General features: G+C 32.3%; 45 protein-coding genes, 1 tRNA gene and 1 pseudogene (1 of these 47 running past the window's edge). 29 read left to right on the top strand and 18 right to left on the bottom strand.

The genetic code is table 11. From position 1 onward, the window contains the following. Positions 1–573 precede the first annotated feature (573 nt). From CLV91_RS14150 to CLV91_RS14160, 3 genes and pseudogenes are all read right to left on the bottom strand, one after another. Positions 574–2,037, bottom strand: a complete 1,464-nt coding sequence (locus CLV91_RS14150) for a glutamate synthase subunit beta (RefSeq protein ID WP_121068885.1) — start codon at positions 2,035–2,037, stop codon at positions 574–576. A gap of 2 nt (positions 2,038–2,039) precedes the next feature. Continuing rightward, a pseudogene (gene gltB, locus CLV91_RS14155) lies at positions 2,040–6,541 on the bottom strand (glutamate synthase large subunit). 329 nt (positions 6,542–6,870) lie between these two features. Beyond that, positions 6,871–8,013 (bottom strand): acyl-CoA dehydrogenase family protein, encoded by a 1,143-nt coding sequence (locus tag CLV91_RS14160; protein ID WP_121068886.1) that lies wholly within the window; start codon positions 8,011–8,013, stop codon positions 6,871–6,873. A 275-nt stretch (positions 8,014–8,288) separates the two neighbouring features. Between CLV91_RS14160 and CLV91_RS14165 the strand changes: the two genes are divergently transcribed. The 9 genes from CLV91_RS14165 (at position 8,289) to CLV91_RS14205 (ending at position 20,085) form a co-directional block, all read left to right on the top strand. Then, positions 8,289–9,521, top strand: a complete 1,233-nt coding sequence (locus CLV91_RS14165) for a Glu/Leu/Phe/Val dehydrogenase dimerization domain-containing protein (RefSeq protein WP_121068887.1) — start codon at positions 8,289–8,291, stop codon at positions 9,519–9,521. A gap of 215 nt (positions 9,522–9,736) precedes the next feature. Continuing rightward, positions 9,737–11,131 (top strand): sodium:proton antiporter NhaD, encoded by a 1,395-nt coding sequence (nhaD, locus tag CLV91_RS14170; RefSeq protein ID WP_121068888.1) that lies wholly within the window; start codon positions 9,737–9,739, stop codon positions 11,129–11,131. Between the two features lie 59 nt (positions 11,132–11,190). Next, complete coding sequence (locus tag CLV91_RS14175) at positions 11,191–11,883, top strand: MotA/TolQ/ExbB proton channel family protein (RefSeq protein ID WP_121068889.1); 693 nt, start codon at positions 11,191–11,193, stop codon at positions 11,881–11,883. 11 nt (positions 11,884–11,894) lie between these two features. Further along, positions 11,895–12,281: an ExbD/TolR family protein gene (locus tag CLV91_RS14180; RefSeq protein ID WP_121068890.1), complete on the top strand. Its 387-nt coding sequence runs from the start codon at positions 11,895–11,897 to the stop codon at positions 12,279–12,281. Further along, positions 12,281–13,180 (top strand): energy transducer TonB, encoded by a 900-nt coding sequence (locus tag CLV91_RS14185; protein WP_121068891.1) that lies wholly within the window; start codon positions 12,281–12,283, stop codon positions 13,178–13,180. The genes CLV91_RS14180 and CLV91_RS14185 overlap by 1 nt, the downstream gene beginning before the upstream one ends. Further along, positions 13,177–14,388 (top strand): bifunctional folylpolyglutamate synthase/dihydrofolate synthase, encoded by a 1,212-nt coding sequence (locus CLV91_RS14190; protein WP_121068892.1) that lies wholly within the window; start codon positions 13,177–13,179, stop codon positions 14,386–14,388. The genes CLV91_RS14185 and CLV91_RS14190 overlap by 4 nt, the downstream gene beginning before the upstream one ends. Positions 14,389–14,449: 61 nt before the next feature. Then, positions 14,450–14,524: transfer RNA gene (locus tag CLV91_RS14195), tRNA-Val, on the top strand. A gap of 153 nt (positions 14,525–14,677) precedes the next feature. Beyond that, positions 14,678–18,352: an efflux RND transporter permease subunit gene (locus CLV91_RS14200; RefSeq protein ID WP_121068893.1), complete on the top strand. Its 3,675-nt coding sequence runs from the start codon at positions 14,678–14,680 to the stop codon at positions 18,350–18,352. A gap of 11 nt (positions 18,353–18,363) precedes the next feature. Next, a complete protein-coding gene (locus CLV91_RS14205) occupies positions 18,364–20,085 on the top strand; it encodes an efflux RND transporter periplasmic adaptor subunit (RefSeq protein WP_121068894.1) in 1,722 nt (573 codons plus the stop codon). Between the two features lie 96 nt (positions 20,086–20,181). Here CLV91_RS14205 and CLV91_RS14210 read toward each other — a convergent pair whose 3' ends face one another. Both CLV91_RS14210 and gldJ read right to left on the bottom strand, forming a co-directional pair. Continuing rightward, entirely contained in the window at positions 20,182–21,462 is a 1,281-nt protein-coding gene (locus CLV91_RS14210) for a UDP-N-acetylmuramoyl-tripeptide--D-alanyl-D-alanine ligase (protein WP_121068895.1), read from the bottom strand. A 66-nt stretch (positions 21,463–21,528) separates the two neighbouring features. Beyond that, positions 21,529–23,190, bottom strand: a complete 1,662-nt coding sequence (gene gldJ, locus CLV91_RS14215) for a gliding motility lipoprotein GldJ (RefSeq protein WP_121068896.1) — start codon at positions 23,188–23,190, stop codon at positions 21,529–21,531. Between the two features lie 455 nt (positions 23,191–23,645). On the opposite strand from gldJ, the gene porV reads away from it, so the two are divergent. The 9 genes from porV to CLV91_RS14260 all read left to right on the top strand — a co-directional run bounded on the left by porV (position 23,646) and on the right by CLV91_RS14260 (position 33,257). After that, positions 23,646–24,797 (top strand): type IX secretion system outer membrane channel protein PorV, encoded by a 1,152-nt coding sequence (gene porV / locus CLV91_RS14220; protein ID WP_121068897.1) that lies wholly within the window; start codon positions 23,646–23,648, stop codon positions 24,795–24,797. 134 nt (positions 24,798–24,931) lie between these two features. Beyond that, a complete protein-coding gene (gene cdd, locus CLV91_RS14225) occupies positions 24,932–25,417 on the top strand; it encodes a cytidine deaminase (protein ID WP_121068898.1) in 486 nt (161 codons plus the stop codon). 199 nt (positions 25,418–25,616) lie between these two features. Further along, the gene (gene pdhA, locus CLV91_RS14230; RefSeq protein ID WP_121068899.1) at positions 25,617–26,615 is read left to right on the top strand and encodes a pyruvate dehydrogenase (acetyl-transferring) E1 component subunit alpha; all 999 of its coding nucleotides are present in this window, start codon (positions 25,617–25,619) and stop codon (positions 26,613–26,615) included. A gap of 5 nt (positions 26,616–26,620) precedes the next feature. Continuing rightward, the gene (locus CLV91_RS14235; RefSeq protein ID WP_121068900.1) at positions 26,621–28,228 is read left to right on the top strand and encodes a pyruvate dehydrogenase complex dihydrolipoamide acetyltransferase; all 1,608 of its coding nucleotides are present in this window, start codon (positions 26,621–26,623) and stop codon (positions 28,226–28,228) included. 85 nt (positions 28,229–28,313) lie between these two features. Beyond that, positions 28,314–29,330, top strand: a complete 1,017-nt coding sequence (locus CLV91_RS14240; protein ID WP_121069039.1) for a M28 family metallopeptidase — start codon at positions 28,314–28,316, stop codon at positions 29,328–29,330. 1 nt (position 29,331) lies between these two features. Then, positions 29,332–30,012 (top strand): SDR family NAD(P)-dependent oxidoreductase, encoded by a 681-nt coding sequence (locus CLV91_RS14245; RefSeq protein WP_121068901.1) that lies wholly within the window; start codon positions 29,332–29,334, stop codon positions 30,010–30,012. A gap of 82 nt (positions 30,013–30,094) precedes the next feature. Then, positions 30,095–30,697 (top strand): SprT-like domain-containing protein, encoded by a 603-nt coding sequence (locus CLV91_RS14250; RefSeq protein ID WP_121068902.1) that lies wholly within the window; start codon positions 30,095–30,097, stop codon positions 30,695–30,697. Position 30,698: 1 nt separating this feature from the next. After that, entirely contained in the window at positions 30,699–31,778 is a 1,080-nt protein-coding gene (locus tag CLV91_RS14255; RefSeq protein WP_121068903.1) for a mannose-1-phosphate guanylyltransferase, read from the top strand. A 15-nt stretch (positions 31,779–31,793) separates the two neighbouring features. Further along, positions 31,794–33,257, top strand: a complete 1,464-nt coding sequence (locus CLV91_RS14260) for a DUF389 domain-containing protein (protein WP_245987197.1) — start codon at positions 31,794–31,796, stop codon at positions 33,255–33,257. On the opposite strand, the gene CLV91_RS14265 is transcribed toward CLV91_RS14260, so the two are convergent. Together CLV91_RS14265 and CLV91_RS14270 are read right to left on the bottom strand one after the other, a co-directional pair. Then, on the bottom strand, positions 33,254–34,021 hold the full coding sequence (locus CLV91_RS14265; protein WP_121068905.1) for an ABC transporter ATP-binding protein: 768 nt from the start codon (positions 34,019–34,021) through the stop codon (positions 33,254–33,256). The genes CLV91_RS14260 and CLV91_RS14265 overlap by 4 nt on opposite strands. Further along, positions 34,021–34,758: an MlaE family ABC transporter permease gene (locus tag CLV91_RS14270; protein ID WP_121068906.1), complete on the bottom strand. Its 738-nt coding sequence runs from the start codon at positions 34,756–34,758 to the stop codon at positions 34,021–34,023. The genes CLV91_RS14265 and CLV91_RS14270 overlap by 1 nt, the downstream gene beginning before the upstream one ends. A 113-nt stretch (positions 34,759–34,871) precedes the next feature. Between CLV91_RS14270 and pafA the strand changes: the two genes are divergently transcribed. Both pafA and murI read left to right on the top strand, forming a co-directional pair. Further along, on the top strand, positions 34,872–36,542 hold the full coding sequence (gene pafA / locus CLV91_RS14275; protein WP_121068907.1) for an alkaline phosphatase PafA: 1,671 nt from the start codon (positions 34,872–34,874) through the stop codon (positions 36,540–36,542). Between the two features lie 8 nt (positions 36,543–36,550). Then, positions 36,551–37,339, top strand: coding sequence for a glutamate racemase (gene murI, locus CLV91_RS14280; protein WP_121068908.1), 789 nt, complete (start codon positions 36,551–36,553; stop codon positions 37,337–37,339). On the opposite strand, the gene CLV91_RS14285 is transcribed toward murI, so the two are convergent. Then, positions 37,328–38,203: a dihydrofolate reductase gene (locus CLV91_RS14285; protein ID WP_121068909.1), complete on the bottom strand. Its 876-nt coding sequence runs from the start codon at positions 38,201–38,203 to the stop codon at positions 37,328–37,330. The genes murI and CLV91_RS14285 overlap by 12 nt on opposite strands. A gap of 54 nt (positions 38,204–38,257) precedes the next feature. Here CLV91_RS14285 and CLV91_RS14290 point away from each other — a divergent pair, with 54 nt between their 5' ends. Both CLV91_RS14290 and CLV91_RS14295 read left to right on the top strand, forming a co-directional pair. Continuing rightward, positions 38,258–39,343 carry an aminotransferase class V-fold PLP-dependent enzyme gene (locus CLV91_RS14290; protein ID WP_121068910.1) on the top strand — a complete coding sequence of 362 codons (1,086 nt, stop codon included), beginning with the start codon at positions 38,258–38,260 and terminating at the stop codon, positions 39,341–39,343. A 147-nt stretch (positions 39,344–39,490) separates the two neighbouring features. Beyond that, the gene (locus tag CLV91_RS14295) at positions 39,491–39,787 is read left to right on the top strand and encodes an isoamylase early set domain-containing protein (protein ID WP_121068911.1); all 297 of its coding nucleotides are present in this window, start codon (positions 39,491–39,493) and stop codon (positions 39,785–39,787) included. Positions 39,788–39,854: 67 nt separating this feature from the next. Here CLV91_RS14295 and CLV91_RS14300 read toward each other — a convergent pair whose 3' ends face one another. The 8 genes from CLV91_RS14300 to CLV91_RS14335 all read right to left on the bottom strand — a co-directional run bounded on the left by CLV91_RS14300 (position 39,855) and on the right by CLV91_RS14335 (position 47,272). Continuing rightward, complete coding sequence (locus CLV91_RS14300; protein WP_121068912.1) at positions 39,855–40,136, bottom strand: DUF427 domain-containing protein; 282 nt, start codon at positions 40,134–40,136, stop codon at positions 39,855–39,857. Between the two features lie 5 nt (positions 40,137–40,141). Next, positions 40,142–41,113 (bottom strand): L-histidine N(alpha)-methyltransferase, encoded by a 972-nt coding sequence (egtD, locus tag CLV91_RS14305; RefSeq protein WP_121068913.1) that lies wholly within the window; start codon positions 41,111–41,113, stop codon positions 40,142–40,144. Positions 41,114–41,129: 16 nt separating this feature from the next. Beyond that, entirely contained in the window at positions 41,130–42,290 is a 1,161-nt protein-coding gene (gene egtB, locus CLV91_RS14310; RefSeq protein WP_121068914.1) for an ergothioneine biosynthesis protein EgtB, read from the bottom strand. A gap of 90 nt (positions 42,291–42,380) precedes the next feature. Next, entirely contained in the window at positions 42,381–43,205 is an 825-nt protein-coding gene (locus CLV91_RS14315; protein WP_121068915.1) for a thymidylate synthase, read from the bottom strand. A gap of 115 nt (positions 43,206–43,320) precedes the next feature. Next, the gene (locus tag CLV91_RS14320; protein WP_121068916.1) at positions 43,321–44,772 is read right to left on the bottom strand and encodes a NupC/NupG family nucleoside CNT transporter; all 1,452 of its coding nucleotides are present in this window, start codon (positions 44,770–44,772) and stop codon (positions 43,321–43,323) included. Between the two features lie 17 nt (positions 44,773–44,789). Then, positions 44,790–45,419: a bifunctional nuclease family protein gene (locus CLV91_RS14325; protein ID WP_121068917.1), complete on the bottom strand. Its 630-nt coding sequence runs from the start codon at positions 45,417–45,419 to the stop codon at positions 44,790–44,792. An 86-nt stretch (positions 45,420–45,505) separates the two neighbouring features. After that, positions 45,506–46,474, bottom strand: a complete 969-nt coding sequence (locus tag CLV91_RS14330; protein WP_121068918.1) for an electron transfer flavoprotein subunit alpha/FixB family protein — start codon at positions 46,472–46,474, stop codon at positions 45,506–45,508. A gap of 51 nt (positions 46,475–46,525) precedes the next feature. Beyond that, positions 46,526–47,272, bottom strand: a complete 747-nt coding sequence (locus CLV91_RS14335) for an electron transfer flavoprotein subunit beta/FixA family protein (protein WP_121068919.1) — start codon at positions 47,270–47,272, stop codon at positions 46,526–46,528. Positions 47,273–47,450: 178 nt separating this feature from the next. On the opposite strand from CLV91_RS14335, the gene CLV91_RS14340 reads away from it, so the two are divergent. From CLV91_RS14340 to CLV91_RS14360, 5 genes are all read left to right on the top strand, one after another. Further along, positions 47,451–48,428 carry a pyruvate dehydrogenase complex E1 component subunit beta gene (locus CLV91_RS14340; protein ID WP_121068920.1) on the top strand — a complete coding sequence of 326 codons (978 nt, stop codon included), beginning with the start codon at positions 47,451–47,453 and terminating at the stop codon, positions 48,426–48,428. Positions 48,429–48,543: 115 nt separating this feature from the next. After that, positions 48,544–51,045: a DUF5686 family protein gene (locus CLV91_RS14345; protein ID WP_121068921.1), complete on the top strand. Its 2,502-nt coding sequence runs from the start codon at positions 48,544–48,546 to the stop codon at positions 51,043–51,045. 79 nt (positions 51,046–51,124) lie between these two features. Beyond that, entirely contained in the window at positions 51,125–51,652 is a 528-nt protein-coding gene (locus CLV91_RS14350; RefSeq protein ID WP_121068922.1) for an inorganic diphosphatase, read from the top strand. A 110-nt stretch (positions 51,653–51,762) separates the two neighbouring features. Beyond that, entirely contained in the window at positions 51,763–54,045 is a 2,283-nt protein-coding gene (locus tag CLV91_RS14355) for a sodium-translocating pyrophosphatase (protein WP_121068923.1), read from the top strand. 84 nt (positions 54,046–54,129) lie between these two features. Beyond that, the gene (locus tag CLV91_RS14360; RefSeq protein ID WP_121068924.1) at positions 54,130–55,128 is read left to right on the top strand and encodes an App1 family protein; all 999 of its coding nucleotides are present in this window, start codon (positions 54,130–54,132) and stop codon (positions 55,126–55,128) included. 6 nt (positions 55,129–55,134) lie between these two features. Here the strand turns inward: CLV91_RS14360 and pepE are convergent, their stop codons facing one another. Continuing rightward, a complete protein-coding gene (gene pepE, locus CLV91_RS14365) occupies positions 55,135–55,845 on the bottom strand; it encodes a dipeptidase PepE (RefSeq protein WP_121068925.1) in 711 nt (236 codons plus the stop codon). Further along, positions 55,846–56,460 (bottom strand): deoxynucleoside kinase, encoded by a 615-nt coding sequence (locus tag CLV91_RS14370; protein WP_121068926.1) that lies wholly within the window; start codon positions 56,458–56,460, stop codon positions 55,846–55,848. 174 nt (positions 56,461–56,634) lie between these two features. Here CLV91_RS14370 and CLV91_RS14375 point away from each other — a divergent pair, with 174 nt between their 5' ends. Continuing rightward, complete coding sequence (locus tag CLV91_RS14375; protein ID WP_121068927.1) at positions 56,635–57,513, top strand: GLPGLI family protein; 879 nt, start codon at positions 56,635–56,637, stop codon at positions 57,511–57,513. Between the two features lie 17 nt (positions 57,514–57,530). Beyond that, positions 57,531–57,671, top strand: the 5' end (the start) of a protein-coding gene (locus CLV91_RS14380; protein ID WP_121069040.1) for a carboxypeptidase-like regulatory domain-containing protein. It continues 2,535 nt past the right edge of the window; the window shows 141 of its 2,676 coding nt (coding positions 1–141); it begins with the start codon at positions 57,531–57,533; its stop codon lies off the right edge, out of view.

The raw sequence follows: 57,671 nt of genomic DNA on the forward strand, positions 1-57,671 counted from the left end.
CGCCGATGGTACTGCTACACCAAGTGGGAGAGTAGGAAGCCGCCTTCTTCAAAGTCCGATACATTACGTATCGGACTTTTTTTATGCCCTATTTTAAAAAATAGTACATAGTATACAGTACTAGTTCACTAATCTTGTACTAATTAAATTACCAGTTGCCTTTGTAAATAAATGTATGATAGTGTTTTGTTTATATACAAGAACTATTCCTTCATATTAATCAAGAATCAATCACATATCTATAAGAAAAAATAGAAATATATCTTTTAAAGCTTAGACTAGGTCTTAAAATAATATTTAATATAATTGGCTTGTACTATATATAGTATTTAATATTAGTTTATGAGAGTTGTATCTGAAGAAAATAAGAAGGAAAACCTCTAGGACTAAAAAAAATAACATGTCTATTAAAGTTATATGCTTTAAAAAAAAACTTGAAAAGATGGTTGTTTTTTTAAAGCAAATGAATGTGTTATTTAATAAGTTATTATACTAATAGATAGTACGGAATAATAAAACAAAAAAAAGGGTTGCTTTATACTTAAAGCAACCCTTTTTTATTTTACTTAAGTTTTATATTCCTGGTAAATCTCCAGCCATATTCTTAGATGGTAAATCCGATTTACCCATTAAGTATTTATCTACTTGTCTAGCAGCTTCTCTTCCTTCCGAAATAGCCCATACTATTAAGGATTGTCCTCTACGCATATCTCCAGCAGAAAATATATTAGAAACATTTGTTTGGTATTTGCCATATTTAGCTTTATAATTAGAACGAGCATCTGTTTTTATACCTAACTGTTTTGCTAAGTAATTTTCTGGCCCGGTAAACCCTAAAGCAAGTAGAGCTAAATCACAAGGCCAAGTTTTTTCTGTTCCTTCAATTTCAATTAATTTTGGACGTTGGCCAGGAATCATTTCCCATTCTACATTAACGGTTTTTAAAGCAGTTAATTTTCCTGTTTCATCAGTTACAAATTCTTTCGTATTTATTAACCAGTTACGTTCTACCCCTTCTTTGTGAGAAGAAGATGTTTTTAATTGTAGTGGCCAATAAGGCCATGGTGTAGAAGGTGAACGGTGTCCTGGTGGTTTTGGCATAATTTCAAAATTAATTACCGATTTTGCACCTTGACGATTTGATGTCCCTACACAATCAGAACCAGTATCTCCACCGCCAATTACAATTACATTTTTATCAGTTGCAAGAACTTGATCTTTTACTTCTTTACCAAAAACAACTTTTGTCTGTTGCGTTAAGAAATCCATTGCTTGTACAACACCATCAGCATCAATACCAGGAGTTGGTAAAGAACGCCTTTCTGTAGCTCCGCCAGCTAAAACAATAGCACTAAAAGCTTTTAACTCATCAATAGAAACATTTTTTCCAACATTAGAGTTCACTTTAAAAATAATTCCTTCAGCTTTTAAAATTTCAACTCTACGGTCAATAATACCTTTTTCCATTTTAAAGTTAGGTATTCCATATCGTAATAAACCACCAACTTCATCATCTCTTTCAAAAACAGTTACTAAATGACCTGCTCTATTTAGTTGTTGTGCAGTAGCTAAACCCGCAGGTCCAGAACCTACAATAGCAACAGTTTTTCCGGTTCTCTTTTTAGGAGTTTGTGGTTTTATCCATCCTTCTTTAAAAGCACGTTCAACAATATTTTTTTCTATATTTTCTATTGAAATAGGGTCTTCTATAATTCCCAAAACACATGCTTGTTCACACGGGGCTGGACATAAACGACCGGTAAACTCTGGGAAATTATTTGTAGAATGTAATATCAAGGAAGCTTTTTGCCACTCTCCTTGATGTACCATATGATTAAAATCTGGTATTAAATTTCCTAATGGACATCCACTATGACAAAAAGGTATACCACAATCCATACAGCGTGATCCTTGTTCAGTAATTTCTTTATCACTTAAAGGAACTGTAAATTCTTTATAATCTTTAACACGCTTTTCAACAGCAGTGTATTGTTCGTCTTTTCTTTCGAATTCTTTAAATCCTGTTGTCTTTCCCATAATTACGCTATTGTTAATTCTTCTACCATTGGTTCTTCATTTGCAATACGCTCCAGAGCTACTTTGTATTCTTTAGGCATTACTTTCACAAATTTAGATATACTATTTTCCCAATCAGCTAAAATTTCTTTACCTCTATTACTATTAGTATTGGCAACATGTTTTTGTATTAATCCTTTTAATTCTTTTTCATCTTCTCCTGATATAGGGTCAAAATCTACAGTTTCTTCATTGCAGAGACCGTTAGTAAATTTTCCATTATTGTTTAATACATAGGCATAACCACCGCTCATACCTGCAGCAAAATTACGTCCAGTATCTCCTAAAACAACAATTCTTCCACCAGTCATATATTCACAACAGTGGTCTCCTACTCCTTCTACTACAGCTGTAGCTCCAGAATTACGAACTGCAAAACGTTCACCAGCAATACCATTTATGTATGCTTCTCCTTTTACAGCTCCAAATAAACAAACATTACCAACTATTATATTGTGTTCTGCTATGAAATCTGCTTCAGCTGGTTTTTTAATAATTATTTTACCACCAGAAAGCCCTTTTCCTAAATAATCATTAGTATTGCCTTCAACAGTATATGTAATTCCACTTGCTCCAAAAACACCAAAACTTTGACCAGCAGAGCCTTTAAAATTAAGGTTTAAAGTGTCTTCAGGTAACCCTAGGTGACCATATATTTTAGACACTTCATTAGAAACTATTGCTCCTAAAGAACGATCAGTGTTATGTATAGGGTAATTTAAAGTAGTAATCTCTTTTCTGAAAATTGCTGCATGCGCATCTTTTAGTATTTGAAAATCCATTACATTTTCTAAATTATGGTCTTGCTTTTCGGTATTTTTTAAAGTAGAATTATTATACTCTGCAGGTTGATATAAAATAGCAGATAAATCTAACCCTTTAGCTTTATAATGCTTTATAGCTTTATTGGTGTCTATTTTTTGGGTTTGTCCAATCATTTCATCTACAGTTCTAAATCCTAAGTCTGCCATGATTTCTCTAAGCTCGTTAGCAACATAATAGAAGAAATTAATTACATGTTCTGGAGTACCTTTAAAGTTTTTTCTTAACTCTTTATCTTGGGTAGCAATACCTACAGGGCATGTGTTTAAATGGCATTTACGCATCATAATACAACCAGAGGCAACTAGAGGAGCAGTTGCAAAACCAAATTCTTCAGCTCCTAATAATGCAGCTACAGCTACATCTCTACCAGTTTTTAATTGTCCGTCGCATTCTACAACAATACGAGAACGCAAGTTGTTAAGTACTAAGGTTTGTTGTGCTTCTGCTAAACCAAGCTCCCTGCATGTTTTAAAGAGGTTAATGGAGATGCTCCAGTACCACCGTCATATCCAGAGATTAATACTACATCTGCTTTAGCTTTAGAAACACCAGCGGCAATAGTACCAACACCTACTTCGGATACTAATTTTACATTTATCCTAGCTTCGCGATTTGCATTTTTTAAATCGTAGATTAATTGTGCTAAATCCTCAATAGAATATATATCGTGATGCGGAGGAGGAGATATTAATCCTACAAATGGAGTAGAATTACGTGTTTCTGCAATCCAAGGTAAAACTTTATGCCCTGGTAATTGGCCACCTTCTCCAGGTTTAGCTCCCTGAGCCATTTTTATTTGTATTTCTTTTGCAGAACTTAAGTAGTGAGATGTTACTCCAAAACGTCCTGATGCAACTTGCTTTATTGCAGAGTTTCTATTGTCTCCATTGGCATCTGGTTGAAAACGTCTTCTGTCTTCACCACCTTCACCAGAGTTAGATTTTCCGCCTAAACGGTTCATGGCAATTGCTAAATTCTCATGCGCTTCACGAGAAATAGATCCGTAAGACATTGCTCCAGTTTTAAAGCGTTTTACAATATCTGTCCATGGTTCTACCTCATCAATAGGAATAGGGTCTAAGTTATTAAACTCAAACAATCCACGAATTGTTAAAAGGTTTTTAGATTGCTCATTTATGGCATCTTTATATATGTCGTACGATTTTTGATCATTTAGTCGTACTGCTTGCTGTAATTTTGCAACTGTTGTTGGGTTAAATAAATGGCGTTCTCCATTACGTCTCCATCTATATTCTCCACCAATATTTAATCCAAGGCGCTTATCAATATAAGTATCTGGATAAGCATATTTATATCTTTTTGTAATTTCTTTTTCAATTTCATAAAGCCCTATACCTTCAATTCTAGAAGCTGTATAAGGGAAATATTTATTTACAAAATTTGAATTGAAACCAACTATTTCAAATATTTGGGAACCTCTGTAGGAATGTAAAGTAGAGATTCCAATTTTATTCATCACTTTTAGAATTCCCTTACCAATAGCTTTATTAAAGTTATCTACAGCCTTTTGCTCATCTAACTTAATAAACCCTTCTTTTACTTGCTCTCTAATAATTTCATTAACCATGTATGGGTTAATAGCAGATGCTCCGTAACCAAATAAAGTAGCAAAATGATGTGGTTCTCTTGGTTCTGCAGATTCTATTACAATATCAAAATAAGAACGCTTACGTAAGCGGTTCATTTGGTGATGCACAAAAGAACATGCTAGTAAAGCAGGAATAGGTGCTAACCCTTCTTTTGCTCCTCTGTCTGATAATATAATAATATTAGTACCTTTTTCTAAAGACTTTGTTATTTTAATAATGATATCATCCAGAGCATCCTCTAAACCATTCATTCCTTGGTCTTTAGTATAAAGCATTTCTATAGTATCTGCTTTAAAACCTTCTACATTAATATTTCTAATTTTTTCTAAATCATTATTAGAAATTACAGGGTTTTGTATTCTTAACTTATGGCATTGTTCTGGTGTTATGTCAAAAATATTTTTGTCATGACCTAAAGCTAAACTAATATCTGTAACAACTTCTTCACGAATACCATCTAAAGGTGGATTGGTAACTTGTGCAAACAGTTGTTTAAAGTAGTTTGATATTAATTGTGGATTATCTGATAAAACTGCTAAAGGTGTATCTATTCCCATAGATCCTAGTGCTTCTTTACCTACTTGCGCCATAGGAACAATCACTTCTTGAATATCTTCTATGGTGTAATTGTATAGACGTTGTCTTGTTTTAAGGTCTAATGTTTCAATAGGACAAACTTCGTTTGTATTTGGAACATCTTTTAACTGCATATTGTTCTGTTTTAACCATTTTTTATATGGCCTTTCAGTAACAATTTTATTTTTTATTTCCTCGTCATCAATAATACGTCCATTATTCATGTCTACTAAAAACATTTTTCCAGGCTCTAAACGTCCGTGACTTTCAATGTCTTTAGGGTCTATATTTACAACACCAACTTCAGAAGACATTATAAGTTTTCCGCTTTTTGTAACGGTATACCTAGAAGGTCTTAAACCGTTACGATCTAATAACGCCCCAATATAATCTCCATCTGTAAAAGGAACAGAAGCAGGTCCATCCCAAGGCTCCATGATACAAGAGTTGTATTCATAAAATGCTTTTCTTTCTTCGGACATTGTTGCATGTTTTTCCCATGCTTCAGGAATAGTCATCATCATAACCTCTGGTAATGAACGTCCAGTTAAGGTTAATAATTCTACAGACATATCCATAGATGCCGAATCAGATTTGTTTGGTAAAATTATTGGGAAAAGCTTTTCAAATTGATCTCCAAAAATATCCGATTTCATTATTTCTTCTCGCACACGCATTCTAGATACATTACCCCTTAAGGTATTAATTTCTCCATTTTGACATAAGAATCTAAATGGTTGCGCTAGCTCCCATGTAGGCATTGTGTTGGTAGAAAAACGTTGGTGTACTAAGGCTAATCTTGTAACTAAATCTGGTTGTTGTAAATCTGTATAATATGGACCAATATCTTCAGGCATTATAATGCCCTTATATATTAAGGTAGTGTTAGATAAACTTGCAACATAAAAGTAGTTGCCTTGCGAAGTTTTAGAATTACGAATAGTATGTTCTGTAATTTTACGAGCAGCATATAATTTAGCTTTAAAAATATTCTCTTCTAAATCCCCTTGCCCAATAAATACTTGTTCTATGTTTGGTTCAGACGCTAAGGCTATTTCTCCCAAATTAGAAGAGTCTACAGGAACTGTTCTCCATCCTAGAATAGTTAAGCCCTGGTCTGTAATTTCTTTTTCAAATTCTTTTTTACAAAAATTGTATTGGTTCTTAATTTTTGGTAAAAAAACCATACCTACGGCATATTTGCGTTGCTCAGGAATAGAAAATTCGCATACTCTTTTAAAATAGTCATGTGGAATGTCTATTAGTAAACCAGCACCATCGCCTGTTTTTCCATCAGAACTTACCCCTCCACGGTGCTCTAGTTTTACTAAAATCTCTAAAGCATCATGTATTATTTGGTTATTCTTTTCCCCGTTAAGGTTACAAATAAAACCTGCTCCACAGTTTTCATGTTCAAATTCTGGTAGGTACAACCCTTGTTTTTTCAACTTCATAGATTATGGTATTTCTTCAAAAATATCAATTTATTTGTGTTTTATTCAACGATTAAGAATAAAACACGTAATAAATTCAATGATTAGGATAAAAGTATAAAAATCACCTAATAATGAATTTTTAAAAGGTTAAAATTATCATAATGATAAAAGTAGTGCATTAATGATTGTTTTGAAAGGTTTTTTAGGGGGTAGTTTGTTGCATATCTTGTTTTGTAACAAATAACCCCAAATATATTAATGCAGTAACAAGCTTTGTAGTGAAAACAAAACAACCTTACCCATGAAAAATCAGGGTAAGGTTGTAAGATGTATTAATTAAAATGGAATTAATCTCTTAAAATGCTTCTAGAAATTACTATTTTTTGAATCTCTGAAGTGCCTTCATAGATTTGCGTAATTTTGGCATCTCGCATTAATCTTTCTACATGGTAATCTTTAACAAAACCATTTCCACCGTGTACTTGTACGGCTTCTACGGTTGTGTCCATAGCAACTTGCGATGCGTAAAGTTTTGCCATAGCTCCAGATAAGTCAAAATTATGTCCTTGGTCTTTATCCCATGCTGCTTTATATACAAGGTGTCTTGCAGCTTCTATTTGAGTGTGCATATCTGCCAATTTAAAAGCAATTGCTTGGTGATTAGAAATTTCTGTCCCAAATGCTTTACGTTGTTTAGAATATTTTTTTGCTAATTCATAAGCACCTGCAGCTATACCTAAAGCTTGTGCAGCAATACCTATTCTTCCTCCTGATAATGTTTTCATTGCAAATTTAAAACCAAACCCATCTTCACCTATTCTATTTTCTTTAGGAACCTTTACGTCATTAAATAGTAAGGAGTGGGTATCACTACCTCGAATTCCTAGTTTATTTTCTTTAGGGCCAATCTCAAAACCTTCTGCTCCTTTTTCTACTATTAGCGCATTAATTCCTTTATGTCCTTTTTCTTTATCTGTTTGTGCTATAACAATATATACACTTGCTGTACTACCATTTGTAATCCAGTTTTTAGTGCCGTTTAGTATATAATGGTCTCCTTTATCTATAGCTGTTGTTTTTTGAGAAGTGGCATCACTACCAGCTTCGGGTTCCGATAAACAAAAAGCACCTATAATTTCTCCAGTTGCTAATTTTGTTAGGTATTTTTCTTTTTGTTCTTCTGTTCCATAGGCCTCAATACCATAACAAACTAAAGAGTTGTTTACAGAGACAACAACAGAAGAAGAGGCATCTACCTTAGATAATTCTTCCATAACAATAGTATAAGAAACGGCGTCTAAACCGCTGCCACCATATTTAGGATTTACCATCATTCCTAGAAAACCTAGCTCTCCCATTTTTTTAACTTGTTCTGCAGGAAATTTTTGAGCATCGTCTCGTTCAATTACTCCTGGAAGCAGTTCGTTTTGTGCGAAATCTCTTGCTGCTTGTTGTATTAATTTTTGCTCTTCTGTTAAGGTAAAGTCCATATGTTTGAAATTATGATAAAATGATAAGGCTAATATAAGGTTATAATGCGAATATCGCATTATTCAAAACTTTGTTTTTTGTTAAATTTCACTAAAGTAATCTACTGAAAATGATTTCATTTTTTTATATTTGCATCACTACATTAAATAGAATTGATGTTTAATTATTAGTTATGAGACAGCAGTAACCCCGAAAGGGGAGTTATATTTATTTTTTTCGGAGAGTACATAAAACAAGTATTGCAAACTAATAATATCATAAAAAATCAATTCTTATGAAAGAATTACTATATACATACGAGAATAAACAAGCAGAAATAGTTTTTAATTGGAAAGATTCTGAGACAGAAGCTGAAGGTTGGACTGTAATTAACTCTTTACGTGGTGGTGCCGCTGGAGGTGGTACTAGAATGCGAAAAGGCTTAGATGTTAATGAGGTTTTGTCTTTGGCGAAAACTATGGAGGTGAAATTTACAGTTTCTGGCCCTGCAATAGGTGGTGCTAAATCTGGAATTAATTTTGACCCTAATGACCCAAGAAAAAAAGGTGTTTTAGAGCGTTGGTATAGAGCGGTAGCTCCTTTATTAAAAAGTTATTATGGTACTGGAGGAGATTTAAATGTAGATGAAATACATGAAGTAATTCCAATTACTGAAGATGCAGGGGTTTGGCACCCACAAGAAGGGGTTTTTAATGGGCATTTTAAGCCCACTGAAGCAGATAAAATAAATAGAATTGGCCAACTTAGATTAGGAGTAATAAAAGCTATTGAGAATTCTATATATTCTCCTGAAGTTTCTAAAAAATATACGGTAGCTGATATGATTACTGGGTATGGTGTTGCAGAGGCGGTAAAGCATTATTACAATATTTATGGAGGCAACGTAAAAGGTAAGAAAGCTGTTATACAAGGGTTTGGAAATGTAGGTAGTGCAGCAGCTTATTATTTGGCATTAATGGGAGCTAAAATAGTAGGCATTATAGATCGTGAGGGCGGAGTTATTAAAGAAGAGGGGTTTTCTTTTGAGGAGATTAAGATGCTATTCTTAAATAAAAACGGAAATACTTTAGTGGCTTCAAAGGAAGATTTTATTCCTTTTGAAGAAATTAATGAACGTATTTGGACTTTACCAACAGAGATTTTTGTGCCATGTGCAGCATCTAGATTAATTACTAAAGAGCAAATATCTAAGATGATAGATACTGGTTTAGAAGTAATTTCTTGTGGTGCTAATGTGCCTTTTGCTGATAAAGAAATATTTTTTGGACCAATAATGGAATATACAGATGGAAAAGTGAGTCTTATTCCAGATTTTATTTCTAACTGTGGGATGGCAAGGGTGTTTGCATATTTTATGGAAAAAAGAGTAGGTATAGATGATGCTTTAATTTTTATGGATACTTCTAAAACCATTAAAGAAGCTATTGAAAAGGTTCATGCAAAAAATAGTTCCAAATTAAATATTAGTAATACTGCCTTTGAAATTGCTTTGAAGCAGTTGGTGTAGTTGATAAAAATATTAAAAGAGTATATATATGTTTTTTATATGTGCTCTTTTTTGTTTTTGATAAAATAAATTTATTAAGAGTTACTATTTTCTAGTATAACTTTTGCCGTTAAGAGTACATTTTTGAATATCTTTAGCCAAAATTCTTTTAGACCGAAATAAAGAATTTTTTAAATATTTTTTTTACAACCAATTTTAATTAAAATTTATCTAGAATGGAATCAGCAATTATTCTTGTCTTTGTGTTAGGATATCTAGCAATAACATTAGAACATAATTTAAAAATTGATAAACTAATACCAGCTTTGGTAATGATGGCTATATGTTGGGCATTAATAGCTTTGGGGATTGATGGTTTTGGTACTTGGTTTGATTCTAGTGCACATGCCCTTGTTGATAATTTTGGAGGCATGGAACATGAAAGTAAGCTGCATTTAATGGAGGAGACTTTATTACATCATCTTGGGAAAACATCGGAGATATTAGTTTTCTTACTTGGGGCTATGACTATAGTAGAAATTATAGATTACTTTGATGGTTTTGCTACTATAAAAAGTTTTATAAAAACAAAAAGTAAGAGTAAAATCTTATGGATATTTTGCTTCTTAGCATTTATATTATCTGCTATTATAGATAATTTAACAGCTACTATTGTTTTAATATCTATTTTGCAAAAGATAGTTAAAGAAAGAGATGTAAGAATATGGTACGCAGGTCTAATAATTATTGCTGCTAATGCTGGTGGAGCTTGGTCTCCAATTGGAGATGTAACAACAACTATGTTGTGGATAGGAAATAAAGTATCCACAGGAAAATTAGTAAGCTTTCTTCTTTTGCCTTCTCTTGTGTGTATGTTGGTTCCGGCATTTATTGCTTCTTTTTTACCAGCGTTTAAAGGGGATTTAAATGTTTCTGAAGAAGAAGATAAAGCCCCAGGAAAATTTAGTGCAAGAATGCTATATCTAGGTTTAGGCGCTATTGTTTTTGTTCCGATATTTAAAACTGTAACTCATTTACCTCCATATGTAGGAATGATGCTTTCTTTAGGAGTAGTTGCAACTTTTGCAGAAATTTATAGTAACAGTAAATTTAATATAACCAGTTTAGATGAGACAGATGGAGAACATATGGCAGCTCACCATAGCCCAGTTCATTCTTCTTTATCTAAAATTGAAATGCCAAGTATCCTTTTCTTTTTAGGAATATTAATGGCAGTTGCTGCATTAGAGTCTTTAGGGCAGTTATTTGGTTTTGCTAGCTGGTTACAAGAGTCTACACCAATGTTAGGAACAGAGTTAGCTGGCACACGTGTTTCGGATTTAGTTGTATTACTATTAGGAGTTGGTTCTGCGGTAATAGATAATGTGCCGTTAGTTGCTGCTAGTTTAGGAATGTTCTCAGAAAGCTTAGATAACCAGTTGTGGCACTTTATTGCTTATGCTGCTGGTACTGGTGGTAGTATGTTAATAATAGGGTCTGCGGCAGGTGTTGTAGCAATGGGTATGGAGAAAATAGATTTCTTTTGGTACCTAAAGAAAATTGCTTGGCTAGCATTCGTAGGATTTTTATCTGGTGCAATAGTATTTATTATATTAAGACAATTTGTATAGGTTACATAATTTAATAGATAAATTACCGTTATAAAGGCAACTCCTATAAGAGAAATTATATGTTATTATTTCAAGATTTAGCGCAAGATTCTACCGCTGGAGATGTACTCTCCGAAGAGAAAACATTATCTGTAATAGATTTAATTTTTAATGGTGGTACAGGTAGTGTAATAATTATATCTGTATTGTTTATTATGCTTGCAGTTGCTTTATATATTTATTTTGAAAGATTGTTAGCAGTAAATGCAGCTTCTAAAATAGATAAAAATTTCATGAATCAAATTCGTGACCATGTAACAAATGGTAAGCTAGATGCGGCTAAATTGTTATGCGCACAAACAGATTCTCCGGTTGCAAGATTAACAGAAAAAGGGGTTTCTAGAATTGGAAAACCTTTAGATGATATTAATACAGCTATTGAAAATGCTGGTACCTTAGAAGTATATAAGTTAGAAAAAAATGTAAGTGTTTTAGCTACTGTTGCTGGTGCTGCTCCAATGATTGGTTTCTTAGGAACCGTAATTGGTATGATTTTAGCATTCCATGAAATGGCAAGTAGTGGTGGACAAGCAGAAATGGGTTCTTTAGCATCAGGTATTTATACTGCTATGACAACAACTGTGGCAGGTCTTATAGTTGGTATTATTGCTTATATGGGGTATAACCATTTAGTGAATAGAACAGATAAAGTAGTACATAAGATGGAGGCTAACGCTGTAGAGTTCTTAGATTTATTAAATGAACCTCTATAGAATCTGTAACTATGAAGTTAAAAGGAAGAAATAAAGTAAGTCCAGACTTTAGCATGTCTTCAATGACAGATATAGTATTTCTGTTGTTGATATTTTTTATGCTTACCGCTAATTCCCCTAATGCTTTAGATTTATTATTACCAAAAGCAAAAGGAAAATCTACAAATACACAGAATGTATCTGTTAGTATAGATAAGAATTTACAGTACTATGTTAATAATGAAAGAATTAACGGAGAGTACATTGAAATTGAATTAAAAAAGGCACTAGAAGGACAAGAAAAACCCACTATTATTCTTAGAGCAGAAGAAAGTGTAGCTATTAAAGAGGCAGTAAACGTTATGGATATTGCAAATAGAAATAGTTATAAGGTTATTTTGGCAGTGCGACCAAATTAATGGCATTTTTAGACACTAAACACAAGAAAAATTCTTTTACAATAACCACACTTTTATTAAGTGTGCTATTGCTTGTGCTTTTTTATATAGGTCTTACCTATATGGACCCTCCTGAGGAAAATGGAATTTCTGTAAATTTTGGAACTACAAGTTTTGGTAGTGGAAAAGTGCAACCTAAAGAAAAAATTAGGTCAGAACCTTTAGATACGCCTCCGGAGGAAACTATGCAAGAAGAAGTTGTGGAAGAGCAAATTCAAGAGCAGGTACCTGAGCAGCAAATTGCAGAAGAATCTCCAGCAGAAAAATTAGTAACACAAGAGAGTGAAGAGTCTATAAAAATAAAGCAACAGCAGCAAGCAAAGAAAAAAGCAGATGAGGCAGCAAAAAAAGCTAAAGCAAAAGCAGAAAGAGTTGCTAAAGAAAAACGAGATGCTGAAGAAAAAATAAGAAAAGAAAAAGCAGCAAAGAAAGCAAAGTTAGATGCTATGATGGGTGGCTTAAATAAATCTGATGGTACTGCATCAGGAAGTGAAGGAGATGATACTAAGGCAGGGGATAAAGGGCAGCCAGATGGAGACCCCTATGCAACTAGTTATTATGGTATCCCAGGTTCTGGAACAGGAACTGGTGGGTATGGGTTAAACGGAAGATCTTTAGTTAATAAAGGTAAAGTTGCGCAAGAGTGTAATGAATCTGGTAGAGTAGTTGTAAAAATTATTGTAGATAGAAACGGTAAAGTTATAAGTGCAACACCTGGAGTTAAAGGCACAACAAATAATAGTGATTGCTTACTAGAGCCAGCAAAAAGAACAGCATTTATGCATAAATGGAATTTAGATTCTAATGCGCCAAGTAAACAAGTAGGTTTTGTTGTTGTTAATTTTAAACTAGGGGAGTGACCTATTTAGAAACACTAGATTGGATGTTTGCACAACTTCCAATGTACCAACAAAAAGGTAAATTAGCCTTTAATGGTAAGTTAGATAATATTAAGAGTTTAGCATTCCATTTAAAAAATCCACATAAAAAATTTAAGAGTATACATGTAGCTGGGACTAATGGTAAAGGTTCTAGTAGTCATATGTTAGCATCTGTTTTGCAAGAAGCTGGGTATAAGGTTGGTTTGTATACATCACCACATTTAAAGGATTTTAGAGAGCGTATTCGCATTAATGGAGAGCCAGTATCAGAAACGTATGTTGTAGATTTTGTAGCGGATAACCTATCCTTTTTTGAAGTGAATAAACTTTCATTTTTTGAGATGACAGTAGGTATGGCTTTTGCTTATTTTGCAAAAGAAAAAGTAGATGTAGCTATAGTTGAAGTTGGTTTAGGGGGAAGGTTAGATTCTACAAACATTATTACTCCGGAGGCTTCTTTGATTACAAATATAGGTTTAGATCATACCGATATGTTGGGAGATACTTTGCCTAAAATAGCTTTTGAAAAAGCAGGGATTATAAAAGAGAATATTCCTGTTGTTATTAGTGAGTACCAAGAAGAAACGGCTAATATTTTTAAGGGTATAGCTAAAAAGAATAATGCTGAAATATTTTTTGCATCTACTTTAGATAGTGAAGAATATATTACAGATTTATTAGGGTCGTATCAAGCAAAAAATATAAAAGGGGTAGTAGCTCTTTTAAAGGTTTTAAAGGCTTTTAAAGTCACAGGAGAGAATATTGAAAAAGGTTTAAAAAATGTAGTAGGTAATACAGGTTTATTAGGTAGATGGCAAGTGCTAGGTACTAAACCTTTATTAGTTTGTGATACTGCTCATAACCAAGAAGGATTAAAATTAGTTGTTGATCAGATAAAAAAGCAAGATTACGCAGATTTACATATTGTTTTAGGTTTTGTAAAGGATAAAAGTTTAGAAACAGTATTGCCGTTATTTCCAAAAAGTGCAAAATATTATTTTTGTAAGCCAAATATTTTTAGAGGATTAAATGAAGATGATTTAAAAAGTAAAGCAGAACTTTTTGGTTTAAAAGGGATTGTATATAACTCAGTCTCAGAAGCTTTAAATGCAGCAAAGAAAAATGCAAAAGAATCTGACTTTATTTTTGTCGGAGGGAGCAATTTTGTAGTTGCAGAAATAGTTTAAAATTTTTCTTTTTTTCTTTGGGTAAACCAAAAACTATTATATATTTGCACACCCTTAACAAGGGCTCTTAGCTCAGTTGGTTCAGAGCACCTGCCTTACAAGCAGGGGGTCACTGGTTCGAATCCAGTAGGGCCCACAGTAATTAAAAAGCTTCCAATTTTTTTGGAAGCTTTTTTTGTTTACATTGCTTTTGTTTAAATAGCTTATTATTTACAATCATTTAGGAGTTTAAACGTTATTTATAGCAAGAGTTTGGTTTACAGTTAAAAACTCGGAATAAGTAAAAGGTATGCTAAATAAAAGCATTAAATTTTTAATAGAAAACAAGTTAGTAGCTCTTATACTCTTGTTTTTCTTTTTTGCTTGGGGAATTATACATGCGCCATTTAATTTGGGGTTTGGAATATTTCCCAGTAATCCTGTGTCTGTAGATGCTATTCCTAATATTGGGGAAAATCAACAAATAGTTTATACGGAGTGGGAAGGGAAATCTCCACAAGATATAGAAGATCAAATTACGTATCCTTTAACATCTAGTTTACTTGGGACTCCTGGAGTAAAATCAGTAAGAAGTTCATCCATGTTTGGTTTTTCTAGTATTTATGTCATTTTTAAAGATGATGTAGATTTTTATTGGTCAAGAAGTAGACTTTTAGAAAAATTAAATGCCTTGCCTACTAATCTATTGCCTAATGGAGTGAAGCCAACATTAGGGCCAGATGCAACAGCTCTAGGGCAAATATTTTGGTATACTTTAGAAGGTAGAGATGAAAAAGGAGAAGTTACTGGAGGTTGGGATTTACATGAAATAAGGTCTATTCAAGATTTTTATGTTAAAAATGCTCTTTTGGCTGCAGATGGAGTTTCAGAAGTAGCTTCTATTGGAGGGTTTACACAAGAATACCAAATAGACATTAATCCAGAGTTAATGCGGCAATACAATATTACTATTGCAGATGTTGTAAAAGCAGTAAAAGAAAGTAATAAAGATGTAGGAGCAAAGACCATTGAAATAAATCAGATAGAATATTTTGTTAGAGGTTTGGGGTATATAAAAAATAAAGAAGATATTGAAAATACCCAAGTAACAAGCAAAAATTTCACTCCAATAAAGATTAAAGACATAGCTAAAGTTGCTTTTGGTCCAGCAGAACGTAGAGGAGTTTTAGATAAGGAAGGAGCAGAGGTGGTTGGGGGTGTTGTTGTTGCTCGCTATGGGGAAAATCCAATAAATATTATTAAGGGGGTTAAAGACAAAATTAAAGATATAGTTATAGGTTTACCTACAAAAACATTAAAAGACGGTAGGGTTTCTAAACTTACAATTGTGCCTTTTTATGATAGGACTACTTTAATAAAAGAAAGTATAAATACACTTGGAGACGCGTTAACTTTTGAAATATTAATTACAATATTAGTTGTAATAGTAATGCTCTTTAATCTTAGAGTTTCAATTCTTATTTCTGGATTAATGCCTGTTGCTGTTCTTATGGTGTTTATAGCAATGAAACTGTTTAAAGTTGATGCTAATATAGTAGCTCTTTCTGGTATTGCTATTGCAATTGGTACAATGGTAGATATGGGAATAATATTATCAGAGAATATTATTCGCCATTTAGAAACAAAACAAGAAAATGAAAATGTAGATAAGGTAGTTTATAATGCAACAATAGAAGTTTCAGGAGCAATTATTACCGCAGGTTTAACGACTATTATAAGTTTTATTCCAGTGTTTACTTTAACGGGAGCTGAAGGGAAATTATTTGTGCCATTAGCTTTTACAAAGACGGCTGCGTTAACAGCTTCTATGGTCGTTGCGTTATTTGTAATACCGCCTTTTGCTGCAAAATTATTTCAACCATATAAAGCGGTAAAGAGAAAAATAGCAATAGTAGGTAATATAATGCTTGCAGGATTAGGAATAATTACAATTATTTTTGGTTATTATATTGGAGCCTTGTTATTAGGTTTCGCAATTCTAGGGATAATAAAAAAACTAGATAAAATAACAAAAAATAAATTTAAGAACTATCAATTACTATGGAGTAGTTTTGTTATTTTAATTCTGTTAAGTTATTACTGGAGGCCATTAAGTTATGGTACTACAATAGTAGGTAATCTATTCTTTGTTGTAATAATTTGCCTTCTGGTTTTAGGGGTCTTGCTCATATTTCGAAAATATTACGAGGTTATATTGGTATGGGCACTTGCAAATAAAGTTAAGTTTTTAAGTATCCCTATTGGGTTGTTATTTTTTGGCATATTGATAATGGCAAATACAGGGAAAGAGTTTATGCCATCATTAGATGAAGGGTCTTTTTTGCTTATGCCTACTTCTTTGCCGCATTCGGGAACATCTGAAAATAAAAGAATTTTAACACAGTTGGATATGGCGGTTGCTGCTATTCCAGAGATAGAAACTGTGGTTGGTAAGGCAGGAAGGGTAAGTTCTGCATTAGACCCAGCTCCTTTATCAATGTATGAAAATATTATTTTATACAAACCAGAATTTATTTTAGATAAACAAGGAAGTCCAATTTCTTTTAAAGTTAACGAAGAGAATTTTTTCGAAACTAAAGAAGGGGATTTTGTAAAATCAGGAGAGGGTTATACTATAAAAGATTTAATTATAGATGATGATGGGGAGTTTTATAGAAATTGGCGACCAGAAATAAGAAATAGAGATGATATTTGGGAGGCAATTGTAAATGTAACCAAATTACCAGGAGTAACTACAGCACCTAAATTACAACCTATAGAAACCCGCCTTGTAATGTTGCAAACAGGAATGCGAGCTCCAATGGGTATAAAAGTTAAAGGAAATGATTTAAAATCTATTGAGGCATTAGGAATAACTTTAGAAAAGACACTCAAAACTGTTAAAGGAGTTAAAAAAGAAGCTGTATTTGCAGATAGAATTGTAGGGAAACCGTATTTGTTGGTTGATATAGATAGAGAAAAAATAGCTCGCTACGGTGTTTCTATTTTGGAAGTTCAGGAGCTATTAGAGGTGGCTGTAGGAGGAAAAATTTTAACACATACAGTAGAAGGAAGGGAGCGTTATAGTGTTCGGGTTAGATACCCAAGAGAACTAAGAGCTACTCCTGAGGATATAGAAAAAATTTATTTATCAATAGGAAATGAAAATTCTATTCCCCTTTCAGATGTGGTTACAATACGTTATGAAAAAGGACCACAAATTATAAAAAGTGAGGATGGTTTTTTAGTTGGTTACGTTCTTTTTGATAAAGAAGAAGGTTTTGCAGAGGTTAATGTTATTGAAAATGCTAAAGAAAAAATAGAAAGTAAAATTACAGATGGAGAATTAAAAATAAAAAAAGGACTTAGTTATAGTTTTTCGGGAACATATGAAAATCAATTACATGCAGAGAAGACACTGTCATTTATTGTTCCATTAGTACTTTTGGTTATTTTCTTAATACTATACCTTCAATTTAGATCAGTGTCAATATCTTTAATGGTATTTACTGGTGTTGCTGTTGCATTTGCAGGAGGCTTTATTTTAATATGGTTATACGGACAAAGTTGGTTTATGAATTTTAGCATAGGAGCTATTAATTTAAGAGAGCTTTTTCATATAAAAACAATAAATCTTAGTGTAGCTATTTGGGTTGGTTTTATAGCTTTGTTTGGTATAGCTACAGATGATGGAGTGATTATGGCGACCTATTTAAAACAAACATTTAATAAAAATAACCCGGGAAGTATTACAGAAGTTCGAGATTCTGTCTTAGAGGCAGGAAAAAAAAGAATTAGGCCTTGTTTAATGACAACAGGAACTACTATTTTGGCATTATTGCCTATTTTAACGGCAACTGGAAAAGGAAGTGATATAATGATTCCAATGGCTATTCCTAGTTTTGGAGGTATGTTAGTGGCATTGATTTCATTATTTATTGTGCCAGTTTTGTTTAGTTGGTATAAAGAAAGTAAATTAATATAAAGAGAAGTGTAATGGAAAAAAATATGCTAAAAAAGTATAGTATTTATCTTGTTATTTTAATAACAGGTATGGCTTTAGGTTATATTTTTTCTGATTCAAAGCAAGACAATGCGATTAAAGAAGATATAGTTGTTGCTAATAAAGAAGTTAACTGGTCATGCTCTATGCACCCCCAAATAAATGCTAAAGAAAAGGGGAGTTGCCCTTTATGTGGTATGGATTTAACAATTGCTAGTCAAAAAGATGGTGAATTGGAAGCCCACCAATTTAAAATGACAAAAAATGCTTTAGCATTAGCAAATGTAGAAACTACAATAATAGGTTTGGGGAATTTAAATTCAAATACAATTCTTTTGTCCGGAGAAATTACTACTAATGAAAAAACTAATGCAATCCAAACAACTTTATTTGATGGTAGAATAGAAAAGTTAGTAGTTAATTATGTTGGTCAATATGTTAAAAAAGGTCAGTTGGTCGGCTACATATATTCTCCAGAATTGTATGCAGCTCAAGATAAATTACTAACATCTGTTACATATAAAGACACTCATAAGAAATTATATAATGCCGCAAGAAATACACTGGGTTTGTGGAAAATGACAGATGAACAGATTGATGCTATGATTGCTTCTGGTACTCCTATGATGCGTTTTCCAATTTATGCAGATGTTTCAGGAACTGTCACAGAAATTATTGCAGCAGAAGGAAATTGGTATAAACAAGGAGATTCCCTTTATAAAGTAGCTAATTTATATACAGTTTGGGCTGTTTTTGATGCCTATGAAAATCAACTTCCATTTTTAAAAATTGGGCAAAATATTACTATAACTTCTAATGCTTTCAAGGGTGAAGAATTAAAGTCTAAAATAGCATTTATAGAACCCGTGTTAAATGTAAATAGTAGAACTGTAGCTGTAAGAGTTACATTAAATAATAAAAAACAACATTTTAAACCTGGGATGTTCTTGCAAGGGAAAATCAATATTCCTCAAGATGGCAATAAGATTTTAACAACACCTAAGTCTACTGTTTTGTGGACAGGTAAAAGGTCTATTGTATATGTTAAGCCAAACCCTAAAGAATCTGTTTTTGAAATGAGAGAAGTAATATTAGGGAATGTTTTAGGGGATTCATACATAGTTTTGGATGGATTAATTCCTGGAGATGAGGTAGTGACTAATGGAGCCTTTACTATAGATGCTGCAGCGCAATTGCAAGGTAAAAAATCTATGATGTCTAATTCTTTAAGTCAGAGTAATGTAAGAGGGTTAAATGATGAAAGTGGTAAATTAGTTTTTAATGCTAATTTACAATCAGAGTTGCCTAATGTAATTAGTACTTATATTGAATTGAAAGATTTTCTAGTTGCTACAGACTCTAATAAATCTATGGGAAAAGCAAAAGAATTAATGAGTATTCTTTTAAGGGTAAATGAATCTGTTTTAGACAAAGAAACAAAACAATGTATTGTTGCTGTTAGAACTATATCTGAGAAAATTTCGAAGACTATGGATATTAAGGAGCAGCGAAAGCAATTTAAAGGCCTTTCTAAAAATATGGTTGCTATTGCGGAAAAATTAAGTAAGTTAGATCAACCAATTTATGTGCAATATTGTCCAATGGCGGATAATAATAAAGGTGCTACATGGCTAAGTTTTAGTGATGAGGTTTTTAACCCTTATTATGGAGATAAAATGTTGCATTGCGGTAGCGTTACAAAGACTATTCAGTAATTTTACTTGATAATCGAGATTTAAATACTCCGAGGCTTGCCTCGAAATCAAAATTAGTTTCCTAATAAATGCCTCGTGGGCTTACCCCGAGGTGGCTTACTGTATTAAATCCAATATTCTTTCTAAAGCCATTCCTCTAGATCCCTTTATTAATATAGAGGTGTTTTTTGGAACAGCATTTTCTTCTAAGTATACCTTTAAAGTGTCAAAGGAATTAAAGGTGCTTAGTTTCGTTTTTGTTTTAGAAAAATTCTCACCAATCAGATATACTTTTTTAAAAATTAGTTCTTCAGCTAAATCAGCTATGTTTTGGTGTTCTTTATAAGCAGAGCTACCTAACTCAAACATATCGCCTAAAAACAAAATTTTATTATCTTCCTTAATTTGGTTAAAGTTTTCTAATGCGGCCTTCATACTTGTTGGGTTTGCATTATAGGCATCTAAAATAATTTTGCACCCTTCTTTTTCAATTATTTGCGAGCGGTTATTCTCTGGTACATAGTTTTCTATAGCTTCTTTTATGTTTGGTAAGAGAACAGAAAAATATTTCCCCATAATGATAGCTGCGCAACAATTAGTGAAATTATATTTTCCAATTAGTTGAGAATCTATTCTGGTGTCTTCTACTTGGATAGAAACAAAAGGGTTGGCTTCTAGTAAGTTTAACTTATAATAGTCGCTTAGGGTAGTGCTAAAGCCAAATTTTTGGATATAATTTCCAAGTTTTTCTTTTTGAATAGGGTCATCAGCATTTAAGAAAATTTGTTTTTTATTGGTAGTTAAAAAATCGTACAACTCACTTTTTCCTTCAATAACACCTTCTAAACTTCCAAAACCTTCCAAATGTGCTTTACCAAAATTTGTGATATAACCAAAATCTGGCTCTGCAATAGAACATAAAAATGCAATTTCTTTTTTATGATTAGCACCCATTTCTACAACGGCAATTTCTGTGTCTTCTTTAATAGATAATAAAGTTAAGGGAACTCCAATATGGTTGTTTAAATTTCCTTTAGTTGCAATGGTTTTATATTTTGTAGATAATACAGCATGTATAAGTTCTTTTGTTGTGGTTTTTCCGTTACTACCAGTTATGCTAATGATTTTTGCACTACAATAATTTCTATGATAATTGGCAAGTTGTTGTAGTGTGGTAAGAACGTTATTAACTAAAATAACGTCTTTACTATTGGCATATTCTTTTTCATCTACAATAGCTAAGATTGCTCCTTTGGAAAGTGCTTCTTTTGCGTACGTGTTACCATTAAAGTTGTCACCTTTTAAGGCGAAGAAAATACTGTTTTTACTTATTTTTCTAGTATCTGTACTAACTAATTTAAAATCTAAAAAGTGTTGGTGTAATTCCTGTATTGTCATGATTCGAAGATATAAAAAAAGCCCTTTTTAAAAAGGGCTTTTTAATCTATTTATTTTAGAGAAGTATTATTTTGCTTTCTTACCTCTTATTGTCTTGTTTTTAGTTTTAGATTTAGAACCAACTCTAGACATTGCACATCTAAAACCAATATAATCTGTAGCCATATATTGTGGCATATATCTTCTTTGTGCTGGGTCTAACCAGTATGCTCTATCTCTCCAAGAACCTCCTTTAAAAACTCTTACTTCGTCATTAATTAAAGAAGTTCTGTTGTTAGATTGGTCGTATTGTCTTGTAACTACACCAGCAGAATCTCTTTGTACAGAGTGCTTAGGAGCATCATACATTTTTCTTTGATTTTCATCATCCTCACTAAATCTATCGTAGAATCTAGAAGAACTAGCATCACCATCTCTATAACCTCTATTGTCACTTGAAGAGAAGTTTGTTCTTAAATATGTTTCTTCTTCATCAACAGGAACCATTTTAATTTCTCCTGGTAAATTTAAAGCAACTATTTTTCCGTTTGGTAATGTATCATAAACAATAGAGTCTCTAAGTACATTTACTTTACCATCTTTTCCAATAGCAGTTTTCATGTAAATATTTCCTCTGTAATAGTTAAAGTCACTTACTTCATCATCTACTATAGGTCTGTATACATCAGAAACCCACTCGGCAACATTACCAGCCATATCATATAAGCCTAAATCATTTGGTTTGTACGACATTACTTGTGCTGTAATATCTGCCCCATCATCAGACCATCCTGCAATTCCACCATAGTCACCTTTACCTTGTTTAAAGTTCGCTAACTGATCTCCACGACCAACACGTTGTCCGTTTCTAGTGTAATCTCCATCCCATGGGTATTTTTTTCTACCTCTATAGTTATTATACTCTCTAGTTCCGGATTGTGCCTGCGCAGCATATTCCCATTCTGTTTCAGTAGGTAATCTATATTCTGGCATAATAACACCACTACTTCTGTTTGCAAAAGAGCTGGTGCTATCTTTTTTCATTTTTCCTTGTAGAGAATCTATTTGACCATTATAAACAGATTCAGGTCTATTTAAGTAAGCTTCTGTATTAAAGGTACCTGCATCTTCTCCAGTTAATGCTTTGTATTTAGCATCTTTAGCTAAATACCCTTCTCTCTCTAGCATAACTTCATTAACTCTGTCAGTTCTCCATTCAGCAAATTGAGTAGCTTGTATCCAGTTAACACCAACTACAGGATATTCTGCATATGCTGGATGACGTAGGTAATTATTTGTCATGGTTTCGTTAAAACCTAATCGATTTCTCCAAACTAAAGTATCAGGTAAAGCACCTTTATAAATATTTGCATATTTAGGGTTTTCAGGTGGGTATACGCTTTTTAGGTAATCTAAGTACTCTAAATACATAACATTGGTTACCTCTGTTTCATCCATATAAAAGGATTGTACGTGCTGAGAAGTAGGGGTATTGTTCCAATCGTGCATTACATCATCTTGTACTTTACCTTTAGTAAAGGTTCCTCCTTCAATAAACACAAGACCAGGAGCAGTTTCTTGCTCTTTAAAATCTGAGTTGTATTGGAAACCTCCTTCTTTAGCATTTATTTTCCAGCCAGTAGCTCTCGATACATTCTTTGATGATGAAGATTTTTTACAGCTGGTAACTGAAAAACCTCCCGCTATTACGGCACATGAGAGTACAACTTTAATAAACTGTTTTTTCATAATTAGGACTTGAGTTCAAATTGCTACCACAATTAATGCGGTATTAAATTTGTATTTAGATTAATTTTAGTCTTACTTTCGGCTTATAAAACGACGATTTGTGTATAATATTTTATATAATAAAAATATTTTTTAAATCATGCTTAAGAACTATAAGTCTTAAAAGACGTGGTTTAGAATTTATAACGCCTTAATTTCTTTTCTAGTATTAGAAAGCGTATTCTTTTTCAATAATGTTATTTTAAGGTATATTAACTTGTTTTGGACTGTAAATATAAGAGTGATGTTCTTTTTTTTAGTATTTGAAATATTTTTCCTACAAAATTATTTATTAAAATGTTAAGTAGTTATACAAGATATTTTTAAAATGGTCGTTTACCATTTGTATACATATGTTTTAATGTTATTACTTCATAAGTATTCAATATTATATATAAAATCAACCCCTTTATAAAATGAGAAGATTTTCTTTACTTTTTTTACTAGTTTTTGTGATTAAAATGAATGCACAGGACTCAGATCGTGTTATAACCACAGCAGTCCCTTTTCTAACAATTGCTTCTGATGCAAGAGCAGCAGGTATGGGAGATATGGGTGTGGCTACATCTACAGATGCTTTTTCTCAACAATGGAATCCGGCAAAATTTGCATTTGCGGAACGTAAAATGGGTATAGGCGTAAGTTATACGCCATATCTAGAAAGTATAATTACAGACATAGCATTGTTAAATGCTAGTTATTTTAATAAGCTAAACGAACGTAGTGCTTTTGCAGTTAGTTTACGTTATTTTACGTTAGGAGAAATAGAGTTAAGGCAATTTGCAAACGATCCAGGAACCTTGGCAAAACCTAATGAATTAGCAATAGATGGTTCATATTCTTTAAAGTTAAGTGAGGAATTTTCTATGGCTGTTGGCGGTAGATATATAAGGTCTAATTTAAAATTACCACAAACATCAGGTTCTGAAGATTCACAGGCTGCTAGTTCTTTTGCTGTGGATGTGGCTGGGTATTATCGTTCTAGAGAAATGGCATATAATAGTTTTGATGGTCGTTGGAGAGCAGGATTTAATATTTCTAATCTAGGAGGTAAAATACAATATGATGCTGGAGGACAAGAAAACTTTTTACCAACTAATTTAAAATTTGGAGTTGGTTTTGATTTTATATTAGATCAAGATAATACAATAGGAATAACATCAGAATTTAATAAATTATTAGTGCCAACTCCACAAGATTTTAATAATGATGGGGAGGTTAATGGGGAAGATAATGATGAATACCAAAATATAGGAGCTTTTCAAGGAGTATTTAAATCTTTTGGAGATGCACCAGATGGTTTTGGAGAAGAGTTAAAAGAGTTTACATGGGCTTTAGGAGCAGAGTATGTATACCAGGATTCTTTTATGATAAGAACAGGTTATTTTAATGAGAGTGAAGAAAAGGGGTCTAGAAAGTTTTTTACTTTAGGAGCAGGTTTTAGATTTAATTCTGCTCAGATAGATTTATCTTATTTATTTTCTACATCACAAGTGAGAAACCCTTTAGAGAATACATTGCGTTTTTCTTTAACTTTTAATTTAGGAGAAGAGTTCTATAATGATTAAGACCTCAGTATAATTTATATAAAAAACTACACATTTGTGTGGTTTTTTTTTGCGATAATTTTAAGGCAGCTTGTTAATTAGAAAAAATATAAGTTACCTTGTATTCTAAATTTTAAATAAGTAGCGTTCTTTTTATGATAAAGAAAAAAGTGAGTTTTGATATTTCTGTCTTTTCTTCTATGGATGAGTTGGAAAATAGAGATAAAAAATTAATGAAACGAGCAGTAGAGGCAAGAAAAAATGCTTATTCCCCATACTCTAATTTTACTGTAGGTGCAGCCGTTCTTTTAGAAAACGGTGAAATGGTATTAGGTAATAATCAAGAAAATGCAGCCTATCCATCAGGCTTATGTGCAGAACGTGTAGCCGTTTTTTATGCTGGAGCTAATTATCCAGGAATTAAAATAAAAGCTATTGCAATTACAGCAACATCAATTAATTATAAAGTAGATACACCTGCAGCTCCGTGTGGTAATTGTAGGCAAGCAATTTCTGAATATGAAACAAAACAAGAAAGCCCTATAGAATTGTTTTTGATGGGGGAAACCGGTAAAGTGTTAAAATGCAATGCAATAGCAGATATTTTGCCACTTGCATTTACAAGTAGTTTTTTGTTGTAGGGTATCCTTGTGTAGTGTATTATTTAAGAGGATAAAGCATTTTTTAACAAAAGCTATTTTAAAGGTTAATTTTTACTTGTACGTTTTAGTTTATTTTTTTTTACCGATTAATTAATATGTGTATTTTTGCTCTCTGTAACTGGATAGCCAATTAGTTTATTTGGCCAATTATATAGAATCCTAATTAAAGACCTGATTAATGGAAAAAATTACTAAAGAAACCTACCTAAATTGGTACAAAGACATGCTGTTTTGGAGAAAGTTTGAAGACAAACTAGCAGCAGTATATATACAGCAAAAAGTAAGAGGGTTTCTTCATTTATATAATGGACAAGAAGCAGTTTTAGCCGGAGCTTTACATGCAATGGATTTAACTAAAGATAGAATGATTACTGCATACAGAAATCATGTACAGCCAATAGGAATGGGTGTAGACCCTAAAAGAGTAATGGCAGAGCTTTATGGAAAAGTTACTGGAACATCTAAAGGTATGGGTGGTTCTATGCATATTTTTTCTAAAGAACATAGATTTCATGGAGGACACGGTATTGTAGGTGGTCAAATTCCATTAGGAGCTGGTATGGCTTATGGAGATAAGTACCATGGTAGAGATGCTGTAACCTTATGTTATATGGGAGATGGTGCTGTTAGACAGGGTTCATTACATGAAACATTTAACTTAGCAATGCTATGGCAGTTACCAGTTGTTTTTGTTTGTGAGAATAATGGTTACGCAATGGGAACTTCAGTTGCTAGAACTTCACATACAGAAGAAATTTGGAAATTAGGTTTGGGTTATGAAATGCCTTGTGGACCAGTAGATGGTATGAATCCTGTTACGGTTGCACAAGAAATGAGTAAAGCAATTGAAAGAGCAAGAAGTGGTGGTGGACCAACTTTCTTAGAAATGAAAACATATCGTTATAGAGGACATTCCATGTCTGATGCACAACATTATAGAACAAAAGAAGAGGTAGAGGAGTACAAGAAAATTGATCCTATTACTCAAGTTCTAGACGTTATAAAAGAAAAGAAATACGCTACAGACGAAGAAATTAAGCAAGTGGCAAAAGATGTTAAGGCATTAGTTTCTGAATGTGAGAAATTTGCTGAAGAGTCTGATTATCCTCCAGTAAACCAATTATATGATATGGTTTATGAGCAAGAAGATTTTCCTTTTGTAGAACATAAAAAATAAGTAAAATGGCAATAGTAATTAATATGCCTCGCCTCAGTGATACAATGGAGGAAGGTACAGTGGCCAAATGGCTTAAGAATGTTGGAGATAAAGTAGAAGAAGGCGATATCCTAGCAGAAATAGAAACGGATAAAGCTACAATGGAGTTTGAGTCTTTTAACGAAGGTACATTACTTCATATAGGAATTGCCGAAGGTGATGGTGCTCCAGTAGATACCTTATTAGCTATTATAGGGGAAGAAGGAGAAGATATTTCTGGGTTATTGAACGGTGGAGGAGAAACAGAAGTTGCTGCTAAAACTGTTGAGGAGGAAGTTTCTGTAGAAGAGACACCAGCCGCTACATCTACAGAAATTCCTGAAGGAGTTGTAATCGTAAACATGCCAAGACTTAGCGATACCATGGAAGAAGGTACAGTTGCTTCATGGTTAAAAAATGTTGGAGATAAAGTAGAAGAAGGGGATATCTTAGCAGAGATAGAAACGGATAAAGCTACTATGGAATTTGAGTCTTTTAATGAAGGAACTCTTTTGCATATCGGCGTTGCCGAAGGAGAAGGTGCTCCAGTAGATACTTTACTTGCTATAATTGGCCCAGCAGGGACAAATGTAGATGGTTTATTAAATGGCGCTCCTGTGGCTCCTGCTCCTAAAGCAGAAGCTAAAGAAGAAAAAGCTGTTGCTAATAAAGAAGTTGCTCCAGCAAAAGAAACGCAATCTGTAAATGATGGAGGAAGAGTTTTTGCTTCGCCATTAGCTAAAAAAATAGCAAAGGATAAAGGAATTAACTTAACTGAAGTTAAAGGTTCTGGAGATCAAGGAAGAATAGTTAAAAAAGATGTAGAAGAATTTACTCCTTCTAAATCTACTTCAGTTGCGCCAGCTGCTGCTGTAACCGCAAGTGCTACTCCTATTATTTTACCAGTAGGAGAAGAAAGCTCTGAAGAAGTTAAAAACTCTTCTATGCGTAAAACTATTGCAAAAGTTTTAGTAAATTCTAAAACATCTGCACCGCATTTCTATTTAACAATAGAAGTAGACATGGATAATGCGAAAGCATCTAGAGTACAAATAAATAGTTTACCAGATACAAAAGTTTCTTTTAATGATTTAGTTGTAAAAGCTTGTGCAATGGCATTGCAAAAACATCCACAAGTAAATACTTCATGGAATGGAGATACTACAAGATATAATAAACATATTAGTGTAGGTGTTGCTGTTGCAGTAGATGAAGGTTTAGTTGTTCCAGTTTTAAAGTTTACAGATCAAATGAGTTTATCTCAAATAGGTGCTTCTGTAAAAGAATTGGCAGGTAAAGCAAGAAACAAAAAGTTAACTCCATCAGAAATGGAAGGAAGTACTTTTACGGTTTCTAACTTAGGTATGTTTGGAATTACAGAATTTACATCTATTATAAATCAACCAAATTCAGCAATTTTATCTGTAGGTGCTATTGTGCAAAAGCCAGTAGTTAAAAACGGAGAAATAGTTGTAGGTAATACAATGAAAGTTACTTTGGCTTGTGATCATAGAACCGTAGATGGTGCTGTAGGAGCTCAATTCTTAATGACGTTGAGGTCTTATTTAGAAAATCCAGTAACTATGTTAGCATAAATTCTGCTAGAATAGAAATTAGTATAAAAAAGCATTCAGATTTATCTGAATGCTTTTTTTATCTTTATTATTTAAAATAAAAAGTATGTATAGAATTATTAACGTATTCTTTTTAGTTCTTTTTTTTAGTTGTGGTACTACAAAATTAAAAGAAACGAATTCCTCAACTATTAAAACCAATACGGTTTTAAAAGAAGAAGAAAGTGTAAAAGAGGTAAACGTGTTGCCTATTTCGAATAATATATTTTCTACTTCTGATGATGTTTCAAGAATAATGTCTTTTTTAGCTTCAGATGATTTGCAAGGAAGGGATTCTGGAAGTGAAGGCATAGAAAAAGCAGCTGTTTTTATAGAAAAGGAATTTAAAAAAAATGGACTAACACCTTATTTTTCGACTTATAGAGATACTATTTCTAATTTTAAAAAACCGGCATTTAATGTTGTAGGTTTAATAGAAGGTAATGATCCAGAGTTAAAAAAGGAATTTCTTATAATAGGGGCGCATTATGATCATATTGGGCAATTACCTGGGACTACAGATGTAATTGCGAATGGTGCTAATGATAATGCTTCTGGAACCACAACAGTTATGGAAATTGCTCGTTATTTTGGCAAAACAAAGAAAAATAAACGTAGTATTTTATTTGTTTTATTTACAGCTGAGGAAAAAGGTTTATTAGGTTCCAAGCATTTGGCTAAAAAGCTAAAACAGGAAAACTTTAATTTATATACCATGTTAAATTATGAAATGGTAGGAGTGCCTTTAATAGGAAAAGATTACTTAATGTATGTTACTGGTTACGAATCTTCTAATTTGGCAGATATAGGAAATGCCTATGCAAATGAAAAAATAATAGGTTTTTTACCAAAAGCAAAGGAGTTTGGTTTGTTTAAGAGATCAGATAATTACCCTTTTCATCAAGAATTTAATGTGCCTTCACAAACTTTTTGCACTTTCGATTTTACTAATTTTAATCATTACCATAATGTAGGAGATGAAAATGAGTTAATGGATTTTGAGCATATGGCAAATATCATAAATAAATCTATTCCAATGATTGAGGCTATTGTGAATTCTACTACTAAAGAAATAAAATATTAAAATGGCAAATGTTATAATAACAGGAACTAGTCGTGGTATAGGGTTTGAGCTTGCAAAACTTTTTGCAAATGATGGGCATAATGTTTTAGCATTATCACGAAATAGTAAATCAATTAATGATTTAAACAATAAACAAATAACTGCCATTCCTTTTGATTTAAATAGAAAAGAAGATTATACAGTAGTAAAAGAATTCTTAAGTAAAAATTGGAAGACTGTAGATGTTTTAATTAATAATGCAGGAGCTTTATTAAATAGGCCTTTTTTAGAAATTTCTACAGAGGAATTTATTAATGTATACAAAGTAAATGTTTTTGGTGTTGCAGAAATAACCAAAACAGTACTACCTTTTCTTAAAAAAGAAGGACATGTTTTAACTATAAGTTCTATGGGAGGGGTACAAGGGAGTGTTAAGTTTCCAGGTTTATCTGCTTATAGCTCTAGTAAAGGAGCAGTAATTACATTAACAGAGCTTTGGGCAGAAGAATTTAAAGAAACAGGCCCATCTTTTAATGTTTTAGCATTAGGGGCGGTACAAACAGAAATGCTAGAAGAAGCCTTTCCTGGTTATGAAGCACCAACAACAGCTTTAGAAATGGCAAAATACATAAAAGATTTTTCTTTAAATGGACAAAAATTTTACAATGGTAAAATGCTTCAAGTTTCTAATAGCACGCCATAGGTATATCCTTTTAAGATTACCTTTACTTTAAATTATGCTAATAATTTAATTTTTAATCTTATTATATATTATTTTTGATATAATGGAAAGTACACTCGTAAAATATTTGCCAGAGAGGGCTGTAGCCTTGTGTACGGAACTTATCAAGACTAACGAAGTTCATTTAAAAATAGTTAATGAGCGAGTTACAAGACATGGGGATTATAGAAGATTATCAAGCGGTCAACATCAAATTACCGTAAATGTTAATCTTAATAAATATCGTTTTTTAATTACACTTGTTCATGAAATAGCCCATTTGGTTGCTTTTGAGAAATATGGTAGAGCTATTAAACCGCATGGATTAGAGTGGAAAAAAACCTTTCAATATTTAATGTTACCATTTATTAGGCCTGAAATTTTTCCTTCAGCATTATTGCCATTAATTGCAAAACATTTTAAAAATCCTAAGGCAAGTAGTAGCACAGATGCTAGTTTGTCTATAGCCTTAAAAAGGTACGATACACAACAATCAGAAAATTCCTACGTTTTTGAAATACCTATTGGAAGTATTTTTAGAATTTATAATGGTAAATTATACAAAAAAGGAAATAGGAGAGTTAAAAGAATAGAGTGTATTGAGATTGCTACAGGAAGAATGTTTCTTTTTCAGCCCAATGCAGAAGTAGAATTAATAAAAGATTAAAATGAATAAGAATTATTATGCCGTATTAATGGCAGGAGGAGTTGGATCTCGTTTTTGGCCTATAAGCACATCAGAATATCCAAAACAATTTCATGATATGTTAGGTACTGGAACTACGTTAATTCAAAAAACGTTTCAGAGATTAAATAAATTTGTGCCTACAGAAAATATTCTTATTCTAACGAATGCTAGGTATAATGATTTGGTTTTGGAGCAATTGCCAATGGTTTCTCAAGAGCAAGTGGTTCTGGAGCCTGCTATGCGTAATACTGCACCATGTATTTTATACGCTTCTTTAAAAATTCAGAAAATGAACCCTAATGGTGTAATGATTGTTGCGCCAAGTGATCATTGGATAGAAGATGAAGATGCTTTTGCAAAAGATGTTACGGCGTGTTTTGAAAAATGTGAAAAAGAAGAAGCTCTTTGTACTTTGGGTATTAAACCTAGTTTTCCTAATACTGGATTTGGTTATATAGAGTATAATAAAGAGAGTACTACAGAAATTAAAGAAGTAAATCAATTTAGAGAAAAACCAGATTACGAAACTGCAAAAGATTTCTTAGCACAGGGGAATTTCTTGTGGAATGCAGGTATTTTTATGTGGAGTGTTTCTACTATTGTAAATGCATTTAAGAACTTTCAGCCTAGTCAGTATGCTTTATTTGAAAAAGGTATACCGGTTTATAATACACCTACAGAGCAGGAGTTTATAAATGAAAATTATCCAAAGGCAGAAAATATATCTATAGATTATGCTATTTTAGAACAATCTAAAGCTATTTATGTTTTACCCGCAACTTTTGATTGGAATGATCTAGGTACTTGGGGTTCTTTATATGATAAATTAGATAAAGATTCAGAAAACAACGCAGTTGTAAATAGTAAAGTCATAGTAGAAGATGCACAAGGAAACATGATCCGCTCTCCAAAAGGGAAAATTGTTGTGGTTGACGGTTTAAATGATTATATTATTGTGGATAAAGAAGAAGTTCTTTTAATTTACCCAAAAACTAAAGAGCAAGACATTAAAAAGGTTCTTGGTAAAGTTAAAGATACTTACGGCGAAGAGTATGCTTAATTAAGAGTGGAAAATTTGGATAAAGAGAATTTAGAAAACCCAGTAGAAGAGGTTAGCAGTAAGGAAGTAAAAAAAGACTTTCAAGGGCTTTTAGGTAGTGTAAAACAGTTTTTAAGAGAATTGTTAGATATTCGTCAGAATACAGATTTAGATGCTACCAAAGAAGCTATTATTGCTGATATTCCTTTTAAGGGGCATACTTCTTGGATTCTTATTTGTTCTATTTTTATAGCCTCTATTGGTTTAAATGCAAACTCTACAGCTGTTGTAATTGGAGCCATGTTAATATCTCCGCTTATGGGGCCTATTTTAGGTATAGGTATGTCTTTAGCAATAAACGACATAGATACATTACGAAGGTCTTTAAAGAATTTTACAGTAATGGTTGTTCTTAGTATACTTACAGCCTATTTATTTTTTGTTTTATTTCCTTTAAGAGATGAGTCATCAGAGTTATTAGCACGTACTGCTCCGGATATTAGAGATGTTCTTATCGCTTTTTTTGGTGGTTTGGCATTGGTAATTGCACGTGCTAAAAAAGGTACCATGGCTTCGGTTATTTTTGGTGTTGCTATTGCTACAGCCTTAATGCCCCCATTGTGTACTGTTGGTTTTGGTTTAGCAATAAATAATTACCAATATGCTGCTGGTGCAATGTATTTGTTTTGTATAAACACCATTTTTATTGCTTTGGCAACATTTTTAGTATTAAAATTATTGCGTTTTCCAATGGTACGTTATGTAAATTCTCAAAAGAGAAGGCGTATTGCTAGAATAGCTTCTTTAGTTGCAATTTTAGTAATGATACCTGCAGGTATAACTTTTTGGGATGCATTACAAGAATCACTTTTTAAGAAACAAGCTCAGAATTTTATTTCTGAAAAAGTAGCGCCATACCAATTCTCTGGCTCAGGTAGGTTTATGGAAGATTTTACAGATATTGAGTTTAATGGCGGAAAGGAACCATTTATTGAGTTGGTTTTCATGGGTAATGAAACTATTCCTGATAATGTTATTGCCACTTGGAATAAGCAAAAGAACGAAGCTGAAGGGTTCTCAAGATTAAGAGATGCTGAGTTACAAATTATTCAAGGTTCCCAGAGTGAGCAAGGAAACCAATTGAAGTATGTAGAAGAATTGTATACATCTCAAAAAAATGAACTCTTAGGTAAAGATGAAAAAATTAAGTTATTAGAATCGGAACTAAAAAGACTTAATAAGCTAAATGCTAAGCAAATTCCTTTTCAGGAGATTAGCGCAGAAGCAGAAACTAACTATGATAATTTGGAGTATTTAGCATTTTCAAATGCAATACGAACAGATTTTAAAAAGTTAGATACGGTATCTGTTTTTGAGGCTAAGTGGAAAAGAAATGCTAAAAGAGTTACAATTGTAAAAGAATCAAAAAAACTTCATAATTGGCTTAAAATACGATTAAAAGATAGTACCATTCTTTTAACCGAAATAATTCAAGATTAATTTTTCTCTTCAATATACATTTGCCTTACTTTTTTAAATAAATCAGAAGAATAAACAAAATCTGTTACAGCTTTATTATCAGTTTTAAAGATTTCATGTTTAGTGCCTTCCCATTCTTTAAGGCCATTTTTTAAAAATATTATTTTTTCCCCAATCTGCATAACAGAGTTCATGTCGTGGGTATTAATAACGGTAGTAATGTTATATTCTTCGGTTATTTCTTTAATAAGATTATCTATAATAATAGAAGTTCTAGGGTCTAATCCAGAGTTAGGTTCATCACAGAATAAATATTTAGGATTCATAACTATAGCTCTTGCTATTGCTACTCTCTTTTGCATACCTCCAGATATCTCGGAAGGGTATTTATGATGCGCATCAATAAGATTAACTCTTTTTAAAACAATATCTACACGATCCTGCATTTCAGACTTAGACTGTTTGGTAAACATTTCTAATGGAAACATAACATTACCAGCTACGGTCATAGAATCAAACAATGCGCTACCTTGGAAAACCATTCCCATTTCTTGTCTTAAATTTCGTTTTTCGTCTGGGGTTAAATCTTTATAAATTTTACCATCATAAGAAATAGAACCTTCTTCTGGCATAAAAAGCCCTAATAAACATTTAAGAAAAACAGTTTTCCCAGAACCACTTTGTCCAATAATTAGGTTAGTTTTTCCATTTTCAAACTGTGTTTCTACACCTTTTAAAATATGGGTGCCATCAAAAGATTTGTGAATATTGTTTACGTGTATCATTATCCTAAAAGAAGTTGTGTTAGTATATAGTTGATAATGATAATTACAACACTAGTCCAAACAAAGGATGTAGTACTTGCTTTACCAACTTCTAGAGCGCCGCCTTTCATGTAAAATCCGTGGTAGGATGGTATTGTTGCTAAAACAAAGGCAAATACTATTGTTTTTAAAAAGGAGTAAGTTATATGAAAAGGAATAAAATCTAATTGTACCCCTTCAATAAAATCTGCACTGGTACTGAAACCTCCAAAAACTCCTGCAAACCAACCTCCAAAAATACCCACATACATGGCAATTGCGATTATAAAAGGATATAGCATTAATGCTACAATTTTAGGAAAAACTAAATAATTTAAAGCATTAACACCCATAACCTCCAAAGCATCAATCTGCTCAGTTACTCGCATGGTTCCTATACTAGAGGTTATATAAGACCCTACTTTACCTGCCATAATTATAGAGCAAAAAGTAGGAGCAAATTCTAATATTATAGATTGCCTTGTAGCAAAACCAACTAAATTTTTTGGGATTAATTCACTAGTAATATTTAAAGCTGTTTGTATGGCAACAACACCTCCAATAAAGAAAGATATAAATATTAATATACCAAGAGAGCCATAAATAAGTTCGTCAATCTCTTTGAGAATCAGGGACTTCATTATGCTCCATTTGGTAGGTTTTTTAAAAACCTCCTTAATCATTATTGCATAGCTACCAATTGATGCTAAATAATTCATTTAATAAATATAAATTTCTTTATGTAAAAATAACAATAATGACTGTCATTTAACTTGCATTTAATTTTTTTGAGAAGGATTTTATTTACTTTTACCTATTCAATTTACAACGTATGCATTTTAAAAATATTAGAACATTTATAGTATTGCTTGTTTTTGCAAGTATTTTAACTAATAGTTACGCACAAAAAAAGAGAAACAAAGAAGCAATAAAAAAGGAGATGAGTTCTCCAAAACTAGTAGTTGGTATTGTTGTGGATCAAATGCGTTACGATTACCTAACTCGGTTTTCTAGTAAGTTTAAAGAGGGTGGTTTTAATAGACTACTAAATGATGGGTTTAATTGCAAAAATAATCACTTTAATTATGCGCCAACTTATACTGGTCCGGGCCATGCATCTATATACACAGGTGCAACACCTGCAACACATGGTATAATTGCAAATGATTGGTATGATAAAGAGCTAGGTAGAATGGTGTATTGCGCATCAGATACAACGTATGCTTCTGTGGGGACTGCTTCAGATGCAGAAAGAATGTCTCCGCATAGAATGCGAGTTACTACAATTACTGATCAGTTACGTTTACACACACAAATGAGAGGAAAAACGATAGCCATAGCTCTAAAAGATAGAGGGGCAGTTATGCCAGGAGGGCATACAGCTAATGGGGCATATTGGTTTTATGGAAAAAATGAAGGAAACTGGATTACAAGTTCTTTTTATATGAATTCTTTACCCAAATGGGTAACAAGTTTTAATAGTTCTAGAAAGGTAGATTCATATAAGAAAGAATGGAACACACTAAACAATATAACTACATATATAGAAAGTGGCTTAGATAATACAGCTTACGAAGGTCTTTTTGAAGGAGAGGTTACGCCCACTTTTCCTCATAATATTCCAGCTTTGTGGGATGCTAATAATGGGTATGATATTTTAAAGCATACACCATTTGGTAATAGTTTAACGGCAGATTTTGCCATTGCAGCTTTAGATGGAGAAAATTTAGGAAAAGATGCTATTACCGATTTTTTAGCAATAAGTTTTTCTAGTACAGATTATATAGGACATAAATTTGGTGTAAATTCTAAAGAAATAGAAGATACTTACCTAAGATTAGACCAAGACTTAGCAAGAGTTTTTAATGCATTAGATAAGAAAGTAGGAAAAGGAGAATATACTTTGTTTTTAACTGCAGACCATGCTGCGATACATGTTCCTGGGTATTTAAAAGATAATAAAATACCAGCAGGATATGCAGAATTTAAAAGCCTAAAATCTAAATTAAATGAGTTTTTAAAGTATGCCTATGGAACAACAGATATAGTAAAGAATTTTTCTAATTTTCAACTTTTTTTAGACCATAAGATTATTAAAAATCTAGAATTAGAAGTTAGTGTTGTACAAGAAACAATTGCTAAGGAAATTTTAAAGTATAAGGTTGTAAATAGGGTGTATACGGCAGAACAAATGTGGAGTCAGCAATACACTAGAGGTATACCTTACATATTGCAAAATGGGTACAATCAAAAACGGTCTGGAGATGTATTGTTTGTTTTAGCACCAGGTGTAATAAGTTATGGAAAAACAGGTTCTTCACATGGATCCCCACAAATATATGACACCCATGCGCCATTACTATTTTATGGAAAAGGTATTAAGAAAGGGAATACAGTAATTAGAACTGAAATTCCAGATATAGCACCTACTATTGCTACTTTGTTGGGTATTGCTTTTCCAAACGGAACTACAGGAAAACCAATTGTACCTGTTTTAAATTAGTTGTAATTATGAGTAGAATGCCTATAGGTATATTTGATTCTGGTGTAGGAGGGACTTCTATCTGGAAAGAAATTGAATCTTTACTTCCTAATGAGGACATAATATATTTGGCAGATAGTAAGAACGCTCCCTATGGTAAAAAGTCTAAAGAAGAAATTTTAAAGCTTAGTATAAAAAATACAGAGTATTTATTAGAAAGAGGATGTAAATTAATTGTAGTTGCTTGTAATACTGCTACAACAAATGCCATAGATTATTTAAGGAAAAATTATAAGGTCCCATTTATAGGAATAGAGCCAGCTATAAAACCTGCAGCATTACAATCAGAATCTAAAATAGTTGGTATTTTGGCTACAAAAGGCACATTGTCTAGTAGCTTATTTCATAGTACATCAGAAAACCATGCAAGTGGTATAAAAATTATAGAAAGAGAAGGGGAGGGTTTAGTGCCACTTATTGAAAAAGGAGAATTGCAAAGTGTAGAATTAAAAAAATTACTACATAGATATTTGCAGCCTATGTTAAAAGAAGGTATAGATTATTTAGTTTTAGGGTGCACCCATTACCCTTACTTAATACCTTTAATTAAAGAAATAGTGCCAGAAAAAGTAAAAATAATAGACTCTGGTGAGGCTGTTGCAAAACAGACAAAAGCTATTTTAGAGAAAAATAAAATAGTAAACCCTTCTGTAATAAAAGGAGAGCATACCCTTTATAGTAATGTAGATAGTAATGTTTTAAAGTGTTTGGCCGTAAAAGAAGGTGTTACTACAAAAGTATCTTTTTTAGACTTTTAGATACGTTAAATACGTGAAAGCATATTTGTGTTTTTCATCAATAGGATGGTATTTTTCTTCACTTAGTTTCCAATTATTATTGTCAATTTCAGGAAAAAAAGTATCTGCATCAAAAGAAGCATGTACTCTTGTTAGTTCAATTTTATTAGAAAACTTTTCGGCTTGTTTGTAAATTTCGCCACCTCCAATAATAAAACAATCTTCTTTAGCAACTAATTTCAGAGCATTTTCAATGCTATGTACTACAACGCAACTTGGATGTTCTACAATGTAGTTATGTTCTCTAGTAATAATTATATGCGTTCTATTTGGTAGTGGTTTAGGAAAACTTTCAAAAGTTTTTCTTCCCATAATAATTTTATGTCCAGTGGTTAAAGCTTTAAACCTTTTAAAGTCATCTGGTAAGTGCCATAATAAATCGTTGTCTTTTCCTAGCGCATTATTTTCTGCTGCTGCGGCTATCATTGTTATGTTATACACTACTCTTTTTTTATTAATATTGTTTAAAGGAAATTCTGTTTCAATTTCTTTCTGGATTTCTAAGATTCTTTTTTTCTGTTTAGCCACTAATTTTTCTCTTTGTTCACGTTCCCAATCTTTCCCCATAAATTTTTGAGTAAAAAGAACATTAAAAACATGTATTACAAACAAGAAGCCCCAAAAGGTAATACCCCAAATAAACCAATTGTACTCTACACCGTATTTAAGAATTTTATTAATTAGGATAAGAAACACACTGCCAATTAGAAAAATAACAAAGTGAACGTATAAGCGTTTTTTTTGCTTAATACGAGTTTGTGCATTTTCTAGTAATTCATGTTGCTCTGTATCTAATAGAGATGTTTTTTTATTCTTGGAAAACATAGCAATACTTATCTTTACTTCAAAGATAAAGTAATTACTAAATAAGTTTGCAAGATGAATAAAGTTAGAAGCAATTTTCCGGTATTAAGACAATATATCTATGCTAATACAGCAGCTTTTGGATTGTTTTCTGATGATTTATTAGATTGGAGGCAGGAACATGACCTAGACTTTTTATTGAAAGGAAGTGCAATGCGAACGGAAGGACTTAAAATAATAGAAGAAACTAGAGAGTCTGTAGCATCATTATTTCATTGCAAAAGTGATGATGTGGCTTTAGTTCCTAATTTCTCTTTAGGAATAAATATGGTTTTAAATAGTTTAAAGGAAGGCTCTAAAATAGCTTTATTAGGGAATGATTATCCGTCTGTAAAATGGCCATTTGAAACACGTTCTTTTAAAACTTTTGAAATTCCTATAACAGTACAATTAGAAGAAGATATAGAAAATCTTATAGCAAAAGAAAATATTGATGTTTTAGCTTTAAGTATTGTACAGTGGTTAAATGGTGTTAAGATTGATTTAGATTTTTTAAAAAAACTAAAAAAAGAAAATCCGGAGCTATTAATTATTGCAGATGGAACTCAATTTTGTGGAACTTCAGATTTTAATTTTCAAGAATCAGGAATAGATATTTTAGGAGCAAGTGCTTACAAATGGCTTTTGTCTGGTTATGGGAATGGTTTTTTCCTATTTAATGAGGCTGTAAAAGAGAAGCTTACAATTCCTATAATTGGCTTTTCTTCTGCAGATGCAGATGAAGAAAAAAAAGATAGTATTTCGTTTGTAAAACATTTTGAGCCTGGTCATTTATCCTGTGCTGCTTTTGGAAGCTTAAATTTTTCTATTAAATACCTGAAGAGTATTGGGATAGGTAAAATTGAAAATCAAATTAAAACTTTAGCAGCTAAAGCAACATTAGAATTTTCTAAATTAGGTTTGTTAAATGAGGTAGTTGTTCAAAGAAAAAACCATAGCACTATATTTAACATAAAAGGGGATAGTAAACTATTTAATTACTTAACAGAAAATGATATAATCTGTTCTCAAAGAGGAGATGGAATTAGGTTAAGTTTCCATTTTTATAATACAGAAAAGGATATAGAAGACATCGTAAAGATTATAAAATCAGTTATTTAGTTGTTACAATTACTAAAAAAACATCTTTTTTTTATGATAGTTTCGTAAATAGCATCTGTTTATTATTAAATTGACAATAATTTATTAATCCTTGTTAATGAGAGAGTTATTATATTAGTTTTGCCCTATATTTTAATTTAATATGTTATGGCAGTAGTAAAAAAGTATTTAAAATCTAAACCAGTTTGTAAGGTTACTTTTACAGTACCGGCAACTGAGGCAAAAAAAGTAGAAGTTGTAGGAGATTTCAATAATTGGAAACCTAAAGGAGCAACATTAAAGAAACTTAAGAATGGAACTTTTAAAGGTACTTTTGATTTACCTAAAGAGAATTCTTTTGAATATAAGTATATAATAGATGGTGCTTACGTAAATGAGGCAGAAGCTGATCGTTACCAATGGAACGATTTTGCAGGTTCTGAAAATGCAGTATTAGAACTATAATAGTTTGTAAATAATTATAGCCAGCCTATGGTTGTACATAGGTTGGCTTTTTAGTTTACAGACGTACTTATTCTTTTACTTCTACACCTTTCCAGAAGGCAACTCTGCCTTTAATTGTTCTGGCTAATTCACTTACCTCAGGATAATACCAAGCAGCATCCACATTTTCTTTTCCGCCTACATTTAGCGTGTAATACGAAGCTAGTCCTTTCCAAGGGCAAGTAGTATGTGTGTCGCTTTCTTTAAAATATTTTTTTTTAATACTTTCAGAAGGAAAATAGTGATTGTTTTCAATAACAACTGTATTGTCACTTTCTGCTATAATTGTATTATTCCAAATTGCTTTCATAGGATTTATTTTTTCTTGAAAATATAGTTTTTGTAATAATTCTTTTGGTCGCTAAATTCTGTTTCAATAGTTAAGCCTGCATTTTTTGCTAACATTTGCACAGTATGTTCATCATATTTTTGAGAAATTTCTGTATGTATAGTTTCCCATGCATTAAAATTAATTTTTAACTCTAATTTTTCTATTAAAACTTCTTGGTCAATTGTAGAAACTAAATAGCTTTTTGCGGTTCCAGTTTCTGGATTATAGGTTTCCCAATGTTTAAAAGCTTCTAAATTAAAATTAGCATGTAAAGAAGTATTAATTCTTGTTAAAATATTTTTATTAAAAGCAGCAGTAATACCTGTTTGGTCATTATAAGCATCTAGAATAGTTTGCGGATTTTTCTTTAAATCAAAACCAACAAATAGTAAATCATCAGGGTTCATGTATTGGGTAATGGAACTAAGAAATTCTATTGCATCACTGTGTTCCATGTTTCCTATATTGGAGCCTAAAAAAAGAATAATTTTTCTAGAGTTACTAGGGACTTCAATATTTTTAAGTGCATTAAAATAAGTTCCTTGTCTCTTGTTTACCTTTATTTTAGGAAATTCTTCATTAATAGAGCTACCTAATTGATCTAAAGCATTTTGACTAATATCTATAGGTTGATACACAAAATCTACATTAGAATTAGATAAATGTTCTAGTAGAATTTTTGTTTTTTTTCCATCGCCAGCTCCTAGTTCAATTAAGTTAAAAGATTGACTGTCTCTTTGGAATAAAGAAGAAATCTGTTCTTTGTATTTTGAAAGAATATCATACTCACTATCTGTTAAGTAATATTCTGGCATTGCCATTATTTCTTGGAATAGTTTATCTCCTTTAGTATCGTAAAAATATTTTGAAGATAAATGTTTAGGGTAATCTGTTAGGCCATTATAAATGTCCTCTTCAAAAGTGGTTTTAAAAAGTACGGTGGTTTTTTCTTGCATAATTATTAGGTCGTAATTATTTGGCTAACCTTAACCCGGTATATTGCCATCTTAAATTTGTTTGAAAAAAATTACGGTATGTAGGTCTTGTATGTTGCGTTGGAGTGGCAATAGAACCTCCTCTTAATACTTTTTGGTTCACCATAAATTTCCCATTATATTCCCCTAGAGCACCATCTGCTTTTGCGTATCCAGGATAAGGTAAATAAGCGCTTTCTGTCCATTCCCATCTATCTCCCCAAGAGAATTTATTTTGCGCTATTTCCCATTCAAATTCGGTTGGTAGTCTTAGTTTTTTAAATTGAGCATATGCAAAAGCTTCAAAATATGAAATATGTGTAACTGGAGCATTTAAATCTATTTCTTGTAGTCCATTTAAAGTATAATAATGCCATTTACCATCTATATTATGCCAATATAATGGAGATGTAATGTTATTATTTTTTACCCAATCCCATCCTTCTGCATGCCAATAGTTATGGTTGGTATAGCCACCATTTTCTATAAAAGCAATATATTCTTTATTGGTAACTAGTTTGTTAGCTATTTGGTAAGGCTGTAAGTATATTTTATGTCTACCTAATTCATTATCATAACAAAACTCATCTGTATGGTGACCAATTTCATAAACTCCTTCTTCTATAGTTATCCATTCATGCATGTGGGTTTCTGGGGAATGTTCTTTTATGGTATTGTTATATGCAGGAAGTAGCGGGTTATTTCCTAAGATAAATTTAATATCGGTTATGAGTAATTCTTGATGCTGTTTTTCATGGTGAATACCAATTTCTAACAGATTTTCTAATTCTAGACTGTTATTTTTTGCTATTACTTCTTTTAATGCGTTAGTAACATAATCTCTGTATTCGTATATTTTTTGAACAGATGGTCTAGATAAATTACCTCTATTAGAGCGTATTACTCGTTTGCCAACGGTTTCATAGTAGCTATTAAAAACAAAGGAGAAATCATCACTAAATAAGGTGTAGTTTGTAAGATGTTTTTTTAAAATAAATTCCTCAAAAAACCAAGTAGTATGTCCTAAATGCCATTTGGGAGGAGAAACGTCTTCTATAGGTTGTACAACATAATCTTCTAGCTCCAAGGGGTTACATATATCTTGCGTATGCTGTCTAGTCTGTATAAATTGTAGTAATAAAGATTCTATACGGGTCATTAAAACTATTTTCCTTTAAAGATAAGGATTATGTAAAAGACAAAAATTGCTAAAAATGTTTGGAATAGTTTAAACTATGTTTTTGTTATTTTAAATAGCTACAATACCTTTAATATGGGGGTGAGGGTTATAGTCGGTCAAGGTGAAATCCTCAAAATTAAAATCGAAAATATCTTTAATTTCTGGGTTTAATGTCATTTTTGGTAGGGCTCTTGGCTCTCTACTCAATTGTAATTCTACTTGCTCCATATGGTTGTTATAAATATGGGCATCGCCAAAGGTGTGTATAAACTCCCCGGCTTCGTAACCGCATACTTGAGCCATCATCGTGGTAAACAAGGCATAAGATGCAATATTAAAAGGAACACCAAGAAAAATATCGGCACTACGTTGGTATAATTGGCAAGATAATTTACCATCAGCAACATAAAATTGAAAAAATGCATGACAAGGAGGTAGGGCTGCTTTACCGTTAGCAACATTCTCGGAAAAAGATTTAGAAGTATCTGGTAGTACGCTAGGGTTCCATGCAGAAACTAACATTCTTCTGCTATTAGGGTTGGTCTTTAGAGAATGAATAACTTCTTTAATTTGGTCTATTTCATCGCTATTCCAATTACGCCATTGGTGACCGTAAACAGGACCTAGGTCTCCGTTCTCGTCTGCCCACTCGTTCCAAATACGAACGCCATTTTCTTGTAGGTACTTTATATTAGTATCTCCTTTTAAAAACCAAAGCAACTCATACACGATAGATTTTAAATGCAATTTTTTGGTGGTAACCATAGGGAAACCTTCGCTGAGGTCAAATCGCATTTGATGTCCAAAAACACTAACAGTTCCGGTGCCAGTACGGTCTCCTTTTTGGTTTCCTGTTTCTAAGACGTGTTTTAGTAAATCGTGATATTGTTTCATAAAATGTATTGCTTAATAATGGTAAAAATAGAAAAAGAATTTGGGGCGCAACAAAGAGAAAATTAATAATTATCCATTAATTATTAACTACTAATTTTTAGTTAGTAAAAGGTAGTTATCCAAGAATCATTCCAGCAATAGTAGCAGATAGTAAAGAAGCTAAAGAACCACCTAGAACGGCTTTCATTCCAAATTCTGAAAGCGTTTTTCTTTGTCCAGGAGCAAGAGAGCCAATACCTCCTATTTGTATTCCTATAGATGCGAAATTTGCAAAACCACAAAGCATATAAGTCGCCATTATAATGGATTTATTATAAGTAAAATGGGTGGCATTAGCCATATTTTTAAGTTCTGCTAATTGTATGTAACCAATAAATTCACTTGCAGCTAATTTTATGCCTAATAATTGTCCCATGAGCATTATATCCTCATTAGCAACACCTATTAGCCACATTAAAGGGGCAAAAATGGTTCCTAAAATAGCTTCTAAAGAAAATTTTTCATAGCTAGTATTATTAGCAATCCAACTGTTTAAGTGGGTTATGTCTCCAGTCCATTCTAATATACCATTAATCATGGCAATAAAAGCAACAAAAACTAAAAGCATAGCGCCTACATTAACGGCTAACTTTAAACCTTCGGTTGTTCCGTTTGCAATGGCATCTAATATATTTGCACCTATTTTTTCTGTAGATACAGTTACATTAGTATCTATTTCTTCGGTTTGTGGGTATAAAATTTTTGAAACTACAATAGCACCAGGAGCAGCCATTACAGATGCTGCTAGTAAATGTTTAGCAAATTGTAAACGTAAGGCAGGGTCATCTCCACCTAAAAATCCTATATAAGCAGCTAAAACAGCACCAGCAACAGTTGCCATACCACCAATCATAACTAATAAGATTTCGGATTTTGTCATTTTCTCTAAGTACGCTTTTATAAGCAAAGGGGCTTCCGTTTGACCTAAGAAAATATTACCTGCAACAGAAAGACTTTCTGGGCCAGATATTCCTAAGGTTTTAGATAAAAGTAAGGCAAGTGCTTTTACCACTTTTTGTATAACTCCTAAATAAAATAATAAAGAGGTTAGTGCAGAAAAAAAGATAATTGTAGGGAGTACTTGAAAGGCAAAAATAAAACCAAAGGTGTCCATATCTACTACTAAACCTTCAAATAAAAATTGGCTTCCAGCTCTGGTAAAATCTAATATACTAACAAAAATGTTTCCTAATCCTTCAAATATTTTTTGAATAAAAGGAACTTTTAATACTCCAATAGCAATTAATAATTGTATCCCTAAACCTATACCAACAGTTTTCCAGTTAATTGCTTTTTTATTAGAACTAAATAAAAAAGAGATAGCGATTATAACTAGCATTCCTAAAATGCCTCTCCATAAACTATGTATAGAAAACCCTGCATTAGGAACTATTGTTGGTGTTGTAGCCGCAATATCATTTACAATAGTAGTATTGCTTATTATGGTATCTTGTACTGTGGTGTCTTGAGCATAAGAAGAAATGCCAAGTATAAAAAATATAAAAATTACCCAAGGCAAGTTTTTCATGCAAACTATTTTAATAATTAGTTTCTTTTAGATATTTCGTCTCTTAGCTTAGCGGCTTTTTCGTAATCTTCATTTGCTACAGCTTTATTTAGCTCTTTATGAAGCTCATCTGTGGTAAGTTCTGTATAACCATCTGTTGCACCGGATTCAATTTCTATTGGGTCTCCGCCTTCTTGCAGAATTTCATCCACCATTATACTATCATCATTCTCCTCATCTTTATCTTTAGAAGAGAATTTTAAGAAAATACCGGCCTTATCTAAGATAGTTTTATAAGTAAATATAGGAGCATCAAAACGTAATGCTAATGCAATAGCATCGCTAGTTCTTGCATCAATAATTTCTTCTATACCATCTCTTTCACATATAATGCTAGAATAAAAAACACCGTCTACTAGTTTGTGAATAATTACTTGTTTTACAATAATATCAAACCTGTCGGAGAAATTTTTAAATAAATCGTGTGTTAGTGGTCTTGGGGGTTTAATTTCTTTTTCTAAAGCTATTGCAATAGACTGTGCCTCAAAAGCGCCAATTACAATTGGAAGTTTGCGGTCACCTTCAACTTCATTTAAAATAAGGGCATAAGCTCCATTTTGAGTTTGGCTATAGGAAATCCCTTTTATTTTTAATCTTACTAAGCTCATAAATAGTTGTAAAAAAAAGGTTGTTTAAATAAGTTGGGTATCCATTTATTTAAACAACCCTTTAGAAAGGCACAAATTAACAAAAATTAAGCGTTTTGCGCTTTAAATTCTTTTAATTTTTCGATGAGCTGCGGTACAACCTCAAAGGCATCGCCTACAATACCATAATCTGCTGCTTTAAAAAATGGAGCTTCAGGGTCTGTATTAATAACAACTTTTGTCTTAGAGGCACTTACACCAGCAAGATGTTGTATGGCTCCAGAAATACCAATTGCAATGTATAAATTACTTGCTACAGGCTTTCCTGTTTGTCCTACGTGTTCTCCGTGTGGCCTCCAACCTAAATCGGATACAGGCTTAGAACAAGCTGTTGCAGCGCCAAGAACATCGGCAAGTTTTTCAATCATCCCCCAATTTTCAGGGCCTTTTAACCCTCTTCCACCAGATACAACAATATCTGCATCTGCTATTGTAGCTTTTCCAATAACCTTATCTACTTTTGTAGATTTGGTTGAAAAATCATTATCCTCTAAAGAGGGGTCAAAACTTTCTACAGTTGCTGTGGTAGCATTTTCTATAATTCCAAAAGAATTGTTAGATACTCCAACAACTTTTATTTCTGTATTTATTTGTGTTAGAGCAAATCCTTTATTACTAAAAGCGGTTCTTTTTACGGTAAAAGGACTTGTGCTTTCTGGTGCAGCAACAACATTAGGAGCGTATCCAGCTTTTAATGATGCGCTTACTAAAGGAGCTAAATATTTAGCATCTGTACTAGAACTAGTAATAATAACTTGTGCATTTTCTGCCTTTGCAGCTTGTACAATAGTATTTGCATACCCTTTTGCATTAAATGTAGATAACTTATCATTACTAACATTTAATACTTTGCTAATACCATAAGTTCCTAAAGTTTCATTTTCTGTTGCATTAATAGATATTGAAACGGCATTTGTTCCTAATAGTTTAGCAACTTCTGCAGCGTAAGAGGCAACCTCTAAAGCATTTTTTTTAAATTTTCCGTTTTCGGATTCTGTATATACTAAAACTGACATTTTTTCTTAAATTAAAAATATTCCTATATTAATTGGAATAAAGAATTAAAACTAAATTACTTTTGCTTCATTATGTAATAAACTTATAAGTTCATCAACATTACTAGCGTCTACTAATTTAACAGCACCTTTTGCTGCTGGTTTCTCAAATTTAGTTTCTTGTGTAGCGTTTAGTGCATCTACAGGCTCAACAACAGTTAATTTCTTTTGCCTAGCCATCATGATTCCTCTCATGTTAGGGATTTTTAAATCACTTTCCTGTACTAAGCCTTTTTGACCTCCAATAACAAGAGGTAAAGAAGTAGATAAGGTTTCTTTTCCTCCGTCTATTTCTCTTTGCGCGGTAGCATTTTCACCGTCTATTTCTAAGCTAATACAAGTATTTACAAAATTCATGTCTAATAAAGCAGCAAGAATTCCAGGAACCATACCACCGTTATAATCAATAGATTCTCTACCGGCTATAACTAGGTTATAATCTCCATTTTTAACAACTTCTGCTAGTTGTTGTGCAACAAAAAAACCATCAGTAGGTTCTGCGTTAATACGTATAGCTTCATCTGCTCCAATTGCAAGAGCTTTTCTAATTGTAGGATCTATTGTTGGTCCTCCAACAGACACTACATGTACTGTTGCGCCTTGCTTTTCTTTAAACCACATGGCTCTTGTTAGGCCAAATTCATCATTTGGGTTTATAACAAATTGCACACCGTTGGTGTCAAATTTTGTGTCACCATCTGTAAAATTAATTTTAGAGGTGGTGTCTGGTACGTTACTTATGCAAACTAATATTTTCATCGATTAAATAAGCTTTTAAATATAATAGGGCTAAGATAGTTAATAATTTCTGAATTTACTATGCGTGCATAGTAAATTTATAACTTTTTTTGATTAAAATGGTTATTATTTTGATATATAATTCCCTATTTTTGCTTGCCTTTTGGGTAATTAATTTAGGAATTCAATTGTTATAAACATGAAAACATTACAGTTTAGAGAAGCTATAGCGGAGGCTATGTCTGAAGAAATGAGAAAAGACGAATCTATCTATTTAATGGGAGAGGAAGTTGCGGAATATAATGGTGCTTATAAAGCTTCTAAAGGAATGTTGGATGAATTTGGTCCTAAAAGAGTTATAGATACTCCAATTGCAGAATTAGGTTTTGCAGGAGTAGGAGTAGGTTCTACAATGACAGGAAATAGACCTATTATAGAATTCATGACATTTAATTTTGCTTTAGTTGGTATTGATCAAATTATAAATAATGCTGCTAAAATTAGACAAATGTCTGGAGGGCAGTTTCCATGTCCAATAGTATTTAGAGGGCCAACAGCCTCTGCAGGACAATTAGCTGCAACACACTCCCAAGCTTTTGAAAGCTGGTATGCTAATTGCCCAGGATTAAAAGTAGTAGTACCTTCTAACCCTAAAGACGCTAAAGGTTTGCTAAAAGCAGCAATAAGAGATAATGATCCTGTAATTTTTATGGAATCTGAGCAAATGTATGGTGATAAAGGAGAAGTTCCAGAAGGAGAATTTACAATTCCTTTAGGTGTTGCAGATATTCGTAGATCAGGTTCAGATGTTACTATAGTTTCTTTTGGTAAAATTATTAAAGAGGCAGATAAAGCGGCAGATGAGTTAGAAAAAGAAGGTATTAGCTGTGAGATAATTGATTTAAGAACGGTTAAACCTTTAGATTATAAAGCTGTTGTAGATTCTGTTAAGAAAACAAATCGCTTAGTAATTTTAGAAGAAGCTTGGCCTTTTGGTAATGTAGCTACAGAGATTACATACCATATACAATCTAATGCTTTTGATTATTTAGATGCTCCAATTATAAAAATAAATACAGCAGATACACCAGCACCATATTCTCCAGTTTTATTAGAAGAGTGGTTACCAAATGCTTCAGATGTGGTTACTGCCGTTAAAAAAGTGTTATATAAGTAAATAAACACTTACATATTTGTAAAAGAATAGTAGCTTCGCCAACTTAAAATAGTCGGCGAGGCTTTTTTATTGGTACGTTATTTGTTAGTACCATTAAATAGAACATATAATTACAATGAAAAAAATAATTTTTCTTTTCCTTTTTTTATTTGCACTACTAGTAAATGCGCAAACTAAAGTTTCTGGAATAGTATTAGATGATTTGGGAGAACCTGTTGCATTTGCTAATATACTTTTTAAGAATTCTACTGAAGGAACCATTACAAACGATAATGGAAGGTTTTATTTAGAGTCAGATGCAAGTTATAATACGCTTGTGGTTTCTTTTATAGGCTATGAAACACAAACACTAACTCTTAACTCTAAGGTTAATTATGAAATGGAAATTAAGCTAGCAGAATCTAGCGAACAATTGAATGAAGTAGTTCTTATAGCTGGTAAGCAATCTAAAAAAAATAACCCAGCAGTAGATATACTGCGAAAAATATGGGCTAAAAAAAGAGAAAATGGAGTGCGTAAGTTTAAACAATATGCTTTTGATAAATATGAAAAGGTAGAGTTTGATTTAAATACTATAGATAGTGCTTTAATGCAGCGTAAAATATTTAAAGGTCTAGAATTTGTATTTCAAGATTTGGATACTTCAAAAATTACAGGAAAAACGTACTTGCCAATTTTCTTAAATGAAACTTTTTCTAAGGTATATGGCGATAATATTATAAAAGAAGAAAAAGAAGAAATTTTAGGAAATAAGAATTCTGGTTTTGATAACAACCAAGCAATAATTGCATTTGTAGAAGATTTGTATCAGGATTATGATATTTATGATAATTACTTAAAGTTTTTTGATAAAAGTTTTACAAGCCCTTTATCTAGAACAGGAATAGATACTTATAACTATGCACTTAGAGATAGTGCTTTTATAGATAATAAATGGTGCTATAATATTGTATACTACCCAAGAAGAAAAAATGAACTAACATTTAAAGGAGATTTTTGGGTAAATGATTCTACATACGCTATTAAAAATATAAATTTAGAAGTTACTAAAAGTGCTAATATAAACTGGGTTAAGGAGATTTATATTGAGCAAGATTTTGATGTAATGAACGATTCTGTTTTTCTTTTAAAGAGAGACTATATGTTGAGTGATTTTAGTTTTAAAAAGAAAGAAAAATCAAAAGGAGTTTACGGTAAAAGAACAACGGTTTATAATGCATATGAATTTGATAAAGAAAAACCCAGAGATTTTTATAAGAAAGATGGGAATCCTTTTGATCCAGAGGTAGTTGTAAAAGATGACGAGTTTTGGAAGGAGAATAGATTAGAATCTTTAAATAAAGATGAAAAAGGAATTTATAAGTTAATAGATACGTTAAAAACTGTTCCCAAATTTAAGTCCTATTATAACTTAGTTAGTATTCTGGGATCTGGCTATGTAGAAATTGATAAATGGAATTTAGATATTGGTTCTGTTTACGATGTTTTTGGTTATAATGATGCAGAAGGGGCAAGAGTAAGGTTAGGGGCAAGAACATATTATGGACCAAACGATCCATGGAGAGTAGAAGGTTATGCTGCATATGGTTTTGCTGATCAAAAAGTTAAACATGGTATATCTGGTAAGTTTTTGTTAGATAATAAAAGTAGATTAATAATCTCTGGAGGAAATAGAAGAGATATAGAACAGCTGGGGGTAAGTTTAACTGCTACGAACGATGTTTTAGGAAGGAGCATAGCATCCTCCTCTTTGCTAACTGTTGGGGCAAATAATAGACTTACCAATATTAATTTAAGTGCACTTAGTGTAGAGGTAGAGCCATTAACAAATGTAAGGGTGTCTTTGGGAGCAAACTTTAGGACGCTTAGTTCTGCATTACCTGGAGATTTTAGTTTAGACTATGTAGATGCAGAATCTGTAACAGGAACATCTTCAGAGGTTAAACAGTTTAATGTAAATACTATAGTAATATATACCCCTGGTAAAAAAACAATAGGGCATGGTGTAGAACGTAGAGATATTAATGATAACTATAGCACACTATTATTAAATTATACAAAAGGGTTAAAAGGCGCCATGAATAGCGATTTTAATTATAGTAAACTTCAGTTTTCTTATAGTCAGCCATGGCAAGTAGGAGGTTTTGGAAGATTGTATAGTACCGTTGAAATTGGAAAAACTTTTGGAGAGGTGCCTCTAGGGTTATTAAGTGTTATTCCGGGGAACCAAACTTTCTTTTCTAATTATGGTACTTTCCCAAATTTAGATTTTTATGAGTTTGTTACAGATACCTATGCGTCATTGCATTTAGAGCATAATTTTAATGGAAGGCTTTTTTCTAGAATTCCATTAATAAGAAAATGGAATTTAAGAGAAATTGTAGGATTGCGTGGTGTTTGGGGGCAGTTGTCTGATGAAAATATAGCATTAAATGCGCCAGCAAATGTTACAACACCATTAATAGCGCCTTCAGATAAAGTGTATTATGAATATTCTTTTGGTATAGGGAACATTTTTAAAATATTTAGAATAGATTTTAACTTTAGAGGTAACTATTTAGATACACCAGATGCAAGGCCATTTAGTGTAACAGGAACTTTTGGGTTTAATTTCTAAAATTAATTCAGAATTAATACAATTTCATTAATGAGCTAGCGTTCATTTGTTAACTTTGTACACGAAAAAAAATACAATAATGGCAGAAAAGAAAAGCATAACTTTTGATGTTTTAATAGAAATTCCAAAAGGAAGTAGAAATAAATATGAATATGATTTTACATTACATAAAATTAGGTTTGATAGAATGTTATTTTCTTCCATGATGTACCCTGGCGATTATGGTTTTATTCCAGAAACATTAGCCTTAGATAGTGATCCATTAGACGTTTTAGTATTAGGGCACCAGCCAACATACCCTATGGTGGTTATGGAAGTTAGACCTATAGGAGTATTTTATATGACTGATGAAAAAGGGCCAGATGAAAAAGTAATTTGTGTACCTGTATCAGATCCTATATGGAGTAATAAGCATGATATTTCAGATATAAACCCACATAGATTAAAAGAAATAGAGCATTTCTTTAAAGTATACAAAGATCTTGAGAAAAAGAAAGTAGATACTGGTGGTTGGGGAAATGCTGCAGACGCAGTTAAAATATATCATGAATGTGTAGAGCGCTATGAAAAAAGCGAACACAAAAAGAAACGTACCTTTACTATATAGTAAACCAATAATATAGAATCAAAAGCCACTCTTAATTTTAAGAGTGGCTTTTTTATTATTATTGATTTCGTATATTTAGCGTCATATAAATATCAAATTAATAATAAACTATGGATGTATTTGTGAACTATTTATGGGGCTTTGGTATTCTGGCCTTAATTTTTGTATTCGTAAAAAACCTTTGGGTATCTAAACAAGACGAAGGGGAAGAAAAAATGGCAAGGATAGCTAAGAACATTTCTGACGGAGCAATGGCTTTTTTAAAAGCAGAGTACAAGGTTTTAGCGGTTTTTGTAGTAGCAGTTGCTGTATTGCTTTACTTTAAAGGAAATTCTGAGGAAGGGTCTAATGGTATGGTAGCTGTATCTTTTATTGTTGGGGCAATTTGTTCTGCATTAGCCGGGTTTATAGGTATGAAAGTAGCTACTAAAGCTAATGTTAGAACAACGCAAGCTGCAAGAACTTCTTTAGGAAAAGCTTTAGAAGTTGCATTTGCAGGAGGAGCTGTAATGGGGCTTGGCGTAGTTGGATTAGGAGTTTTGGGTTTAAGCGGACTCTTTATGATTTATAGTGGACAAGGATGGGGTATTGGAGAAGTGTTAAATGTTCTTTCTGGATTTTCTTTAGGAGCATCTTCAATAGCTTTATTTGCACGTGTTGGTGGAGGTATATACACTAAAGCAGCAGATGTTGGTGCAGATTTAGTAGGTAAAGTAGAGGCAGGTATTCCAGAGGATCACCCTTTAAACCCAGCTACTATAGCTGATAATGTTGGTGATAATGTTGGGGATGTAGCAGGCATGGGAGCAGATTTGTTCGAATCTTATGTTGGCTCTATTATAGGAACAATGGTACTTGGTGCTGTTTATGCTGGTTTACCAGAGTTTGCTTCCTCTTTTGATGGTTTAGGAGCAGTATATCTTCCATTAGTATTAGCAGCAACAGGTATTGTTATGTCTATTCTAGGAACATTTTTTGTTCGTGTTAAGGATGGTGGAAATCCGCAAACAGCACTAAATATTGGGGAGTTTGGTTCTGCAGGTTTAATGTTGGTTGCATCTTTTTTTATTATTCAAAAAATGCTACCAGAATCATGGGTAGAAGCAGGTGTAACTTATACTTCTATGGGAGTTTTTTGGGCTACAATAGCAGGTTTAGTTGCGGGTCTTTTAGTAGGGAAAGTAACAGAGTATTATACTGCTACGGGTAAAAAACCTGTTATGGATATAGTTAAACAATCGGAAACTGGAGCTGCAACAAATATAATAGCAGGTTTAGGTGTAGGAATGATGTCTACCGCTATTCCAATTCTTTTAATAGCGGCAGCAATTATTATTTCACATAGTCAAGCAGGTTTATATGGTATTGCTATTGCAGCAGTAGGTATGTTGGCAAATACAGGGATTCAATTAGCGGTAGATGCTTATGGTCCTATATGTGATAATGCAGGTGGTATAGCAGAAATGGCAGAGTTGCCGAGCGAAGTTCGTGAACGTACAGATAAGTTAGATGCTGTTGGTAATACAACCGCAGCAATAGGTAAAGGGTTTGCAATTGCGTCAGCAGCTTTAACGGCATTGGCATTATTTGCGGCTTTTATGAAAACAGCAAATGTAACTTCTATAGATGTTTCTAGACCAGATATTATGGCAGGCTTATTAATTGGTGGTATGTTGCCTTTTGTTTTTTCTGCCTTGTCCATGAATGCAGTTGGTAGAGCAGCAATGGCAATGATAGAGGAAGTTCGGCGTCAGTTTAGAGATATTCCAGAATTAAAAGCTGCATTAGGTATTATGCGTAAGTATGATTCGGATATGAGTAAGGCTTCGGAAGAAGATAGAAAAATATTTGATGCTGCAGATGGCGTTGCAGATTATGGTAAATGTATAGATATATCTACAAAAGCATCTATTAAAGAAATGGTCTTGCCAGGTTTATTAGCTATTGCTGTTCCAGTAATTGTTGGCTTTGGGGGTAAAATAGTTGGCATTGGCGGCGCAGAAATGTTAGGAGGCTTACTTGCTGGTGTTACTACTTGTGGCGTTTTAATGGCTATTTTTCAGTCCAATGCAGGTGGTGCATGGGATAATGCAAAGAAAACTATAGAGGAAGATGGAAGAAAAGGGACAGATGTTCATAAAGCGGCAGTAGTAGGCGATACCGTTGGGGATCCTTTTAAAGATACTTCGGGGCCTTCCTTAAATATTCTTTTAAAATTAATGTCTGTTGTTGCTTTAGTAATAGCTCCTAGTATTGCAATAACCGAAGATGGTCTTGCTGAGCATACTAAGGATGCTAATAGTATAAAAGTGGAAACCACAAAAGTGGAAGGTAGCAAAGAAATGCCTATGGCTTATGTAGCATTCGTGAATGAAGAGGAAATTAAGAAATAATAATTTTAGTAAATTTATATTTAGCCGTCTTGCATTATGTAAGACGGTTTTTTTATACTTTTAATTTCTGGTGAAATTAAAGCTATGTTTAAGAAAGATAAGTTGCAAATAATACCTTTTAAAACCTATGGGACATTAACTCATATGTATTTACGAGGTAGAACTTTAGAGGATGAAAATATAGATATAAATAAAAAAGGGATTTGGCCAGTATTTATAAGTACCTGGAAGAGGTTTGAAACAGACGAAATAAGATTTGCTTCAATACATATACAAGTAAAAAATAAAGAACAAGAAAAAACAATTACCGATTCTGAAGGCTATTATATTTTTAATAAAGAAATAGAAGATTTGTCAGAAATTGTTTCTAAAGACGGGTGGGTTTCTTATAAAGTAGCTTACGCGAAACCAGAAGAGTATACAAAAAGGATAGTTTCTGAAAATCGTTTTTGTGGAGAAATGTTGGTGGTTTTACCAGAATCTGAATACGGAATTATTAGTGATATAGATGATACTATTTTGCATACAGGTGTTGCTTCAAAACTTAAATGGAAAGCAGTTTTTAATACTTTTTTTGTTAATGTATTACATCGCAAAGCTTTAGAAGGGACTGCAGATTTTTATATGCAATTGCATAAAGGAAAATCTAAAAATAATTGTAACCCAGTTTTTTATGTAAGTAATAGTCCTTGGAATTTATACAAGTATTTAGAGATTTTTTTAAATGGAAATAATTTTCCAAAGGGAGCAATACTATTACGAAATTTAAAATTTTTGTTCGATAAAACTCCAAAGTCAAAAATATCACATAAGCATCATGAAATTCAAAATATATTAAATACGTATCCAGATTTATCCTTTATACTAATTGGGGATTGTGGAGAGCATGACCCAGATATATATGTAGATATAGTTGCTAAAAACCCAAACAGAATAACTTCTATTTATTTAAGGTCTGTAAAAAGTAAAAAGAAAATGCTTCGTGTAAAAAAGTTGTTTCAGGACTATAAAGATGTGGACGTTTTGTTAGTTTATAATACTAAAGAAGCAATTGATCATGCAAAAATGAAAGGCTTTATTTAAAAGAATTTACTTTAAGTATAGTAGAGAAGTGTTTGGAGGCACTTCAACAGGTTCTTTATTCTGTTCAAAAATTCTTGCAGAAAGTTCTTTTCCTTCAAGAATACATTGATTGTTTTTTAGTCGAATCCAGCTACCTTCACGTAAACCAATAACAGGAGTTTTGTTAAACTGATGAAACTCTTTTATTCTAGTTTCTCTTGTTTCTCCTTTGTGTGTAGATTTTGGGTCTGGATCTAAATAATGTGCATTAATATTAAAAGGGGTAATATGCAATGTAGTAAAGCTAGGAGGGTAAACTATAGGCATATCATTAGTAGTTTTCATGCTAACGCCAGCAATATTACTTCCTGCACTAGTTCCTAAATAGGGAGTGCCTTCTAGAATTTTTTTTCTTAAAGGATTTATAAGTTGTAACTCGTATAACTTAGCGACTAAGACAAATGTGTTTCCTCCTCCAGTAAAAATTCCTTTAGCATTATTAATAGCTTTTATAGGGTCATCAAAAGTATGAACGCCAATAAGTTTTTTGTTAATTTTCTGAAATCCTTTTTTTGCTATTGTAGTATATTCTTCATGTGAAATACCGCTTGGTCTAGCGTAAGGAATAAATAGAACTTCATCCGTATTACGGAATAATTCTTTTAACTCATTAAAAAGATATTCTAAATAACTGCTATTGTGAATAGTAGATGTGCTGGCTAGAATACAGTTGATCATTTAAAAAAGACCATTTATTTCCGCATCAATCTTATTTATAACTTGCCCTAAATCTTCGGGCTTGTCCACAAAATCTAATTGATCTACATCAATAATTAATAATTTACCTTTAGTGTAATTATGAGCCCATGCCTCATAACGTTCATTTAGTCTACTTAAATAATCTATAGAAATACTATTTTCATAATCTCTACCACGTTTATGAATTTGTTTTACCAAGTTTGGGATAGAACTTCTTAGGTAAATAAGTAATTCTGGTGGCTGTACTAAAGACTCCATTAGTTCAAAAAGACCAGTATAGTTGCTAAAATCTCTATTTGTCATTAAACCCATAGCGTGTAAGTTAGGGGCAAATATATGAGCATCTTCATATATAGTTCTATCTTGAATAATGCTTTTTCCACTTTCTCTAATTTCAAGAATTTGTCTATATCTATTATTTAAAAAATAGATTTGCAAATTAAAACTCCAACGTTCCATTTGATTATAAAAGTCATCTAGGTAAGGGTTATCGGCAACTTCTTCAAAATGGGGTTCCCATTTATAATGCTTGGCTAATAATTTGGTTAAAGAGGTTTTTCCGGCACCAATATTTCCTGCTACAGCAATATGCATTTTTTAGATGTTTTTATAGTTATGATAATAAGAAAAAAATATTGCCATACAATATACAAGATAACAATAGGATGGTAAAATGTTTATGTAAATATCCGTTAAAAAATATTTTAAAAAAGATAATTAAACCTTTACGGAAAATAGAAGTCTAAATTTTAATTAAATACACGAAGTATGAAAAAGAATATTTTTTTTATCGCATTATTAATAATGACCTCTTCTTATGCTCAAGATTTTCAGGGTAAGGCAGTTTATGAGTCTAAAACAAGTGTTGATTTATCCAATTTTGGAAGACCAGATATGCCTGAAGAAGACAAAAAGAGAATTAAAGAACGTATTAAAAGAAATTTTGAAAAGACTTTTGTTTTGTCTTTTAATAAAATAGAAGCCTTGTATTTAGAAGAAAAGAGGTTAGAGCAACCTGGAAATAACAGAGGCAGCTTTAGGGGTTTTGCTTTTAATGTAAGTGGTAAATATTACAAAAATATAAAAGAGGAAAAGTATATTAATCAAAAAGAAATGTTTGGAAAAGTGTTTCTAATTAAAGATGAGTTGCCCAGTTTATCTTGGGTTATGGGGTCAGAAACAAAGCAAATTGGACAATATTTGTGTTATAAAGCAACTGCACTTAAAGCTGTAGACCCTGCAAGTGTTTTAAATTTTAGACCGCCAGGAAGACCAGGGGGAAATAGAGAGCAGGATGCTAAAAAAGATTCTGTAAGTAAGGAAAATTCTCTATTTAAAGATAAAGAAAAAACAAAAGAAATAGAGGTTACTGCCTGGTATACTTTGGATATACCAATAAGTCAAGGTCCTGGAGAATATTGGGGTTTACCTGGATTAATATTGGAGGTGAATGCGGATAAGACTACTATTTTGTGTTCTAAAATTATAATAAATTCAAAAGATAAAGAAATAATTGAAGCGCCAAAAAAAGGAAAAGAAATTACTCAAGAAAAATATAATAAAGTACTGAAAGCTAAAATGAAAGAGTTTTCAGAAAGACCTAGAAATGGTCCAGGTTCAAGGGGAGGTAATAGACCTAGAAATTAATAATGTATATGTATTTAATGGAAAAAATTCTAATAGGTTTTTTAATATTTTTTTCTCTTTTTGCTAGTGCTCAAAAAATCACAATTGAAGGTGTTGTAACAGATAGTTTGGGAAGCGCTTTGGAAATGGCGAATGTAGTTGCAATTAATATAGAAACT

The organism is Maribacter vaceletii (genome assembly GCF_003634105.1).
Taxonomy (GTDB): domain Bacteria; phylum Bacteroidota; class Bacteroidia; order Flavobacteriales; family Flavobacteriaceae; genus Maribacter_B; species Maribacter_B vaceletii.

What these genes read in the sequence shown, in the direction of transcription:
- pafA (WP_121068907.1), top strand. Translation starts at nt 34,872, where the DNA reads ATGCATTTTAAAAATATTAGAACATTTATAGTATTGCTTGTTTTTGCA.
- CLV91_RS14290 (WP_121068910.1), top strand. Translation starts at nt 38,258, where the DNA reads ATGAATAAAGTTAGAAGCAATTTTCCGGTATTAAGACAATATATCTAT.
- cdd (WP_121068898.1), top strand. Translation starts at nt 24,932, where the DNA reads ATGATAAAGAAAAAAGTGAGTTTTGATATTTCTGTCTTTTCTTCTATG.
- egtD (WP_121068913.1), bottom strand. Translation starts at nt 41,113, where the DNA reads ATGCAAGAAAAAACCACCGTACTTTTTAAAACCACTTTTGAAGAGGAC.
- CLV91_RS14265 (WP_121068905.1), bottom strand. Translation starts at nt 34,021, where the DNA reads ATGATACACGTAAACAATATTCACAAATCTTTTGATGGCACCCATATT.
- CLV91_RS14255 (WP_121068903.1), top strand. Translation starts at nt 30,699, where the DNA reads ATGAATAAGAATTATTATGCCGTATTAATGGCAGGAGGAGTTGGATCT.
- CLV91_RS14370 (WP_121068926.1), bottom strand. Translation starts at nt 56,460, where the DNA reads ATGCATATTGCTGTAGCAGGAAATATTGGTGCCGGAAAAACCTCTTTA.
- gldJ (WP_121068896.1), bottom strand. Translation starts at nt 23,190, where the DNA reads ATGAAAAAACAGTTTATTAAAGTTGTACTCTCATGTGCCGTAATAGCG.
- CLV91_RS14375 (WP_121068927.1), top strand. Translation starts at nt 56,635, where the DNA reads ATGAAAAAGAATATTTTTTTTATCGCATTATTAATAATGACCTCTTCT.
- CLV91_RS14175 (WP_121068889.1), top strand. Translation starts at nt 11,191, where the DNA reads ATGTTATTATTTCAAGATTTAGCGCAAGATTCTACCGCTGGAGATGTA.
- CLV91_RS14205 (WP_121068894.1), top strand. Translation starts at nt 18,364, where the DNA reads ATGGAAAAAAATATGCTAAAAAAGTATAGTATTTATCTTGTTATTTTA.
- CLV91_RS14160 (WP_121068886.1), bottom strand. Translation starts at nt 8,013, where the DNA reads ATGGACTTTACCTTAACAGAAGAGCAAAAATTAATACAACAAGCAGCA.
- CLV91_RS14200 (WP_121068893.1), top strand. Translation starts at nt 14,678, where the DNA reads ATGCTAAATAAAAGCATTAAATTTTTAATAGAAAACAAGTTAGTAGCT.
- CLV91_RS14295 (WP_121068911.1), top strand. Translation starts at nt 39,491, where the DNA reads ATGGCAGTAGTAAAAAAGTATTTAAAATCTAAACCAGTTTGTAAGGTT.
- CLV91_RS14180 (WP_121068890.1), top strand. Translation starts at nt 11,895, where the DNA reads ATGAAGTTAAAAGGAAGAAATAAAGTAAGTCCAGACTTTAGCATGTCT.
- CLV91_RS14315 (WP_121068915.1), bottom strand. Translation starts at nt 43,205, where the DNA reads ATGAAACAATATCACGATTTACTAAAACACGTCTTAGAAACAGGAAAC.
- CLV91_RS14320 (WP_121068916.1), bottom strand. Translation starts at nt 44,772, where the DNA reads ATGAAAAACTTGCCTTGGGTAATTTTTATATTTTTTATACTTGGCATT.
- pepE (WP_121068925.1), bottom strand. Translation starts at nt 55,845, where the DNA reads ATGATCAACTGTATTCTAGCCAGCACATCTACTATTCACAATAGCAGT.
- CLV91_RS14240 (WP_121069039.1), top strand. Translation starts at nt 28,314, where the DNA reads ATGTATAGAATTATTAACGTATTCTTTTTAGTTCTTTTTTTTAGTTGT.
- CLV91_RS14335 (WP_121068919.1), bottom strand. Translation starts at nt 47,272, where the DNA reads ATGAAAATATTAGTTTGCATAAGTAACGTACCAGACACCACCTCTAAA.
- CLV91_RS14185 (WP_121068891.1), top strand. Translation starts at nt 12,281, where the DNA reads ATGGCATTTTTAGACACTAAACACAAGAAAAATTCTTTTACAATAACC.
- CLV91_RS14210 (WP_121068895.1), bottom strand. Translation starts at nt 21,462, where the DNA reads ATGACAATACAGGAATTACACCAACACTTTTTAGATTTTAAATTAGTT.
- CLV91_RS14345 (WP_121068921.1), top strand. Translation starts at nt 48,544, where the DNA reads ATGAAAAAAATAATTTTTCTTTTCCTTTTTTTATTTGCACTACTAGTA.
- egtB (WP_121068914.1), bottom strand. Translation starts at nt 42,290, where the DNA reads ATGACCCGTATAGAATCTTTATTACTACAATTTATACAGACTAGACAG.
- CLV91_RS14340 (WP_121068920.1), top strand. Translation starts at nt 47,451, where the DNA reads ATGAAAACATTACAGTTTAGAGAAGCTATAGCGGAGGCTATGTCTGAA.
- CLV91_RS14245 (WP_121068901.1), top strand. Translation starts at nt 29,332, where the DNA reads ATGGCAAATGTTATAATAACAGGAACTAGTCGTGGTATAGGGTTTGAG.
- nhaD (WP_121068888.1), top strand. Translation starts at nt 9,737, where the DNA reads ATGGAATCAGCAATTATTCTTGTCTTTGTGTTAGGATATCTAGCAATA.
- CLV91_RS14270 (WP_121068906.1), bottom strand. Translation starts at nt 34,758, where the DNA reads ATGAATTATTTAGCATCAATTGGTAGCTATGCAATAATGATTAAGGAG.
- CLV91_RS14250 (WP_121068902.1), top strand. Translation starts at nt 30,095, where the DNA reads ATGGAAAGTACACTCGTAAAATATTTGCCAGAGAGGGCTGTAGCCTTG.
- porV (WP_121068897.1), top strand. Translation starts at nt 23,646, where the DNA reads ATGAGAAGATTTTCTTTACTTTTTTTACTAGTTTTTGTGATTAAAATG.
- CLV91_RS14165 (WP_121068887.1), top strand. Translation starts at nt 8,289, where the DNA reads ATGAAAGAATTACTATATACATACGAGAATAAACAAGCAGAAATAGTT.
- CLV91_RS14355 (WP_121068923.1), top strand. Translation starts at nt 51,763, where the DNA reads ATGGATGTATTTGTGAACTATTTATGGGGCTTTGGTATTCTGGCCTTA.
- CLV91_RS14285 (WP_121068909.1), bottom strand. Translation starts at nt 38,203, where the DNA reads ATGTTTTCCAAGAATAAAAAAACATCTCTATTAGATACAGAGCAACAT.
- murI (WP_121068908.1), top strand. Translation starts at nt 36,551, where the DNA reads ATGAGTAGAATGCCTATAGGTATATTTGATTCTGGTGTAGGAGGGACT.
- CLV91_RS14325 (WP_121068917.1), bottom strand. Translation starts at nt 45,419, where the DNA reads ATGAGCTTAGTAAGATTAAAAATAAAAGGGATTTCCTATAGCCAAACT.
- CLV91_RS14330 (WP_121068918.1), bottom strand. Translation starts at nt 46,474, where the DNA reads ATGTCAGTTTTAGTATATACAGAATCCGAAAACGGAAAATTTAAAAAA.
- pdhA (WP_121068899.1), top strand. Translation starts at nt 25,617, where the DNA reads ATGGAAAAAATTACTAAAGAAACCTACCTAAATTGGTACAAAGACATG.
- CLV91_RS14235 (WP_121068900.1), top strand. Translation starts at nt 26,621, where the DNA reads ATGGCAATAGTAATTAATATGCCTCGCCTCAGTGATACAATGGAGGAA.
- CLV91_RS14300 (WP_121068912.1), bottom strand. Translation starts at nt 40,136, where the DNA reads ATGAAAGCAATTTGGAATAATACAATTATAGCAGAAAGTGACAATACA.
- CLV91_RS14350 (WP_121068922.1), top strand. Translation starts at nt 51,125, where the DNA reads ATGGCAGAAAAGAAAAGCATAACTTTTGATGTTTTAATAGAAATTCCA.
- CLV91_RS14150 (WP_121068885.1), bottom strand. Translation starts at nt 2,037, where the DNA reads ATGGGAAAGACAACAGGATTTAAAGAATTCGAAAGAAAAGACGAACAA.
- CLV91_RS14360 (WP_121068924.1), top strand. Translation starts at nt 54,130, where the DNA reads ATGTTTAAGAAAGATAAGTTGCAAATAATACCTTTTAAAACCTATGGG.